Genomic DNA, 56,596 nt, shown 5'->3' with positions numbered 1-56,596 from the left:
GAATATTCGCAGGAGACTCAGTTGGTTAACGATAAAGCGCTGAATGCAGATTGGAATCGTTTTGCTAACGTATTGGGTCAACGTGAGCTGGCCAAACTTGAGAAAGCAGGCATTGATTACCGCCTCCCAGTTCCGGGAGCCAAGATCGAGAACGGTCATTTGGCCATGAACGTTCAGTTCCCTGGTGTCACGCTGCAATACTCACTGGATGGTCAAACTTGGTTGGATTATGACGCGAAGCAAGCGCCAAAAGTGAACGGAGAAGTTTGGATTCGCTCTGTTTCTGCCAGCGGTGAGCGTACCAGCCGAGTGACTTCGCTAAAATAATCGAACACTCATTTCACTGAATGGATAATGAAAGCCTCCGCATGCGGAGGCTTTTCTTTTGTCTTTTTCTAGAAGAAAAAGTTATGAGACAGCGCTTTGTGTCTAGCCCTTTATTCTCTTCGATAAAAAGGAGAGATCAGTTTCCTTTATGGAAACGGTATTCAAACACTTGGCCGCGCTCATTAAAGGCGTATACCGCGTAGCTGTCTTTCTTATCGCCGTATTCCATGCCCGGTGAACCCATTGGCATTCCCGGAACCGCGAGCCCTTTCGCATTTTTCGGTGGGTTAGCCAGAAAGTCTTTAATGTCTTGCGCTGGAATGTGACCTTCAAAGACATAACCGCCGATCTCTGCGGTATGGCAAGAGGCCAGTTTTGGTTTTACCCCAAGTTGTTGCTTAATCCCATTCATGTCGTCATGCAGGACTTCTTTAACCGTAAAACCATTTTCTTCCATGTGTTTGGTCCATTCGGTGCAACAACCACAGTAAGGTGATTTGTGATTCACTACATCAACGGCAAGCGCTTGCCCTGAAAAAGCTGCAAATAGGGCGAGTGTCATAATTGATCGTTTCATGATTTACCTCATTGAGAATGTTGGTCGAAAGAAATTTTGCTCCAGCGCAGTCGATTGGCATTGCTGACTACGGTAATGGAGGAGAGCGCCATCGCAGCTCCTGCGATAACTGGGCTAAGCAAAAATCCAAAAGCCGGGTAAAGTACACCCGCAGCGATAGGAATGCCAAGCGTGTTGTAAATAAATGCGCCAAACAGGTTCTGCTTCATATTGCGAACGGTGGCCTGAGAAAGCTCAATCGCACTGACCACACTCGTTGGCGATGAGTTCAAAAGTGTCATCTGTGCGCTCTCGATCGCCACATCACTGCCACTACCCATTGCAATACCAATGTCGGCAAGTGCCAGAGCTGGGGCATCATTAATACCATCACCAATCATAGCCACTTTGCGGCCTTGTTGTTGCAAAGCTTGAATGTGCTGCGCTTTTTGGTCTGGCAGTACTTGCGCAATCACTTGCGAGATACCGAGCTCTTTGGCAATGGCATTCGCGACCGAAGCGTGGTCGCCAGTCAGCATCACGGTATGAATTCCAAGCTCATTGAGCTTACGTACCGCTTGTGCTGAGGTGGGTTTTATCGGATCGGCAATCGCCAATAGACCTTGCAACATACCACGATAAGCCACTGCAACCGGAGTCCATGCTTGTGCTGCAAATTGTTCTAGAGTCGATTCAGCCATAGACAAATCAATGCCTTGCTCTTTCATAAAAGCCAATGAGCCGACAAGCACGGTTTGATTTTGGTAATCGGCCGATAGTCCACGCCCACGTTGGTTAGTGAATTGGCTGATGTCCACAGGGCTAATATTGCGCTGTTTCGCGTAATCACAGATCGCTTTAGCCAGTGGGTGTTCAGATTGCTGCTCAAGGGCATAGGCTAGGGCAAGTAATTGGTTTTCATCACCCTGCATGACATGCAGTGATTGAATACTCGGTTTGCCTAAGGTCAGAGTCCCCGTTTTATCAAATACGACGGTATCTACCTGACTTGCAGTTTGCAGTACATTGGCATCGCGAATCAAAATCCCCATCTCTGCCGCCTTGCCAATACCCACGGTAATGGAGAGCGGGGTGGCAAGCCCCAAAGCACAAGGGCAGGCGATGATCAGCACAGTCGTCGCAACGACTAACATGTAACTGGCTTTAGGATCTGGGCCATACAGATACCAAAGTGCGGCAGACAGGATGGCAATGAACACCACGACAGGGACGAAGACGGACGAAATCTGGTCTGCTAAACGAGCAATCGCAGGTTTACTGCTTTGCGCTTGTCTTACCATCTGGATAATACGAGCCAGCATAGTTTCCGAACCAATGCCAGTAGCAGTGATCACTAAGCTGCCATCTTGGTTCAACGTGCCTGCTGCGACTTTCGCGCCTGCTTCTTTAAGAACTGGAATCGGCTCACCGGTGAGCATGGACTCATCCAGATAGGAGTGGCCCGTACTGACCACACCATCGACAGGAACTTGCTCTCCGGGTTTGATGCGCAGTGACATCCCCAGTTGAATATCCGCGACAGCGATGGATTGATCGCCTTGTTCAGTCACCAACGTTGCTTGCTGTGGTTGTAAGTTAAGTAAGGCTTGCAGTGAGCGATTAGTATTGCTTTTGGCTTTGGTTTCAATGTAATGACCCAATGAAATCAAACCAATGATCATTGCCGTTGCTTCGAAGTACACATGACGCGCTGCATCAGGGAACGCTTGCGGCCAAGCCACCACGAGCATGGAGTAAAACCAAGCAGCCCCTGTACCCAATGCGACGAGAGTATCCATTGTCGCTCTGCCATGAGTCAGTGCTTGCCACGCATTAATAAAGAAGTGGCGTCCGGCGGTGAGCAGCAGTGCGAAACAGATGACGCCGATTCCCCCCCATACCATTTGATCACTGTTGTTGCGGATCATCATGTTGCCGCCAAACACGCCCCACAGCATTAAAGGCGCACCCAGAGCGATACCCAATAAGGCACTCTGTTTATGCTCTTTTTGTAAAGCATCGAGTTGCGCTTGCTGTTTAGCTTGTTGCTGCGCTGGGTCATCTAAGATCTCAGCTTGGTAGCCTGCACTTTGAATGGCGTTAAGCAGTGGTTGCGGATTGGCGAAATTGGCTTTTACCAAGGCACTTTGTTCTGCGAGGTTAACTTGCGCACTCTGCACTCCCTCAACAGAAAGCAGGGCTTTTTCCACCGATGCCACACAACTGGCGCAGGTCATCCCTTTAATTAGAAGAGAGAGCGTTTGGCTAGAAGCCTCAGTTAGTTCTGTGTTCGAGGAGTTTTCAGCATCAGGAGTGTCTATTTTCTTCTCATCAATAGAGGCTGCTGGCGTGAATGTTGATTCTTGTTCTGCTTCTATAGCCTGATAGCCCACTTCCGCCACCAGCGCTCTCACTTGTTCAGCGGTTAAGGTTGTGACGAGCGAAAGCTGATCTTTACTGACTTGCAGTTTGGCAATTTCTGCCTGCGCGTTGAGGTGCGTGGTCAGTTTATTCACACAGCGACCACAATTTAAACCTTGTAGCTGATATGTTTGCTCAGTGCCGCCTTGATAACCCAGCGATTCAATACTGGTGAGCACCTCATTTAAGGAGGCATTGGTATGCAGTTCAATTGAGGTTGGCGTCAGCGTTTCGATCTCGAGGGTGAGATCTTGATTGAGTTGGCGCTCCAATTTTCGAGCACAGCCCATGCAATTTAGGCCACGCAGAGGTAAGGCAAAATAGTTCATTTTCATTCCTCCCATTGGAATGAGAATAAGGATAAACCTTGACCTTAAGGTAAGGTCAACCCTTACTTCTCACACTCATTTCGGTGAGTGTGAACTTGCCGAAAATCGTGCGTAGCATCGCGCCAACTCGGGTGTTAGAATACCGCCCAAAATTTCGCATGCTGAGCACTCAGCAAAAGAATCTCACAAAGGTAATTGAAATGACGGTTAAAACTCGTTTTGCGCCTAGTCCAACTGGGTATCTGCACGTAGGTGGTGCGCGTACAGCACTCTATTCTTGGTTGTATGCAAAAAGCCAAGGCGGCGAATTTGTTCTACGTATTGAAGATACTGACTTAGAACGCTCTACTCAGGCGGCGGTAGATGCCATCATTGAAGGCATGACTTGGTTAGGCTTGGAATGGGATGAAGGTCCATACTACCAAACCAAACGTTTTGACCGTTACAACCAAGTGATTGATCAGCTGTTGGCTGAAGGCAAAGCCTACAAGTGCTATGCCCCGAAAGAGCTATTGGATGAAATCCGCGCTGAGCAAGAAGCGAACAAAGAGATGCCGCGCTACGATGCGAATCATCCAAAAATCAAAGCGGTCAATGAAGCAGCGAAAGAAGGCGAACCTTGCTGTATCCGTTTCCGCAACCCGAAAGAGGGTAGCGTAGTTTTTGATGACCAAATTCGTGGCCGCATCGAAATCCGTAACGACCAACTGGATGATCTGATCATCCGTCGTACTGATGGCACTCCAACCTATAACTTCTGTGTGGTAGTGGATGATGTCGATATGGGTATCAGCCATGTGATTCGTGGTGAAGACCATATCAACAACACGCCACGCCAGATCAACATTTATAAAGCAATGGGTGCAACTATCCCAACGTTTGCACACTGTGCAATGATCTTGGGTGATGATGGTGCCAAGCTATCTAAGCGTCATGGCGCGGTTTCTGTGATGCAATACCGTGATGACGGCTACCTGCCAGAAGCGCTGTTGAACTACTTAGTGCGTCTAGGTTGGGGACATGGCGACCAAGAGATCTTCTCTCGCGATGAAATGATCAACCTATTCAGCCTTGGCGCAATTTCAAAATCAGCGTCAGCGTTTAACACTGACAAACTGCTATGGTTGAACAACCACTACATCAAGACTTCAGAACCTGAGTATGTGGCGAAACACCTTGAGTGGCATTTTGATCATCAAGGCATTAACAAAGCGACTGGCCCTGCATTAGCTGAAGTGGTGAAGTTAGTGGGTGAGCGTTGCAATACCCTAGTTGAGCTAGCGCAGCAGTCACGTTACTTCTACGAAGATTTTGCTGAGTTTGATGCTGATGCCGCGAAGAAACATCTTCGTGGTGTAGCGAAAGAACCATTGATGCTGGCTCTGAGCAAGATTGAAGCTCTGACTGAATGGAATACAGAAGCGCTGCACCAAGTGATCGCGCAAGTATGTGAAGAGCTTGAGATCGGCATGGGCAAAATCGGTATGCCACTGCGTGTTGCAGTAACAGGTGGTGGTCAATCACCTTCTGTGGATGCAGTTATGAACCTTATCGGTCAAGAGCGTGTAATTGCACGTATCAAAATGGCATTAGCTTATATTGAGACTCGAGAAGTGAATGCATAACTAATTAATTGCATAAAAACCCAAAGCCGCAGAATAAACTGCGGCTTTTTTATTATTTGTTGAAATTTGCCGATAGTCCAATGGTATTAAGTTAACGGCTTGTGTTTTAGTTTTTTCTCATTTTTAGCAAAGACGTGACAAAATAATAACCGAAAGGCTCTTTTTCTTTTCATTTCATCCGCTATAGTGATGCCAACAAAAAGGCCTTATGACTCGAGCAAGAGCAAACCTTTTTGAACGGTCATGAGTTAATCAATGGCTCAGGACGATAATCATAATGAAAAAAGGAAATATCATGAAAAAGCTAGCGGCAATTATTTCAGCGACGTTACTTTTTGCTTCTTCTGCAGCAGTGGCAGAGGTGTATGTCGGAGGTAAGGTCGGTAAATCTTGGTTGGATGACGCATGTCAAGCTGGTCAAACTTGTGATGAGGATGATAAAGCAATTGGTGCGTTTCTGGGCTACCAAGCAAACCCATGGCTCTCTATCGAAGCGGGATACGATTACTTAGGTAAATTCACCGCTGCAGGATTGGCAGATGAGAAGGTACAAGCGTATACGCTAGCACCAAGAGTTAGCCTACCTCTCACAGAAGGTATTGCGCTTTATGGTAAATTCGGTGGTGCTTTTGTTGATTACGGCAGCCAAGAAGACTACTCATACTTAGGTGCAGCGGGTCTGGAATTTAACACCAACAACAACGTTACTATGCGTTTGGAATACCAAAACCTAACTGACATTAACAACGATATCGTACGCGCTAGCGCAGAAAGTGCGACATTGGGTGTTGTGTACAAATTTGGTGGCAGCGAAGAGCCTGCTCCAGTGGTTGAACAGCGTCCAGCTGAACCAGCACCTGTTGCAGCTCCAGTAGAGAAAGTGGCAGTAACGAAGACATTCACTTTCCAACACTTGGACAGTGGTACGTTTGCTAACAACAGTGCTCAGTTGAAACCAGCAATGGAGTCAAAACTCGACAAGCTAGTGGGTTACCTAAAACAATACCCACAAGCAACCGTTGAAGTTGTTGGCCACACCGATTCAACTGGCTCAGATGCTTACAACCAAAAACTGTCTGAGAAACGTGCTCAAGCAGTAGCAAAAGCTCTGGAAGCTCAGGGTATCGAAGCTTCTCGCATCACGGCTAAAGGCCAGGGCGAAAGCAACCCAATCGCTTCTAATGCAACGGCAGAAGGTCGTGAGAAGAACCGCCGTGTTGAGCTAGTGATCCCAGAATTCCAGTACCAAGTGACTGAGTAATTTACGGTCATTATAAAGATTCACTCTACAAAGGCCCGTAAGGGCCTTTGTTTTTCTCGATGTAGCAAGTATGTCGAGATGGAGATAGGAGAGGTCGTTGGCTTATTTCAGATCGATACTGTTCAAACGTCCCATGTAAACCAAAATATCGAGGCAATCTTTATGGGCTGCCAACAGGGCTTTTTTGGTTCTAGTGTAGGCGGCTAATTTACCGTGTTTGTTAATAGAGCACACCACGCTTCGGAAATGACATTTTCCGCGTTCATCATATTCTCGCCATGCCGCAATATAACAAGCATCTCTGGCGTCAGGATTATCCTGAGTGGGGCGAGGTTTATGGATGATTTTGGGTTCTAGGCTGTGTGGTAGTCGCGTCATCAAGAACGGGTCCTTGAGGATTTGCCGCCAAAATTTCCCCCACATTTCAGAGCCCAATTGATTGCGAAGCAGAATCGCTTTCTTGAGTCCTTTCTTTTCACCCAGTCGAACAAAACCAACCGAACGATGCAAGACCGTATCATCAGGACTATGAATATGAATTTTATACGCGGTCTTCGCTTTTGAAATAAAGCGATGTCCGGTGTTGGTTTCAAGATTACTTTTCGGCATGTCGTGCTTTATGGATAAAACTGTTAATAGTAATAGTAGAAGATTTTATCTAGCACGAGAAGAAATCAGCGTAAGGAATGACCTAAGATTGACACTGGAGTGTGGCAACAAAGTAAGACAAATTCTTTGTGAAAAACTAACTGATTGAGAAATATGGCGCTCCCGACAGGATTTGAACCTGTGACCTGCCCCTTAGGAGGGGGCTGCGCTATCCGGCTGTGCCACGTGAGCGGAGAAGAAGTGCCCAGTTGGACACTTCATGGGGTTTGTTAAAGCTGCTTATGCATTACATCGCCAATTTGAATGCTATAAGCGAGCTCAGGTTGATCCACCGTTAATTCTGCCTCATGTTCGTAAACTCGAGATACCGTCAACGTAATTTCACTTTGCGTCACTTTATTGCGTGGCAAACCTTGCTGATCAATGAATGCACCAGTGTGCCATAGTCGAAGTTTGTCACCTTGCTGCACGCCGTGAATACGTCCGAGATCCATTGTCACCGTGGTATCAAATTTAGCAATCACCTGTGGCAGTGTAATTTTACAGGAAATCTCAGATTCGAGATCAAGCATGATATTGCGGCTTACACGCAGCATCATCTCGCCGTAAGTCGATGCCCAGAAACGAGCACTACGAGTATCAATTTGGCTGGTTTTAGGGAATGGCCAACGTGCCACTTCACGATAAGTTCGCGTCATCACTTCGTTACCCGTTTTTCCATCAAACACATTGATTTCCATGGCAAACTGTCTGTTTATGAGATCGTCTTTCAGTGTTTTTTGCTCAATGGTTGCGGTTAAATCGGTGATTACGCCGCCGATAATGTATTGAGCACCTGCATCTTGGGCGATCATCTTGATGCGCTCTGGTGCTTTAGGGTCAATATCATATTGAGTCGTCCCTACAGAAACAAAACTGCGAGACTCCTGTTCTAGACGACGATTGATCACTTGTGCGAAATCATCACCGAGTTGATAAATCTGTCCCATCACAGCTTGTTGTGGAGAGGCAAGATCAATGTTTCCTATCAGCATGGTTTTCTTGTATTGCTCAGCGTGGCAAGCCGTTGCCGATGGGTAAATGTCGATACGGGTGCGTACGTACATAACGTTGTTAATATTTTTCCGTTCTTCAATCAAGATGTAACGCACTTCATGGTTGGAGAATAAGTATTCACGGCGATCTGCTTCCAGAAGCGGCATTAAATTGCTGATGCTGCCAATATCTGCCCCGGCAAAATTCACCGCTTTATATAAAGCGTCTTCCAGTGCATGTAAGCGTGCCACTTCTTCTGAAGAAACTATGGCGGCAGATCCTGTCACTTCGTACCAAGCTGCATGAGCTACCTGAAGATAGAGGCTCATGCAAAGTGCTGAAATGATAGATAAAATATTTTTTTTCATCGTAATATCCCAAGTGGGTATAAATTTTGCTTTTCAAATCCTAACTGATGTAGGCATTGCAATTCCTAATACTGATAGATTGAGAAAAGCAAGGAGCGTTCCAGTTTAATCGAGTGAGAGGCTGAAACGCGCGCCATAGTATATCTGGAGATGAAGAGAATGAAAAAATGGCTTTCCTTAGTACCCGTTGTCTTATTGACTTCGTGTGCCTATGCCCCGATTTATAACGGTAAAGAACCATACAATGGTTCACAGTTTATGTTGATGGAGAGTCCACGTCACACGTTGGATTTCTTTGTTGAGAGCTTGACGGAAGATTTGATGCTTTCCAATACTAGCATCACAGCTCGTACCCCGATTGCAGTGACCTCATTTGTCGATCTACAAAATATGGATACCACCAATTGGCTCGGCAACTCTGTCTCAGAAGGTTTTATCCACCAATTCCAGCGTCGTGGATTTAAAGTGGTCGATTTCAAAACAACAGGTTCTATCCAGGTGACACAACAAGGTGATTTTGCCTTTAGCCGTGACTGGAAAGACTTATCAGAACAGCAGGAAGTGCAGTATGTGCTCACTGGTACTATGTTGCGCCAAGAAGGTGGGGTAATAGTTAACGCTCGTGTGGTGGGAATGCAATCACGCATCGTGGTGGCTACCGCGCAAGGCTTTTTGCCTGCTGATCGTATAGGCCGAGATCTGGATACTCTAAATAGTATTCGCACTCAGGATGGGGTGCTGATTCGCTCCGATCCAACCATGACTCAGCCATATACTGTCATTTTGCGTCCATAGGAGAAATAACATGAAATCAGGTTTATTACTCCTTATTGCTGTTTTATTGATGACTGGATGTCAGCCATTACAAACCATGCGCCCAGATGATTGGTTAACAGCAGTTGGTTATGCCAGCATTAGCGAGCAAAAAGGACGCAATGATGAAGAGAAGCAAGTTCGAGCGATGCGAGCATCAAAGATTGATGCTTACCGTGAATTAGCCGAGCAAGTGTACGGTATGCGTATAAGTGGTCGTGCGGAACTGCAAGATCAACGCCTTGGTACCGAATTGACGGCAGGAGCAGTTGATGGCGTGATTCGTGGTGCGGAAGTCGTGCGCAGCTATAAAGTTGGTGACAGTTATGTGACTGAGCTTAGGCTTGATATCCGTAAAATGGATAAAATGCGTGATTACGGTGAAGTTCAGCAAGTTCCCGAAAAACGTCAGATGACCTTATTCTAATTCTCACCTCTCTCCCATCTCCAGAATTAAAAAAGCGGCAATGATTGCCGCTTTTACTTTTCTATCCATCATGGTGACGATAGACGACGAATACCATTATGCTTTGATATTAGTGCCCAACGTCGAAATGGTATGTGTTTTACCCGTGGCGCTATAAGTCATTCCAATTTTGCCATGGCTTTGTTGCATCAGATTATTAAGTTTATTGAAGCTTAACTGAGCACGAGCCAAAGCGTCACCGTTGATCTGGTTAGCTTGCTGGCAATCGAGAATGATACTGCGGATCTGACTCACCAAGTCGTTAAGATAAGCATCTTCTGTCAGGCTCGCGACATGTGGATGCTTGGCAATTCGTTGATCAGTCTGTTGCAGTTGATTGACTAAAGTGAGCTTTTGTTTGGCGATGGATTCGATATCGACAGAAATTCGGTTAGTGATCGCGATTTTCTCAGCTTCGAGCACTCCGACTAACTCTTGTGCATTTTTAAGCTGAAACTCAACCAAATCTTTTAGTGCTGCCATAACTCAACCACCTGTTTATCGCACGTTCTGTTACAAGTTCTGAGTTGATTGCCTCAGTTTAGAAGCCACCTAGCTCTTTTTCGAATTTGATCATGTTATCGGCCAGTTTATCTGGATCAACGACATATGAGCCGTTGGCGATTGCTTCTTTGATTGCTGCAACTTTCGCACTGTCAAAACTGGGTCTTGATGCCATTTCGTTGTGCATTTCGCCAATCGCTTTACTTTGTGAGCTAAGTGACACCGCATCTTGACCATTTGCCGATGAGCGTGAAACTGCACCGGATTGAGGAGAAGAATTACTCGCATCAGAAGAACGCACATTAGTACGGCTGGTCGTGTTTAACGACTGTCCTGTGCGTATGTTATCAATACCTGCCATAGATGAGCCTTTTCAATAAACTTTAACGTGTACTGTCAATATCGACCACGAAGGTCAGAACTTTAGCGATTTTTTAACCAAATAGAAAATCACTTCGCACAAGTTTTTCTGATAAGCAGGTTAGAGCTATCAAAATGCAACGGTGACTTCACCCACACCACTGACTTGTGCATCAATTATACGGTTAGATTTGTCATTTTTCACTTTTATCTGTTCACCAATGACGCCATCGGACATTGCAGTCCCCTTGGTTGTGATCGACATACCAGATCTCCCCGCTTTGATGACAACACTTTCATTGCGGCAGACAATGCAGACATCGCTTTGTTCAATCACATCGCCCACGCGAACATTTTTCTTGATTTTTGCACCAATGACGGTGTCCGGTGTGGAAAAACCTTGCCGTCTAAAACGCAACAGATCTACCATACTTATCGTAACGTCTTGTATAGAAATCATTTGCCCTCGACTCAGTGGATTTGCCGCAGTGAGAAGAGGTATGGTGATGGTAAGGCGAACAGGCACATAAATACGCCAGTTATCGCTTTTGCACTCAACCAGTACCGTGATATTAGCTGCTGAACCATTGCTTGATGATGCGCTGGTAGCGAGAGGTTCTGGGCAATCTGTTGCGTAAAGACGATCATCCACATTTGCGGCATTAACGACTAATTCACCACCTGACGGCATGTCCACCGTGCTGAGAACGTGATTTTCCGCGGCTTCTCTTATCATTGAAAGCTGCTCTGGAGTGGCTGAATTTGCCGCTAGACTAAAGAAAAATAATAAAAAGCCGATAAAGCTATAAAATATTTCACAGAAAGCTCTACACTTAGTTATGAAATGCGGATGGAGATCGATCTTCTGGAGCATTTTTTGTTTCTCTGGTTTCTTCATAGCCTGTAGTAGACTATCACTTTTTTTGGATAAAAGTTTGAGATGGAGATGAGCTTATGACGGGTATTCTTGATTCTGTGAATCAGCGTACGCAACTCGTCGGTCAAAACCGATTAGAACTATTAACTTTCCGTCTTAACGGCCGTCAGCGATACGGTATTAACGTTTTCAAAGTTAAAGAAGTCCTGCAATGTCCTAAATTGACCGCTATGCCTAACCTACACCGTTTAGTGAAAGGGGTGGCGCACATTCGTGGGCAAACCGTATCTGTCATCGATTTGAGTCTTGCGATCGGTGGTCGACCAACCGTTGATGTAGACAAAAGTTTTGTTGTTATCGCGGAGTTTAACCGCACCATTCAAGCCTTTTTGGTGAGCTCGGTTGAACGCATCATTAACATGCGTTGGGAAGCAATTTTGCCTCCGCCGGATGGTTCTGGTAAAGCGAACTACCTGACTGCTGTCACCAATATTGATAATGAACTGGTTGAAATTATCGATGTTGAAAAGATTCTGGCTGAGATCGCTCCAGTCAACGAAGCTATGACCAAGGACATAGGTCAGGAAATTGCTCAAGTTGAACAGGAAAAAGAAATTGTTCGCCGCATTCTTATTGCGGATGACTCTAGCGTGGCTCGTAAACAGGTGCAGCGTGCGATTGAATCGATCGGTTTCGAAGTGATTGCAACCAAAGATGGCAAAGATGCTTTTGATAAACTGCTAGAAATGAGCCGAGAGGGTCCAATTCTCAGTCAAATCTCACTAGTGATCTCTGATATTGAAATGCCAGAAATGGACGGTTACACCTTGACTGCAGAGATTCGCCGCCACAATGAATTAAAAGACCTTTATGTTATTTTGCACTCTTCATTGAGTGGCGTGTTCAACCAAGCCATGGTTGAGAGAGTTGGGGCAAATGCATTCATTGCGAAATTTAACCCTGATGAGCTTGGTAATGCGGTGAAAGCTGCGCTAGTTAAATAAAGAGAAATGAATGACTGCTATAACGATTAGCGACCAAGAGTATCGCGACTTTTGCCGATTTCTGGAATCTCAGTGCGGGATTGTACTGGGTGACAGTAAGCAGTATTTAGTACGAAGTCGCCTAAGTCCACTCGTCACCAAATTCAAGTTAAGTTCGTTGTCTGACTTGTTGCGAGATGTTGCGACAGGACGAAATCGCGATCTGCGAGTAGCAGCCGTTGACGCCATGACAACCAATGAAACTTTATGGTTTCGAGATTCCTATCCATTTGCTGTATTGGCTGAAAAGTTGCTGCCAGAAATGGCAGCCAATAAACGGCCAATAAAAATTTGGTCGGCCGCGAGTTCATCGGGGCAAGAGCCGTATTCGATGGCAATGACCATATTGGAAGTACAACAAAAACGGCCAGGATTGTTGCCAAGTGTGTCGATTACCGCCACCGATATTTCTGCCAGTATGTTGGATATGTGTCGTGCGGGGATTTACGATAACCTTGCATTAGGTCGTGGGTTGTCGCCTGAACGCCGTCGTGCCTTTTTTGAGGATGCGGGGGATGGCCGAATGAAGATCAAGGACAACGTGAAGCGTTTAGTCAACTTCCGTCCGCAGAACTTAATGGAAAGCTATTCATTATTGGGTAAGTTTGACATCATTTTTTGCCGCAACGTGCTGATCTATTTCTCGCCAGACATGAAATCTAAAGTGCTCAATCAGATGGCTGCGAGCTTAAATCCCGGTGGTTATCTGTTGCTGGGAGCTTCGGAGTCACTAACTGGGTTAACTGATAAGTTTGAAATGGTGCGCTGCAATCCTGGCATCATTTATAAGCTCAAATAATAAATTTAATCCATCTCATTTTGCCCAGCTTTTGCTGGGCTTTTTGTTTTAGTCGTAAGGTAAAGCGGATAGAAAGACACCATTTTTTGATGGTGATGTGATTGGCGTGGAGTTTGCACTCTGTTTGTTATACCGCTGTACATTGGGTGAGATTTTTAAAGTTGGTATGCTAATTGCAAATAATCTCAGTAATAACGGTCAGTTCTTATCGAAGAGGTAAACATGGCTATTTCTTTTGACAAAGCCCTAGGTATTCACCAATACACGGTGGGCGTACGTGAGCACAATTCAGAGGTGATTGCCACCAACATTGCGCAAGCGAATACGCCGGGATTCAAGGCAAAAGGAATGGACTTCCAGAAGGCATTGCAAGCGGCAAGTTCGGGGGCAAGTATTAGTCTTAGCCGTACCGATGGTCGGCATATTCCTGCCTCTTCAACGGTGAGTGGGGAAATTCTTTACCGCACGCCGACACAGCCTGATACCGGTGATGGCAACACGGTGGATGTAGATTTGGAGCGTAACTTGTTTATGCAGAACCAAATTCGTCATCAAGCCTCATTGGATTTTTTAGGCAGTAAATTTAAGAACTTAACCAAAGCGATTAAAGGGGAGTAATGTCGATGAGCTTATTCAGCGTATTTAATGTCACAGGTTCTGCGATGAGCGCCGAGTCGGTTCGTCTCAATACCACCTCAAGTAATCTGGCCAATGCCGATAGTATTAGTAGCTCAGCGAAAGATACTTACAAAGCTCGCCACGCCGTATTTGGTGCGGAATTGAGTAAAGCGCGTTTCAACCGTGAACCTAATGTCCCCGTTAAGGTGCTTGGGATTGTGGAAAGTGATAAGCCGCTGGTCGCTGAGTTTAATCCAGAGCATCCACTTGCTAATGACGAAGGCTACATCTACAAGCCGAATGTCAATGTAATGGAAGAGATGGCGAATATGATTTCCGCTTCTCGTTCATACCAAACCAATGTGCAGGTGGCGGATGCCAGTAAACAGATGCTGCTGCGTACGCTGCAGATGGGTCAGTGAGGATAAGGAGTTAACGTATGGCCGGAATCAATAATGTTGGTCAAAGCGGCTTGTCCTATATTGATCAGCTTAAAGCTCTTCAAGAGCAGAAAAAACCGGATGAGACGACAGGGCAGAAGTCCCTTAAACAAGAAGACTTTCTTTCTCTGCTGACTAAGCAGTTGGCACAGCAAGATCCGTTCAAACCTGTCGGCAACGATCAGATGATTGCACAGATGGCGTCTTTTGCCACGGTAGATGGTATTGGCAAGATGAACACTCAGTTTGAGAGCCTCAACTCGTCGATGACATCAAACCAAGCACTGCAAGCCTCATCACTGGTAGGTCGTGATGTGTTGGTGCCCGGTGCAGCAGGTATGAAAAAGCCTGATGGAGGCATGGCGGCAATGGTAAAATTGCCGCAGTCGATCGATAACTTATTCGTCCGTATTGAGAATGAAGCTGGTCAATTGGTACGAACCTTTGATGTGGGCGCCAAAGCTGCTGGCGATAACCGTGTCGAATGGGATGGAAAAGATCAAAGCGGAAATCCGTTGCCGGGTGGCAAATATAAAGTAAAAGCGTCTGGCTTGCAGGATGGGGAGAGTAAAGAATTTGAAGTCTCCACTTATGCAAACGTCAACAGCGTTTTGTTAGGCAAAGGCGATGGTAACGTACTCCTCAATCTGGCTGGTTTTGATGCACCAGTTCGACTTGCTGAAGTACTTGAAGTAGGCAAAGCGTGATTGCGCTAGCTAGATAGGAGAATTACTCATGTCATATATCTCTCTCAGTGGTTTATCCGCCGCGCAGATGGATTTGAATACCACCAGTAACAACATTGCGAACGCCAATACTTTTGGTTTTAAAGAGTCGCGTGCTGAGTTTGGGGATGTGTATTCCACTTCGCTATTTACCAATGCGAAAACAACGCCAGGGCAAGGTGTACAAGCGGCAAAAGTGGCACAACAGTTCCACGAAGGCTCGAGCATTTATACCAATAACCCACTCGATTTACGTATTGCCGGTACGGGTTTTTTTGCTGTAGCGAAAGACAAAATGGTACCGCAACAAAACGAATTAACACGTAATGGTGCGTTCCACTTGGATAAGAACAGCTACATGGTAACGGCAAACGATGAGTTTCTGCTGGGCTATGAAGTGAATCCTGATTCAGGTGATGTGCTTTCTTACGAGCCAAAACCAATCAATATTCCGCCTCAGTTTGGTAAGCCAAAACAAACCGCGAATATCGACTTAGCGGCAAACTTGCCAGCTAACGGTGATTTAAAAGATCCGGCTCTATTTGATATTACGGATCCTGAAACGTATAACCGTACTACTTCATCGACCATTTATGACTCGATGGGGCAACCTTACAAATTGACGACCTATTACCTAAAAGATATGACTCAGGCCAATACATGGCAGACTTATTATACGGTAACGGATAAAACGGGTGAGAAACCGATTAATGTCGTTGGTGGCGATGCAACAAGCCCTAAAGGGCATGTTGGACATACCATGAAGTTTAATAATGACGGCACGTTAGCCAGTTTGAACAATGGTCAGCCGATTGTTTCTGAAGCGTTAGGTGCAGGAGCAAACCCTGTGGATCTTAACGGCGCCGATGCGACACAAACGCTATCGTTTAGCCTAGATAACGCGACCCAGTTTGCTGCACCTTTTGAACTGACCAAGTTTGACCAAGATGGTGCGACGACAGGCTTCTTGACCAAGATTGACTTTGATGAAAATGGTAGCGTGCTTGCTACTTATTCAAATGGTCAAAACACCACTCTCGGCCGTGTGGCACTGGTACGTGTCGCTAACGAGCAGGGATTGGATAAAAAAGGCGGAACCCAGTGGGATGCTACTCAGTTCTCGGGTGATAAAATTTGGGGTGAGTCGAATAAAGGCTCTTTTGGTTCAGTCAGTAATGGTTCACTGGAGCAGTCAAACATCGACATGACTCAAGAGCTGGTGGACTTAATCTCGGCTCAGCGTAACTTCCAGGCCAACTCGCGTGCGCTTGAAGTTCATAACCAGCTGCAACAGAACATCCTGCAAATTCGTTAATCCTTTTCAACCCCATGTAAGCGGCAATATGGCTTAATGGGGTTGCCTCTTTGCCCCATTGCCGCGGCAAAATCAGTAATTCCTATCGAAGTTCATGTCTATCACTCTGATTTTAATAATTTAATTAAGTTGGCACATTGCTTGCTTTAACTGCTCTAACTAACGATTTGGGAGCAGATTATGGACCGCGCATTGTTTCTAGCCATGAGTGGCGCAAAACAAAATATGCAAGCGATGCAGCTACGGGCAAACAACCTAGCGAACGTCAGCACAACGGGTTTTCGTGCGGATTTAGCACAGGCTCGTTCAATGCAAGCTTATGGTGAAGGGCTCCCAACTCGCGTATTTAGTATGACTGAGCGTCCGGGAAATAACTTTGCCCAAGGCAGTGTGATCACTACCGGCCGAGATCTCGATATCACAGTTCAAGGTGAAGGTTGGATCTCTGTGTTGGATAAAACTGGCAAAGAGGGTCTAACGCGTAACGGCAACCTACGCATCGATGAAACCGGTCTATTGCTTAATGGCAATGGTCATCCGGTATTAGGCGAAACGGGTGGCCCTATCACGCTACCCGTTCCTCTGGCAAAAGTTGAAATTGGTGGTGATGGTACAATCTCGGTTCGCCCACAAGGTGCGCCTGCGGATGCGATGGAAGTGGTTGACCGTATCAAGTTAGTTCGTCCGGGTAATCAGGCGCTGTTTAAAGATGTGAATGGCTTGTTCCGCGCTACGGACCCCAACATGCAATTTGAAGCCGATGCGAACGTTAAAGTTCTTACCGGAGCATTGGAAGGCAGTAACGTGAATGCGATTGGTGAAATGACCAGTCTTATTGATTTGCAACGTCAGTTTGAAATGCAGGTCAAGATGATGAGTACCGCGGAAGAGATGGATAAATCTTCCGATTCACTGTTACGCACCAGCTAATTTAAGGTAGGAGTCAGGTATGCAACCAGCACTATGGGTCAGTAAGACCGGCTTAGATGCCCAACAAACCAACATTGCCACAATTTCAAACAACCTTGCCAACGCTTCAACCATTGGTTTTAAAAAGGGCCGCGCAGTTTTTGAAGATCTGTTTTACCAAAACATTAACCAGCCTGGTGCGCAATCTTCGCAAAACACGCGTTTGCCAAGTGGTCTAATGCTAGGCGCGGGTTCGAAAGTTGTGGCAACTCAAAAGGTTCACACTCACGGCAACGCGCAAACTACGTCCAACAGCTTGGATATGATGATTGAAGGTGATGGTTTTTTCCAAATCCTGATGCCAGATGGCAACATTGCCTATAGCCGTAATGGCCAGTTCACCTTAGATGATGAAGGTGCAATTGTGACTTCAGGCTCCGGCTATCGTTTACAGCCTGAGATTGTGATCCCAGAAGACGCGATTTCAATCACTATTGGTAACGATGGTGAAGTGTCGGTACGAGTGCGTGGTCAGCAAGATAACCAAGTGCTTGGGCAAATCACAACCGTTGACTTCATTAACCCAGGAGGCTTAGAGCCGATTGGCCAAAACCTCTACCTGCCGACAGGGGCTAGTGGTGAACCACAAGAAGGGGTACCCGGCTTAGATGGTTTAGGTGATGTTCGCCAATCCATGCTCGAAACCTCTAACGTGAATGTAACGGAAGAGCTAGTGAACATGATTGAAGCACAGCGCGTGTATGAGATGAACTCCAAGGTGATCTCTGCCGTTGATAAGATGCTGAGCTTTGTGAATCAGCAACTGTAATTGCTAATTAAGAGATGGCCGCTATGAAACGTCTACTGACTTCGGGTTTACTCATTCTGCTCTCTGGTTGTAGCTTAGTGCAGCCTCCTATTGAGTCTGCAGAGACCATTCAAGGCACAACAACGGTTGATGCAGTGGAAGGTGATAAATCAGAGAGCAACTCGGGCTTAACCGATGCACTGCGTAATCGAACCGATCCTGTGGCGGATGACCCAGCGTGGGCGCCGATTTACCCGAAAGCGAAACCAGAGCACTATGCGGCTGAAACAGGTTCTCTGTTTAATTTGGCCAACAATAACAATTTGTATGATGATTCTAAGCCACGTGGCATTGGTGACATTATCACCGTTACCTTAAATGAGAGCACGAAAGCGGCAAAAAGTGCGGATGCGGATCTGAAAAAGAAAAATGATTCGAAGATGGATCCTCTCGCCGTAGGTGGCAAAGATTTGACTGTGGGAGACTACAATTTTTCCTACGCCCTCAAAAACGATAATAAATTTACCGGCAGCGCCGCTGCGAACCAAAGCAACAGTATGTCAGGCTCGATTACGGTGGAAGTCATTGAGGTATTGGCTAACGGTAACTTAGTGATCCGTGGGGAAAAATGGCTCACTTTAAATACGGGGGATGAGTACATCCGCTTAAGTGGAACGATTCGCCCTGATGACATTGACTTCGATAACACGATTGCTTCTAACCGTATTTCCAACGCACGAATTCAATATTCAGGTACGGGAACCAATCAAGATATGCAAGAACCAGGATTCTTGGCACGATTTTTTAATGTCTCTTTATAAGTCGATCCGCTGGGCTAGTTTTTTGACAGCATAGTGAACGGTGAGGCCCTTTGGCCTCATTGTTGTTTTAGAGAGTAAGGTAAATCCACCATGAGAAAATTCACGATTTTATTGATGATGTTGTTGGCCTCCAGTGCGCAGGCGGCACGGATCAAGGATGTCGCGCAGGTTGCCGGTGTGCGCAGTAACCAATTGGTGGGATACGGCTTAGTGACCGGTTTGCCGGGGACTGGGGAATCAACGCCCTTTACTGATCAAAGCTTTAACGCGATGCTGCAAAACTTCGGCATTCAATTGCCTCCTGGCACTAAGCCAAAGACCAAAAACGTTGCCGCTGTGATTGTGACTGCTGATCTACCGGCATTTTCTAAGCAAGGTCAAACCATCGATATCACAGTTTCTTCAATCGGCTCGGCAAAAAGTTTACGCGGTGGCACTTTGATGCAAACCTTCCTGAAAGGTCTGGATGGGGAAGTTTATGCCGTGGCACAAGGTAACTTAGTGGTGAGTGGTTTTAGTGCAACCGGTGCGGATGGGTCAAAAATTGTCGGTAACAACCCAACTGTTGGCATGATTTCCAGTGGTGCGATTGTTGAGCGTGAAGTGCCGAATCCATTTGGCCGTGGCGATTACATCACTTTTAACTTATTTGAATCCGACTTCACCACCGCGCAGCGTTTGGCTGATGCAGTGAACCAGTTTTTAGGGCCACAAATGGCTTCCGCGGTGGATGCCGCTTCAATCAAAGTACGTGCTCCACGTGATTTGAGTCAGCGAGTGGCCTTCTTGTCTGCCATTGAAAACTTAGAATTCAATACAGCTGAAAGTGCGGCAAAAATCATCGTAAACTCACGCACTGGCACCATAGTTGTTGGGCAAAACGTACGCCTTAAACCCGCGGCAGTTACCCACGGTGGTATGACAGTGGCTATCAAAGAGAATCTCAATGTTAGCCAGCCGAATGCATTGGCAGGTGGGCAAACTGTAGTAACGCCAAACTCCAGTATCGAAGTGACCGAGAAACAAGGCAAAATGTTTAAGCTCGAGCCTGGTGTCACTTTGGATGAACTGGTGCGTGCAGTGAATGAAGTGGGTGCAGCACCTTCCGATTTAATGGCGATTCTGCAAGCATTGAAACAAGCGGGCGCCATTGAAGGCCAACTGATCATTATTTAAGGAGTCAGCCATGATTAATAATTCCAATGATATTGGCTTTATCCAAGATATTGCTGGTCTCGACAAGCTGCGCCAAAAGGCGATTAATGGTGATGAGGGTTCTGAGCAAGCGGCATTAACTGCTGCCGCTCGCCAGTTTGAATCGATCTTCACCTCTATGATGCTTAAATCCATGCGTGATGCGAACAGTGATTTTAAATCAGACATGTTCGGAAGCCAGACGGAAGATACCTATCGACAAATGCTCGATGAACAGATGGCGAGTGAATTTAGCTCATCGGGTTCACTTGGCTTAGCAGACATGATTGTTGCCCAACTTTCAACCGGACAAACTCCGGCAGACAAAAAAGGCGAGGATGGTTTCCAAGAGGCGATGCGCCGAGTGGAACATGCCCGCAAAACAGCCAGTGAGCGCAGTAATGAAGATTTGGTGGCGGCAGTTTATCCGTTACGAAAAACGCAAACGGTGCAATCAGCCCAGTTTGATTCTCGCCAGTCATTTGTCACCAAGCTAAAACCGTACGCGGATAAAGCTGCGCGCATGTTGGGGATTGATTCTTCTTTATTGATTGCTCAAGCGGCTTTGGAAACGGGCTGGGGGCAGAAAATGGTCAAAAATGCCTACGGTAATAGCAATAACCTATTTAACATCAAAGCCGATCGCAGTTGGCAAGGTGAGAAGGTCGCTACGCAAACTCTGGAATATCACAACAATGTGCCAGTGATGGAGAAAGCGGCATTCCGTTCTTACGGTAGCTTAGACGAAAGCTTTAACGACTACGTCCGTTTCATTGAGAACAATCCGCGTTATACCAACGCGTTGAACCATGGCGGAAATAGTGAACGCTTTATTCACGGAATTCATCGTGCGGGTTACGCAACCGATCCTCAATATGCGGATAAGGTATTGCGTGTGAAAGCACAAATTGATCAAATGAATCTACTGTAAATTTAATTGCCCGCCGGAGTCTCTCCGGCGGTACTCTTTTCTCCGCTCTATCACGCAAGCGTATTGAACGCAGTCAAACTTAACTCTCTATTTTTATTAGATTAAAACCTAAAAAATCAACATGGCATACATATTGCAAATACCGTATAGATTCAGTGTTTTTTACTGATTAATATCGGTTTTCGGGGGCAGTATGGCGTCTGATCTTCTGAATGTGGGTACGCAAAGCGTACTGACGGCTCAGAGACAACTCAATACCACAGGTCATAACATTTCTAATGTTAATACAGAGGGTTACAGCCGTCAGTCTGTGATCCAAGGGACCAATATGCCCCGCCAATATGGCGGTGAAACCTATGGCATGGGTGTGCATGTGGAAAATGTTCGCCGCTCATGGGATCAGTTTGCCGTTAAAGAGCTAAACATTGCCTCTACCGATTACTCTTTCAAACGGGATACGGAAGAAAACTTGGACATGTTGTCTAAGTTACTCTCTTCTGTGGCCTCGAAAAAAATCCCCGAGAATCTCAACGAATGGTTTGATTCTGTAAAAAGTTTGGCCGATTCACCAAACGATCTTGGTGCCCGTAAAGTGGTGCTGGAAAAGGCTAAGCTGATTTCACAAAACCTTAATGACTTCCACGAAACTGTGCGTCAACAAAAAGATATTGCTAACAAAGGGTTAGATCTTGGTGTAGAGCGAATCAACCAACTTGCCTTGGAGATTCGTGACTTACAACGCCTAATGATGCGTGTTCCTGGTCCACATAACGATTTGATGGATAAACATGAAAAGCTGGTGGCTGAGCTTTCTCAATACACCAAAGTCACCGTCACACAAAGAAAGAATGGTGAAGGCTTTAACATCCATATTGGTAACGGACACACCTTAGTTTCGGGTACGGAAGCAAGTCAGCTTAAAATCATTGATGGTTATCCAGATACTCAACAGCACCGCCTTGCAATGGTTGAGGGCAAAGCAATCAAAGCCATCTCTGCACGTGATATTGGTGGCAAGATGGAAGCGATTCTGGACATGCGTGATAAACATATCCCTTATCTGATGGATGAGGTTGGTCGTTTAGCGCTCTCATTTTCTCATGAAGTGAATACCTTACAGTCACAAGGCTTGGATCTGCGTGGTAACGTTGGTGGGCCTCTGTTTACCGATGTCAATATGGACGTTATTGCACGTTCACGTGTTGTGACTAACAGTAATTCCAAAGCAGATATGGCGGTATTCATTGACGATGTCAGTCAATTGAAAGGTGGCGAATATTCCATGCAATACAACGGCAGCGAATATGTGGTCACTCAGCCTTCTGGTCAACAAACCGTGTTGCCTGTTGTCAAAGGTAACGTTTATATCGATGGATTACGGATTGAAGTGCGCAACCCTCCACAGGTGGGAGAGCGTGTTTTAGTGCGCCCAACTCGCAGCGGCGCGGCGGCAATCCGTTTAGCCACGGAAGATGCGACAAAAATTGCCGCACAGAGTTTTGAGGCTTCCACCACGTTTGCTCAAGGCAAAGCGCAATTCAAAATTCTTCAAGCGGGGGATGTGCGTGAGTTTGAAGTGCACGTTTCACCGACTGGAGATCAATTTGCGGTGACGGATACCAAAGGCAACATTCTGATGCAGCCTCAACCTTATCCACCCACAGGACCCGTCACTGTTTTAGGTACCACCTTTGAGTTAACCGAAGGCGCATTGCCAAATGATAAATTCACGGCAAACCTTGTCCCTTCTGAGGGGGATAATGGCAACCTGCGCAAAATGATCAACATCCAAACTGATAAGAAAATGAACGACAAAGAGTCGACCATCATCGATTTGTATCACAACCTCAATACGGATGTTGGGTTGAAGATGGCGACCATGACACGCTTAACCGATGTGTCGCGTTTGGAAAAAGAGGCAGCGCAGTCGCGCATCGCTTCCATCTCTGGAGTTAACTTGGATGAGGAAGCCGCCAATATGATGAAATTTCAGCAAGCGTATATGGCGTCATCGCGGATCATTCAGGCTTCGAATGACACCTTTAATACCATTTTGGCGTTGCGGTAGGGAGAAGGGTAAATGTTGAACCGAATCTCCAGCTTTCACAATTATCAAGCGGTTCAGAACGACATTCGTCGTCAGGAATCGAAAGTCTTTAATAACCAGGCGCAATTGGCATCTGGTAAAAAGCTGCTTTCAGCCAGTGATAACCCATTGGCAACGCACTATATCCAAAACGTCGGGCAACAAGAAGAGCAACTACGCCAGTATCTCGATGCCATTGTGTTGGTGCGTAACCGTTTAGAGCATCAAGAAGTCATCATCTCCAATACAGAAGAGTTTTCAGACTCCGCGAAGCGGACGGTGATGGAGATGATCAACGGTTCGTTATCACCAGAAGATCGGGTGGCACGTGCACGTGTATTGCAGGAAATGGCGAGCAACTTCCTCAACCTTGCTAACGTACAGGATGAGTCCGGCAACTATATTTTTGCCGGTACAAAGCCCAAGAATCAGCCATTTTTCCGTGATAACCAAGGCAATGTGAGTTACGCCGGTGATGACTATCAGCGCAAAATGAAGATCTCCAACAGCTTGGAAATTCCATTTAATAATCCAGGCAGTAAAGTGTTTATGGAGATCCCCAACCCATTTGGAAGCTATGAACCTAACTATACGTTACAAGAAGGTTCAGAGCTTTTATTGGAACGTGCTGTGAATCTCAATCCTGATGATACATCGGCTTATCGTGTCACTTTTGTGGATATGCCAGATGGAAAAAATGGTTATCAGTTGGAGCGCAATGGCAGCGTAGTGCAATCGGGGGAGTTTGATCCGAAAACCGGTATTCAGTTTGCAGAACTCAACATACAGGTGAAAGGACAGATCACCAAAGGTGATGCGATAGATCTTACACCGCGCGATACCTATAGCGTGTTTGATACGTTCCGTGATGCGATCCGTTATGCCGAAGGTTCGGTTTCGGATGCATCCAATACCGCCAAGCTGCATCAGATCGTGGAAGAATTTCATACCGCTTTTATTCATCTCAATAAAACGAGAACGGATATCGGTGCGCGTTTGAATACGCTCGACATTCAAGAAGAGCAGCACGAAGATTTTAAAATCAGCCTCGCGAAATCCAAGAGTACCTTTGAAGACTTGGATTACGCCGATGCAGTGATTGAGTTCAACGAGAACTCACGAGCGCTCGAAGCCTCTCAAAAAGCTTTTGGGAAGACCAAAGATCTCACACTGTTTAACTACATCTAACCTTCATTGCCTTATGTGCCTAAGCCATATGAGCGAAGTGAGTTGAGTTAAAAAGTGGCGCGAAAGTTGCAAATGTAGCGTTAAGCCTTGGTGAAAAGTTGTACAGGGCAACTAAGCGGCAAGTCGGCGGCAAAAAGTATTGCCACTGGCACCAATCGGCAACCTAGTGTGGCTGATTGAATAAGTTGGATTGTATAACTTATTGAAAAATATTGATGTATTGCGGTAAATGCCACGGGATGTAAAGTTGGCACACTAATTGAATGGTATACATCAGAGTTGTTGTAACCGGTTTTTAAATCCGCCTTAGGGCCGATTTGGCAAGTTATTTACGGTCAGTGCTTCCAAAAGAGACCAAAGCTGACCGCTTCGCAAATGAGCTTGCGAACTCGATAGGAGAGCAAACTATGACCATTAACGTAAATACCAACGTGTCGGCGATGACCGCACAACGTTACCTGACTAAGGCAACTGGGGAGCTTAATACCTCTATGGAACGCCTGTCATCCGGTAACCGCATTAACAGTGCAAAAGATGACGCGGCAGGCCTGCAGATTTCGAACCGTTTGACGGCGCAATCACGCGGCTTGGATGTGGCAATGCGTAACGCCAACGATGGTATTTCGATTGCTCAAACCGCAGAAGGCGCGATGAACGAATCGACCAGTATTTTGCAGCGTATGCGTGACCTCGCCCTGCAATCGGCGAACGGCACCAACTCGGCGTCAGAGCGTCAGGCACTGAACGAAGAGTCGGTTGCACTGCAAGATGAACTGAACCGTATCGCTGAAACCACATCTTTTGGTGGTCGTAAGCTACTCAACGGTTCGTTTGGTGAAGCGTCGTTCCAGATTGGTTCAAGCTCGGGTGAAGCGATCATCATGGGACTTACTAGCGTTCGTGCGGACGATTTCCGCATGGGGGGCCAGTCTTTTGTCTCTGAGCAAGCGAAGACCAAAGAGTGGGGCGTTCCGCCAACTGCTCGTGATCTGAAGTTTGAATTCACCAAGAAAGATGGTGAAGCGGTGGTGCTCGACATCATGGCCAAAGATGGCGATGACATCGAAGAATTAGCCACTTACATTAATGGTCAAACCGATTTGTTCAAAGCATCGGTGGATCAAGATGGCAAACTGCAGATTTTTGTTTCTGAGCCGAATGTTCAAGGTGACTTCAATATTTCTGGTGGCTTGGCAACTGAACTTGGTCTTAATGGTGGCCCTGGTGTGAAAACCACAGTACAAGACATTGATATCACTAGTGTCGGTGGTTCACAAAACGCCGTGGGTATCATCGATGCCGCATTGAAATACGTGGATTCGCAACGAGCAGACCTCGGTGCGAAACAGAACCGACTCAGCCACAGCATCAGTAACCTGTCGAACATTCAGGAGAACGTGGAAGCATCGAAAAGTCGGATTAAAGATACGGATTTTGCGAAGGAAACAACGCAACTTACCAAATCTCAGATTCTGCAACAGGCTGGAACCTCGATTCTTGCCCAAGCAAAACAATTGCCAAACTCTGCAATCTCGTTATTGCAGTAGTTCTAGGTGCCTTCATTAATGAGCTCAGACGTGGGTATGTAATGAAGGAACTTTGGCAAGGTATGATTGTGGGATGTTAGGTGAGCTCTCTCACTCAAACTGCTCAACTAGGCAAACATAATCATGCGCCCTAATGGTAAGCCGAAATGTGTTCATTTCTCTTGATCTCCACATTGGCGATGGCTACCACCAACTAGCCCCGGTTCTCTCAAAGGAAAAGGGGCTTTTCTTTTTCTGTATTTGTATCAGCGATTCCTCGTCTCCTACTTTAAATCCTGCATTTATCCACTGGCTACTTGACGCTTTAGTCGTGTTAGCTACGCTCGTTTATCCCAACCACACAGACAGCCTATCTGCATGGGTATGAATCCACTTGTCGCCCATCTGTAACGCCAAATCACTTAGGTAATACGGTGCTTCATGCGTATAGATTACCTGATTTTTCATACCGACCATCAAGCATAAAACTTAAGCGGATCTCCCTGATATTTATACAACTTGTGTGCTACCTCTCAAGATGCATAGATTTCATTAGGTTTAGAACAAAAAAACATCTTTTTGCTAAAGGATTCATCAGCCGAGTCGCTAATAGAAGTAACTTTGAGAGAACTGCTTGGTTTTCCGAGACGTCGGAAACCGTTTTTGGGAATTCCGCACGTCGGAAAATCAATAGGAGATACCACTATGGCGGTGAATGTAAACACCAACGTGTCAGCGATGACAGCACAACGGTACTTGACGAGCGCAACAAACGCACAACAATCGTCGATGGAACGTTTATCTTCAGGATATAAAATTAACAGCGCAAAAGATGATGCGGCAGGTCTGCAAATCTCTAACCGCTTGAACGTGCAAAGCCGAGGTTTAGGCGTAGCCGTTCGTAACGCCAACGATGGTATTTCGATGGCGCAAACAGCGGAAGGGGCAATGAAAGAGACCACCAACATCCTGCAACGTATGCGTGATCTTTCCTTGCAATCCTCTAACGGTTCGAACTCAAAAGCCGACCGTATTGCGATTCAAGAAGAAATCACTGCGTTGAATGATGAGCTTAATCGTGTGGCTGAAACCACTTCTTTCGGTGGTAACAAGCTGCTCAACGGCACCTTCGCAACCAAATCCTTCCAGATTGGTGCGGATAACGGTGAAGCGGTTATGCTCAATATCAAAGACATGCGCAGTGATAACGTTTTGATGGGTGGTAAAACTTATCAAGCGGCGAATGGCAAAGATAAAAACTGGGGTGTGGAAGCAGGTAAAAATGACCTGACGATCACACTGAAAGACAAACGCGAAGGCGATGTGACCATTTCAATCAATGCGAAAGAAGGGGATGACATCGAAGAGCTGGCGACTTACATCAACGGTCAAACTGACATGGTGAAAGCCTCTGTGAGCGAAGAAGGTAAATTGCAGCTTTTCACCGACAACAACAAAGTCGATGGTGCGGCAACCTTCGGGGGCTCACTGGCTGGTGAGTTAGGTATTGGCGCGGCGAAAGACGTCACGGTAGATACCTTGGATGTGACCACGGTCGGCGGTGCACAAGAAAGTGTGGCGATTGTCGATGCAGCATTGAAATACGTGGATAGTCATCGTGCTGAACTCGGTGCGTTCCAAAACCGATTCAACCATGCTATCAACAACTTAGATAACATTAACGAAAACGTGAATGCGTCTAAGAGCCGAATCAAAGATACAGACTTTGCCAAAGAAACGACTGCACTGACCAAAGCGCAGATCCTTTCTCAAGCATCAAGTTCTGTTCTCGCACAAGCCAAGCAGGCACCCAACTCAGCACTAGCTCTATTAGGCTAGTTCGAGTTGATAGGAAAAAACCCAGCTGCAGCTGGGTTTTTTATTGGCCAAAATACGATACGAAAGCTCTCTGTATGACACTGAAAAGTCGTGACGAAGATAAATATAGGGTGTCAAAGGATTGGTCGTGAACAATAATAATATGATGAGCACTGCGAAGCATAATTGGAGCCAGGAAGAGGGTCACTCTATTGATAGGCCGTCTTTGCCACTAACTTACGGCATAATCCAACTTTTTGAATATTTTGAAAGAGAATATACAGAAAAAACAAAACCTAGCCGAAGCTAGGTTTTGTTTATATGGTGCGGAAGAAGAGACTTGAACTCTTACACCTTGCGGCGCCAGAACCTAAATCTGGTGCGTCTACCAATTTCGCCACTTCCGCAAATTGTAGTGATAATTTGATTTCTCAAATCATCGATATAATGGCAGGTCTGCCAGGATTCGAACCTGGGTATGACGGGATCAAAACCCGTTGCCTTACCGCTTGGCGACAGACCTGCAGTATTCTGCACAACGATCGTCGTTGCTTTCAATAATGGTGCGGAAGAAGAGACTTGAACTCTTACACCTTGCGGCGCCAGAACCTAAATCTGGTGCGTCTACCAATTTCGCCACTTCCGCAAATTTTTGTGATAACCCGATTGCTCGAATCATCGAAATAGTGGCAGGTCTACCTGGATTCGAACCAGGGGATGACGGGATCAAAACCCGTTGCCTTACCGCTTGGCGATAGACCTGCAGAATTCGATACATTTGGTGCGGAAGGAGGGACTTGAACCCTCACGTCCGAAGGACACTAACACCTGAAGCTAGCGCGTCTACCAATTCCGCCACCACCGCGTTAAATGCATCAAATTGTAATATGGTGGCTACGACGGGATTCGAACCTGTGACCCCATCATTATGAGTGATGTGCTCTAACCAACTGAGCTACGTAGCCACTCTAAATCTTTTCAGATTTAATATGGTGCGGAAGAAGAGACTTGAACTCTTACACCTTGCGGCGCCAGAACCTAAATCTGGTGCGTCTACCAATTTCGCCACTTCCGCAAATTGTTTGATGATTTGAATGCTCAACTCATCGATATAATGGCAGGTCTACCTGGATTCGAACCAGGGGATGACGGGATCAAAACCCGTTGCCTTACCGCTTGGCGATAGACCTGCAGTGATGATTAATATCATCAAATAATGGTGCGGAAGAAGAGACTTGAACTCTTACACCTTGCGGCGCCAGAACCTAAATCTGGTGCGTCTACCAATTTCGCCACTTCCGCAAATTTTTGTGATAACCCGATTGCTCGACTCATCGAAATAGTGGCAGGTCTACCTGGATTCGAACCAGGGGATGACGGGATCAAAACCCGTTGCCTTACCGCTTGGCGATAGACCTGCAGAATTCGATACATTTGGTGCGGAAGGAGGGACTTGAACCCTCACGTCCGAAGGACACTAACACCTGAAGCTAGCGCGTCTACCAATTCCGCCACCACCGCGTTAAATGCATCAAATTGTATTATGGTGGCTACGACGGGATTTGAACCTGTGACCCCATCATTATGAGTGATGTGCTCTAACCAGCTGAGCTACGTAGCCATCTTTTCGAGCGAGAGACTATAATACAATCTCGCTCTGACTTCCAATGGTTTTTACCGTGTTGAAAGTTAAGAAAATGGCAGGTCTACATGGATTCGAACCATGGGATGACGGGATCAAAACCCGTTGCCTTACCGCTTGGCGATAGACCTGCAGTGATGATTAATATCATCAAATAATGGTGCGGAAGAAGAGACTTGAACTCTTACACCTTGCGGCGCCAGAACCTAAATCTGGTGCGTCTACCAATTTCGCCACTTCCGCAAATTTTTAACAACCTGATACTTTTGGTGCGGAAGGAGGGACTTGAACCCTCACGTCCGAAGGACACTAACACCTGAAGCTAGCGCGTCTACCAATTCCGCCACCACCGCGTGTTCAAAAGCATCAAATTGTATAAGTTTGGTGGCTACGACGGGATTCGAACCTGTGACCCCATCATTATGAGTGATGTGCTCTAACCAACTGAGCTACGTAGCCAAATTTGTTTCTCTGCCGAGGCGTTTTGCCTTATCGCTGAGAACGGAGCGCATTATGCGGATATGGGTTAGGAGCGTCAACAGTTTTTTTGAATAAATTCTTTGAAACCAACCGTTCGAGTTTTTTTTAAACAAAGAGGCGTGTTTATGATCAAAAACCATTACCAAAACAACAAATTCATTACGCTTTGAGGATAACAAAGATCATTTTTTAGATGTCCATAAACACCAAAAGCCAACACTTTGGTTGGCTTTTGGTTTGCAATGAAGCGAGTTTTAAACGTTGAAGCGGAAGTGGATCACATCGCCATCTTTAACGATGTAGTCTTTACCTTCCAAACGCCATTTACCGGCATCTTTCGCACCTGACTCACCGTTAAATTGGATGTAGTCATCGTAGCCGATCACTTCTGCACGGATAAAACCACGTTCAAAGTCAGTGTGGATCTTGCCTGCCGCCTGTGGTGCTGTAGCACCGACAGGGATCGTCCATGCTCGCACTTCTTTCACGCCAGCGGTGAAGTAAGTTTGCAGGTTCAGCAGATCGTAACCAGAGCGGATTACTCGGTTTAGTCCTGGTTCTTCAATGCCCAGATCGGCTAAGAACTCATCACGTTCTTCTTCTTCCAGTTCAGAAAGTTCTGCCTCGATCGCAGCACAAACGGCAACAACAGAGGCATTTTCTTGTGCGGCAAACTCAACTACGGCATCCAGATATGGGTTGTTCTCAAAACCATCTTCATTTACGTTAGCAATGTACATGGTTGGTTTGAGTGTCAGCAGGTTCAAGTAACCGACGGCCAAGAGTTCTTCTTTCGTCAGCTTAACAGAACGCGCGGATTGGCCTTCGCTTAATACTGGTTGCAGTTTTTCCAGTACAGTCAGCTCAAATTTCGCTTCTTTATCGCCACCTTTCGCGCGTTTGCTTTGACGCAAAATCGCACGCTCGCAGCTATCAAGATCCGATAGCGCCAGTTCAAGGTTGATGACTTCGATGTCTTCCAGCGGTGAAACTTTACCTGCAACGTGAACGATGTTTTCATTTTCAAAGCAGCGTACAACGTGGCCAATTGCATCGGTTTCACGGATGTTGGCGAGGAATTTGTTACCGAGACCTTCACCTTTTGAAGCGCCTGCAACCAGACCTGCGATATCCACAAACTCCATGGTGGTTGGCAGAATACGCTCTGGTTTTACGATTGCGGCTAAGGCATCCATACGCGGATCTGGCACTGGAACCACGCCTGTGTTTGGCTCAATTGTACAAAACGGGAAGTTAGCTGCTTCGATGCCCGCTTTGGTCAGTGCATTAAAAAGAGTTGATTTACCTACGTTTGGCAAACCGACGATGCCACATTTAAAACCCATGACTGTAACCTTATTCAGCTTTGAAAGTGTGTAAACGATTTTGTGCTTTGGTGAGGCCATCCTTCATGAGGATCTCAAGGCAGCGAACGGATTCATCCACTGCGGCATCAAGGCATTCTTGCTCTTTAGTGGGAGCTTTGCCTAGCACATAACCGGCTACATTATCTTTGTGTCCCGGATGGCCGATACCAAGCCGTAGACGATAGAATTCTTTGTTGTTGCCTAATTTGCTTATGGTGTCTTTGAGCCCGTTATGTCCACCATGACCGCCTCCTTGCTTGAACTTCGCAATACCGGGAGGTAAGTCTAGTTCATCGTGTGCCACCATGATCTCTTCTGGCTTAATCTGGTAAAAGTTGGCCAGAGCGGCAATGGCTTTGCCTGAGAGGTTCATGAAAGTGGTTGGGACTAATACCCGTAATTCTTGACCATTGATCAACATTCGTCCGGTAAGACCAAAAAATTTGGGCTCATTTTTTAGCGTAACGTTGTGAATACGGGCTAATTCTTCGACAACCCAAGCACCTGCGTTATGGCGTGTTTTCGCGTATTCAGGTCCTGGATTAGCCAGTCCGACAAGGAGTTTGATTGGTTGACTCAAGGCGAATATCTCTTCGGAAACTCAAAAGCGCGGTATGATAGCACACATCCGCCGCGAGGTGCGAGTCACACAAAAGGCAATAAAAAAGCGCTTCATCAAGGATGAAACGCTTTCGCATCATCGATGCTCCAACTTATCTGACAGGCAGATAGGTTAGGTTATTCAATGATTAGTTAAACATCGCAGAGATAGACTCTTCGTTGCTGATACGACGAATCGCTTCAGCCAGCATGCTTGATAGAGTCAATTGAGTCACTTTTCCTGTCGCCGCCATCTCTTTCGATAGGGTGATAGAGTCAGTCACAATCACTTGATCCAACACAGAATTTTTGATGTTTTTCGCTGCATTGCCAGAGAACACCGCGTGCGTTGCGTAAGCAAATACGCGTTTCGCACCACGTTCTTTCAATGCTTCAGCAGCTTTACACAGTGTGCCACCGGTGTCGATCATATCATCGACAATCACACAGTCGCGGCCTTCAACATCACCGATCAGGTTCATGACTTCTGAAACGTTGGCACGTGGACGACGTTTGTCAACGATCGCGATATCAATATCACCTAGTGCTTTCGCCGTTGCACGAGCACGAACCACACCACCGAGATCTGGAGATACTACAACAGGGTCTTCCAAGTTACGCGCTTTCATATCTTCCAGCAGTACAGGTGTACCGAAAATGTTGTCTACTGGAACATCGAAGAAGCCTTGGATTTGCTCTGCGTGGAGGTCGATAGTCAGAACGCGGTCAACGCCAACGTTAGAAAGGAAATCTGCAACAACTTTTGCAGTGATTGGCACACGAGCCGAACGCACACGGCGGTCTTGGCGGGCATAACCAAAGTAAGGGATAACTGCCGTAATACGGCCTGCAGAAGCACGGCGCATTGCGTCAATCATAACCACCAGTTCCATCAGGTTGTCATTGGTCGGGGCACAGGTGGATTGAATGATAAATACATCGCTACCACGGACATTTTCATTGATTTGTACTGCTACTTCACCATCAGAGAAACGAGAAACAGTAGCATCACCAAGGGAAATGTACAGGCGATCAGCAATACGTTGGGCTAGTTCGGGTATTGCGTTACCAGCAAATAGCTTCATATCAGGCACGGTGGAAACCTCAGGGTTGCGTCCAGTTTTTAGTAAGGTCGGATTTTGGCTGATTGATAGTCAGCCAACGTCTTTCTGAGCGGTGAAACATTGCGGCCTTGGGCTACAAACGCTAAGACGTTGTCAGATAATTGAGCAAAGACTGCCTGTGCATCTTTCCTGCTCGAAAACTCAGCAAAAACGCAAGATCCCGTCCCGGTCAATCTTGACGGCGCGTATTGTAGCAGCCATGAAAGTTGCTGATCAACCTCGGGGTACAGTGATCGGACAATTTTTTCGCAATCGTTTTCGTAGGGAGTGGCAAGAAGGCTTGCCAGATCACGCTTCGGCGTATTTCTCACTAGGTCAGGATGAGTAAAAATATCTTTTGTCGCGATGCTGACTGCGGGGCGCACCACTAAATACCATTTTTCCTCGGGTTCTACCGCGGATAATTCTTCGCCAACACCTTCAGCAAAGGCGGCAAAGCCACGGGTAAAGACTGGGACATCCGCTCCGAGTGCCAACCCAATGTCGGTCAGTTGATCATCGTTAAGCCCAGTCTGCCATAAGTAATTGAGTGCCACTAAAGTGGTGGCCGCATTGGATGACCCTCCACCAATTCCGCCCCCCATTGGCAAAGTTTTGTGCAGTTTGATGTCCGCGCCGAGTGGTGATTGGCTCGCGTTTTTGAGTGCCATCGCGGCTTTGTAAATTAGGTTATCTTCTAACGCGACATCGGCTAGAGCGGGAGAGAGGGTGATGTTGCCGCTGTTGTTGGCGGTAATGGTCAACTCATCACCGTGATCGAGAAACTGAAACAAGGTTTGCAGATCGTGGTAGCCATTGGGGCGGCGACTGGTAATGTATAGAAACAGATTAAGCTTGGCTGGTGAGGGCCACACGGTAGTACCAGAGATCATGGGAGCAGCGTCCATTGTGAAATGACCAGTTGAATCGAGGTTTTATTTTGTTGGAGTTTGAGTTTATCTGGCAACGGAATGAGCTGATTTTGCCACTCAATGGCTTGGTAACGCTGATACTCCACTTGCCACTCTGCTGTTGACGCCAGTTTGGTGAGAGAGGCGAGGGTGTTTTGTTCGTTTAACTCATAATGACTGGCTTGGGTGGGTAAGCCTAAAATCCAATCTTCAAGTTGTTCTACGGGGATATCCAGCCCAGTTAAATTGCGAATCAAGCTTTGCGCATCTTGGTCGCGATAAATTTGGTCATCATAAGTATCGACCTGCGCGCCCTGCTCATCGACTTGTAGGTTGAGAACGGTTTGGCCGAGGAAATTGCTTAAGCGAAGCGAGAGTTGCTGCGGGCTTTTTTGCCATTGAAAATTGAACGATTGACGCTGATTAGGCGCGATATAACCGAGTTTGCCCGTGAGTTGATAGGCTTGAATTTGTTGTAATACGAGCTGATGAGATTGCCACTGAACGTTGATCGGCTGGGGAGGTGTCGTGGCACAACCTGCTAAGAGAAACAGACTCGCCACTCCAGGGAGCAGGCGACGTACGAGAGAGTTCATAGTGCGTTTTTTATCCAAAGCGAGAACGAAAACGGGTTAACTATATCATTGATCTCACGAACTCAGGAAAACAAATCCGGTCTGCCCTTTCAATCAAAGAGGGCATCAAGTAAAATTCGGCCTCTAGTTCACCACCATATCTGAGAATCCTCTATAGATGTCTTTGCTTGCTATTGGAATCAATCACAATACGGCGTCGGTAGAATTGCGGGAAAAAGTAGCCTTTGGTCCAGAGAAACTCTCTTTGGCACTGAATCAGCTTTCTAGCAGTTCACACGTTAAGGGAGGCGTGATCCTTTCAACGTGCAACCGTACCGAAATTTACTGTGATGTGAGATCGTCCAGCAAAAATAAAGTCATCGAATGGTTAGCTCAGTTTCACCAAGTCAGTTTGGATGAATTAAAACCCAGCCTATACGTCCACGAAGAACAAGCGGCGATTCGCCACCTGATGCGCGTGGCTTGCGGTTTGGACTCCTTAGTGTTGGGTGAACCACAGATTTTAGGGCAGGTGAAACAGGCTTACGCGGAAGCGCGAGAAAAACATGCCGTCAATCCCGCGACTGAAAAGCTGTTCCAAAAAACTTTTTCGGTGGCCAAGCGAGTACGCACCGAAACTGAGATTGGTGGTAGTGCGGTATCGGTAGCGTATGCAGCCTGTACTTTAGCGAAACACATTTTTGAATCATTGGCGGATGCCACTGTGCTACTGGTTGGTGCGGGTGAAACCATTGAATTGGTAGCAAAACATTTGGCTGGACATCATTGTAAGCGGATGATTGTGGCTAACCGTACGCGTGAGCGAGCTTTAGGGCTTGCCGAGCAGTTTGGAGCGGAAGTGATCGCTCTTAATGAAATACCAGATTATCTCGCGCAAGCGGATATTGTGATCAGCTCTACCGCCAGCCCCTTACCCATTATAGGTAAAGGCATGGTCGAAAGCGCGCTAAAAGCGCGCCGCCATCAGCCGATGTTGTTGGTGGATATCGCTGTGCCGCGCGATATTGAGCCGCAAGTCGGTAAGCTCAACGATGCTTACCTCTACTCGGTGGATGATTTGCAGTCGATCGTCGATAGCAATATCGAGCAGCGTAAAGTGGAAGCGATTCAGGCGGAAGCAATTGTCAGTGAAGAAAGCGCAACCTTTATGAGTTGGATGCGTTCATTGCAAGCGGTGGATAGCATTCGTGATTATCGCAAGCAGGCCAATGAAACTCGTGAAGACCTGCTGAGTAAGAGTCTGCAAGCATTAGCTGCAGGCGGTGACCCTGAAAAACTGCTTATCGAGTTAAGCAACAAGCTGACCAACAAACTAATTCACACCCCAACCCGAGCGCTGCAAACAGCGGCGGAACAAGGGGAACCGGCTAAATTGGCCGTGATCAGACAAAGTTTGGGTCTTGACGACCTGAACTAAATCTCAACTTAGAGTTTAAAGAAAACTATGAAAGCGTCGATTTTAAGCAAGCTTGAATCCCTTGTTGAGCGCTACGAAGAGGTGCAACACCTCCTCGGCGATCCAGCAGTTATTGGTGATCAAAATAAATTCCGTGCTCTGTCCAAAGAGTATTCGCAGTTGGAAGAGATCACTCAGTGTTTCCAAGCGTATCAGCAAGCCAAAGAAGATCTGGTTGCGGCTGAAGAGATGGCGCAGGAAGATGACGCTGAAATGCGTGAAATGGCGCAAGATGAAATCAAAGCGGCGAAAGAGGCGATTGAGCGTTTAACCGATGAGCTACAAATCCTTTTGCTGCCAAAAGATCCGAACGATGATCGCAACTGTTTCTTGGAAATCCGCGCCGGTGCGGGTGGTGACGAAGCGGGTATTTTCGCCGGTGATTTGTTCCGTATGTACAGCCGCTTTGCTGAGAAAAAAGGTTGGCGCATCGAAGTGATGTCATCAAGCGAAGCTGAGCATGGCGGTTACAAAGAGATGATCGCCAAAGTCAACGGTGATGGTGCTTACGGTACGCTGAAATTTGAATCTGGCGGTCATCGCGTGCAACGTGTTCCGGCTACGGAAGCGCAAGGTCGCATCCATACCTCTGCTTGTACGGTTGCGGTGATGCCTGAAATTCCAGAAGCGGAAATTCCGGAAATTAAAGCCAGCGATCTGAAAATTGACACCTTCCGTTCATCAGGCGCGGGTGGTCAGCACGTTAATACCACAGATTCGGCAATCCGTATTACCCACTTGCCAACGGGCATTGTTGTTGAGTGTCAGGATGAGCGTTCACAGCACAAGAACAAAGCGAAAGCGATGTCTGTGTTGGCCGCGCGTATTGCACAGGCTGAAGAGTCAAAACGTGCCGCAGAAATTTCGGATACTCGTCGTAACCTTCTGGGTTCGGGCGATCGTAGTGACCGTATTCGTACTTACAACTACCCGCAAGGTCGTGTGTCCGATCACCGTATCAACCTGACGGTGTACCGCCTGACGGAAGTGATGGAAGGCGACATGCAATCACTGATTGAACCGGTTATTCATGAGCATCAAGCGGATCAGTTGGCGGCACTGGCGGATCAAAACTAATCCATGTCAGTCACCATTGAAGCGGCATTAAAAGTGGCAACCGAGCAACTGCAGCAAAGCGGCAGTGATTCGCCAGCGTTAGATGCCGCTGTGTTACTTTGCCATGTACTGGCTAAGCCACGTTCCTATTTGCTGACTTGGCCAGATAAAACGCTTGAGGAGTCAGCTTTGGTTTCTCTAAACGCATTACTTGCTCGCCGCATAACTGGGGAGCCTGTTGCCTACATCCTCGGTGAGCGTGAGTTTTGGTCGCTGCCGCTGAAAGTCTCTCCTTCCACTCTCATTCCGCGTCCGGATACCGAACGTTTGGTTGAGTTGGCGCTTGAGAAAGCGGCGTTGATTGAAGGTGAACTCCTTGATCTTGGTACCGGAACAGGGGCGATTGCGTTGGCTTTGGCTTCGGAGTTACCACTGCGTCGTGTTACAGGGATTGATTTACGCCCTGAAGCCGCGGAATTGGCGCAGGAAAATGCTACCCGCTTGAGTATTCTCAATACGCAATTTTTGCAGGGGAGTTGGTTCAGCCCGCTGGCTGGCGGTACGAAGTTTGCTTTGATCGTCTCCAACCCACCTTATATTGAGGAAAATGATCCTCATTTGAATCAGGGTGATGTTCGTTTCGAGCCGAAAAGTGCACTGGTTGCTGAAGAAAACGGCTTGGCGGATATTCGCTACATCAGTACGCATGCTCCTCACTTTTTACTTGAAGGGGGCTGGTTGCTGTTTGAGCATGGCTACGATCAGGGTGAAGCGGTGCGTACGATTTTGCGTGATTTAGGCTACCAAAGCGTGACGACCGAACAAGATTATGCCGGTAATGACCGGGTTACATTGGGACAATATCAAACGGAAAGAGAATCATAATGTACGAAGGCTTAAAACATTTTCACCTTTTCACCATCGGCGTGAGCGCGATGATGTTGTCAATTCGCTATGTGCTGATGATGATTAACTCTGCACATTTAGAGCGCAAATTTTTCAAAATTTTCCCGCATGTGAATGACACTTTGTTACTGCTTTCCGGTGTTGGTTTAATTTTTATCACTGGTTTCATCCCTTTTACGGCCGCTGCGCCGTGGATGACAGAAAAATTCACCTGTGTGTTGGCTTACATCGCTTTAGGCTTTTTTACTCTGAAGTTAGGCCGCAACAAACTGCTGCGTAGCTTTGCGTTTTTTGGCGCATTAGGCTGGCTCGCGATGGCTGGAAAAATTGCGGTAACTAAAGCGCCGATTCTGTTTGGTTAATCTTAGGAGCAACCATGCTGAATTTGTGTGATGAAGATTTTGATGCGATGGAGTTGGTGGAGGGGGCGCTTGCGCTCAATAAAGCCATCAATCCAGATACGCAGATAGAATGGGCTCACATTGAGTTGGCACGTCTGCTCGAAGAGGCGGAACTGGCACTGGTGCATGAGCACCATGACAAAGCACGTTTCGATGCTTTTTTACGCCTGTTTTACCAAGAGTGGGGCTTTAGCGGTGATCGTGAAGCATATTTTGATTCACGTAATGCCTTCATGGATCAAGTTTTAGAGCGACGCAAAGGCATTCCGGTCAGTCTGGGATCTTTACTGCTTTATTTTGGTCGTAAGTTGGGCTTTCCGCTTAATGGCATTAGTTTCCCCACTCAATTTCTGCTTTCGCTTAATTGGCCGGATGAAACACCGATTTATCTCAACCCATTCAATGGTGAGATTGTTTCTCTGCACACTTTGCAGGCTTGGTTGGTCGGCCATAAAGGGCCGCTTGCCAAGCTAAAACCCCAACATTTACAGTGGGTGGATAATCCAACCATTATTGGCCGCTGGTTGGCACTGCTCAAAAGTGCCTTGCTGCGTGAAGAACGTTATACTCTGGCGCTAAGATGTACGGATTTGGCGCTAACGTTTGTGCCTGATGATCCCTATGAAATACGCGATCGTGGCTTTATCTATCAGCAGTTAGAGTGTCACCAAATTGCCATTTCGGACTATCAATATTTTATTGATCAATGTCCGAACGATCCGGCGGCTGAATTGTTAAAAACGCAAGTCAATGCGCTCAGTCACGATACTCAAGTGACTCTGCATTAACCCAACAAGAGAGATTAAGATGGAACACAAAATTGTCCATGTAGGTGATATTCCGGTAGCAAACGATAAGCCGTTTACCCTGTTTGCGGGTATGAACGTGTTAGAGTCGCGTGATCTAGCGATGCAAATTTGCGAGCACTACGTGAAGGTAACTGACAAGCTTGGCATTCCTTATGTGTTCAAAGCTTCTTTTGATAAAGCTAACCGTAGCTCTGTTCACTCTTATCGTGGTCCTGGTTTGGAAGAAGGCATGAAGATCTTCCAAGAGCTGAAACAGACTTTCGGGGTGAAAATCATTACTGACGTTCATACGGCTGAACAAGCGCAGCCAGTAGCGGATGTGGTTGATGTGATTCAATTGCCAGCATTTTTGGCACGCCAAACCGATTTGGTTGAAGCGATGGCGAAAACCGGCGCTGTGATCAACGTGAAAAAACCGCAATTCATGAGTCCAGGTCAAGTTGGCAACATCGTTGAGAAGTTTGCTGAGTGTGGCAATGATAAAGTGATTCTGTGTGAGCGCGGCTCTTGCCACGGTTATGACAACTTAGTGGTTGATATGCTTGGTTTTGGCGTGATGAAGCAAGCGTCTAACGGCAGCCCAATTATCTTTGATGTGACTCACTCACTGCAAATGCGTGATCCTTCTGGTGCAGCATCGGGCGGCCGTCGTCAACAAACCGTTGAATTGGCGAAAGCGGGCTTGGCAACGGGTATTGCGGGTCTGTTTATTGAAGCGCACCCGAACCCAGAGAAAGCGAAGTGTGATGGTCCATCAGCACTGCCACTGGATAAACTAGAGCCATTCCTAGCACAAATGAAAGCGCTGGATGATCTAATCAAAAGTTTTGCGCACATCGATATTCAATAAGATTTGAATTGTCGCCGAATTTCAAAGCCATCTACGGATGGCTTTTTCATATCTGATCCCTATGCCTATCCTTGTGCCCCATTCAAGTAAACCAAGCTTTCTGTAGGTTAAACGCTTGCGTGCACACAATCGTTGAGTATCGTCCTCTCTCAGTAAAACGTTTGCCTGTGATCGGCGCAGGTAATCTTCTTAACTCTCACTGCTGGTTACATCTTATTGGGGAGTTTTAGGTGATCTATCCTACATAAATATGAAATCAAGCTGTCTCATCAATTTCGTTACTTTAAACTAAATCAAGTTTTACCCATGCCTCAAGCCGTGCATGTGGGAAGAAGCGTATGCGCCGTTCGAGCGCTTATCACAACATTTAAAGCAGTGGTTTTCATCAGTTCAAAGGTATGACAATGAAACAAGGCCTCATTCTAAAATCCGTACTTAGTGCAGCAATCATTGCCTCTCTGGCGGGTTGTGCAACCCAACCTGCTAACCAGTGGGAAGCAGACAAAACTTATAAGCTGACAATTCTGCACACCAATGACCATCACGGCCGTTTCTGGCAAAACCAGTATGGCGAATATGGTATGGCAGCGCGCAAAACATTGATTGACCAACTGCGTGCTGACATTGAAGCACAAGGTGGCAGTGTACTTCTGCTCTCTGGTGGCGATATCAATACAGGTGTACCAGAGTCCGACCTGCAAGACGCAGAGCCAGATTTCAAAGGCATGAGCAAAATTGGCTATGATGCGATGGCGCTCGGTAACCACGAGTTTGATAACCCGCTTGAAGTGCTGTTTAAGCAAAAAGAGTGGGCGAATTTCCCAATGCTGTCTGCCAATATTTACGATAAAGCAACGGGTAAGCGTCTGTTTCAGCCGTACCACATCTTCGATAAGCAAGGGATCAAGATTGCCGTCATTGGTTTAACCACCGAAGACACCGCAAAAATTGGTAACCCTGAATACATCGGTGGCATCGATTTTCGTGATCCTAAAGAAGAAGCGAAGCAAGTGATCGCTGAGCTGAAAAAAAATGAGAAGCCAGATCTGATCATCGCGGTGACACACATGGGGCACTACCAAAATGGTGAGCATGGTGTGAATGCACCCGGTGATGTGACATTGGCACGTTTCCTACCTGCAGGTGAGCTGGATATGATTGTGGGTGGTCACTCACAAGAGCCAGTGTGTATGGAAGGCCCAAATCTGGTGAAAAAGAATTTTGAGCCGGGTGATGCTTGTAAGCCAGACATGCAAAATGGTACTTACATTGTTCAAGCCTACGAGTGGGGTAAATACGTTGGCCGTGCGGATTATGAATTCCGTAACGGTGAGCTGAATATGGTTAGCTACAACTTGATCCCAGTTAACTTGAAGAAAAAAGTTGAAGTAAACGGTGAAAGCAAGCGCGTGTTTGCAACCTCTGAAATTAAAGAAGATGCGGCGATGCTCGACTTCCTGCGCCCTTATCAAGAGAAAGGTCAAGAGCAGCTCAACATTAAGATTGCGCAAAGTAACGGTAAGTTGGAAGGTGATCGTAACGTAGTGCGTTTTGAACAAACCAACTTAGGTCGCATGATTGCGATGGCGCATATGCAACGTGCTAAAGCCGATTTCGCCATCATGAACTCAGGTGGTGTGCGTGACTCTATCCAAGCTGGCGATATTACTTATAAAGATGTGCTGAAAGTTCAGCCATTTGGCAACATTCTGACTTATGTGGATATGAATGGTCAGGAAGTATTGGATTACCTAAACGTGGTGGCAACGAAACCTGTTGATTCTGGTGCGTATGCCCAGTTTGCAGGTATCTCAATGACTGTGGCTGAGGGTAAGGTTTCTAACGTGATGATCGGTGGTAAGCAATTGCGTTTGGATGAAACATACCGCTTCACCGTACCAAGCTTTAATGCGGCGGGTGGGGATGGTTATCCGAAAATCACTGATCTCCCAAGTTTCGTTAACACAGGTTTTGTGGATGCAGAAGTGCTGAAAGATTACCTTGAAGCAAACAGCCCAATTGATGTCAACCGTTTCGCGCCATCAGGCGAGATTGTTTATCGTTAATTAAGGTTTGACTCAGCGAGTTGAATTGCGTTTACTGACCGGCGGTGTGAAAACACCGCCTTTTTTGTTTTTCCATATCGATATGGAACTGAGCTTTCTCTGCCCATCAGCAGTGTGAGTAAATGAGGACACGCGATTCATGACTCCCGCAATCAATCTTGCAAAGAAAAATAAAATCCCCCATACCATTCATCAGTATGAGCATGATCCTAGCCATGCCAGTTATGGCTTAGAAGCAGCTCAGGCGCTTGGTCAAGATCCGAAGCGCGTATTCAAAACCTTACTGTTTTGTATGAATGGCGAGGAAAAAAATCTCGCGGTAGCGATTATTCCTGTCGATCTAAAGCTGAATCTAAAACTGGCGGCCAGAGCGGCAAAAGCCAAAAAAGCTGAGATGGCGAAACCAGAGATTGCTGAAAAAACCACAGGCTATGTTGTGGGGGGGATCAGCCCTCTAGGCCAGAAAAAAGCACTCCCCACCTTCATTCATCAAAGTGCCGAAACTCAAGCCACGATTTGTGTGAGTGCTGGGAAGCGAGGGTTGGAAATAGAGCTAGCACCGCAAGATTTAGCGCGTTTAACTCGTGGTCAGTTTGTTGATCTGTGCCAAGAAGAGAATTAATTGATACCCCTGTAAAAACGGCCTCAAAGAGAGGCCGTTGATTCTAGATGTGGTGAGAAGTCAGCGAAGATTAATGGCGTGCCTCTTCTTCCATTTGTGCATTATCCACTACGTGGTTTTCACCCAAATCTTTTGGCAACACTAGGTTTAGGATAATCGCAACGATACCGCATAAGCTCACACCTTGTAGGCTGAAATCACCCACACCAAATGCCATACCACCAATACCAAATACTAGCGTTACCGCAACAATCACTAGGTTACGTGCCTTGTGCAGGTCGACTTGGTTTTTGATCAGCGTATTCAGTCCAACGGTAGCGATGGAGCCAAACAGTAAAATCATAATGCCGCCCATGACAGGCACTGGAATGGTTTGTAGCAGAGCACCCAGTTTACCGACCAGAGCCAGTACGATAGCGGTGATCGCCGCCCAAGTCATGATCGCCGGATTAAAAGCGCGAGTTAACATAACCGCACCGGTGACTTCACTGTATGTGGTGTTTGGTGGCGCGCCGAGCATGGTCGCGGCCATGGTGGCAACTCCGTCACCCGCAATAGTACGGTGTAAGCCCGGTTTTTTCAGGTAATCCTTGTTGGTCACGTTGGAAATTGCCAGCATATCACCCACGTGTTCAACTGCAGGAGCTATCGCCACTGGGATCATAAACAGGATAGCGTTGATGTTAAATTCAGGGAAGGTAAAGTTGGGTAGCGCGATCCAAGCCGCTTGTTCGACCGCAGCAAAGCTCACAACGCCCATCATCAGTGACAGGGCATAACCTGTGACAATGCCAGCTAGAATAGGTACTAGCTTGAAAAAGCCTTTAGCGAATACGCTAAATACCACAGTGACAAGCAGTGAAATGCAGGAAATCCACAGTGCTGCTTGGGGATCAACCAGCTGTACTGAACCATCGCCTGTTTTGCCGAGCGCCATGTTCACCGCGGCCGGAGCAAGACCCAAACCAATCACCATAATCACAGGGCCGACTACCACTGGAGGCAATAGTTTATGGATGATTTCCACACCACGCACCTTGATGATGCCACCGAGCAGAATATACACCGCACCGGCTGCCATCAAACCACCCATAGTGGCAGGAATTCCCCAAGTTTGAATACCAAACATGATAGGTGCAATGAAAGCAAAAGAGGAGGCGAGGAAGATGGGGACTGAGCGGCGGGTGATCAATTGGAAAAGCAGAGTTCCTAAACCAGCACCAAAGAGTGCTACGTTTGGATCCAGTCCGGTTAGAAGCGGGACTAGAACCAGCGCGCCGAATGCGACAAACAGCATTTGCGCGCCTTGTATGGCATTTTTCATCGTATTTTCCCTGAGCTAAATAAAAATTCGCGGGATTCTATCACTTCTGCAATCGATTGCGAGTGGAAGAAGATCAAAAAATAACAGGTTTGTTGGTTATCGATAAGAACGACGTGGATCTCGTCGCACAAATTCTGACGAACTCCTGTAAGCTCTTGCCTTGCTGAACTTGGGATAGTTGTTTACCATCGTCGTTCAGTGAACAGAATGAAGGTATGGTATGCGCTATTTAGCTGTGTTAATGATGGGACTGCTTACGTTTCCCGCATTCGCCCTGACTCGAGTCAACTTATATCAGGCTGAAGTTGCGATCGATCCTCAACAAACGAATGCAGACGCAGCAGCGCGTGTTCGTGGTATGGAAGAGGTGATTGTTCGTGCAACGGGTAGCCAAGACTCTTTGAAGAATGATGCGGTGCAAAAAGCGCTGCGCCAAACTAATCAATACATCACCCAGATCAGCACTCAGCAACAAGGCACTCAGCCTGTGATGCGTTTACAGTTCAGTGAGCCGCATATTCGCTCGTTGCTGACTCAAGCTCAATTACCATTTTGGCCTGAAAACCGCAGTAACTTGCTAGTGTGGTTGGTGGAAGAGGCGAATTATGATCGCAGCGTCAGTTGGGAACACGCCGATACGCCATTACTCAACCAAATGAAAAGTCGCGCACGTACACGTGGTTTGCCGTTGACCGTTCCGGTTGGTGACTTTGATGATGTCACAGGTGTGCAAGTGTCAGATCTCTGGGGGGGCTTTGTGAACCCGATTAGCACCGCTAGCCAGCGTTATCCGACCGATGCCGTATTAGTCGTGCGTGCTCAAGGCTCCGATCTGCGTTGGACGTTGTTTGATCAATCGGCCAATACCATGACAACACAGCCGCAAGCTCCGATCTCAGGTCAAGCTTCTGGGGAGCAAGCGGCAAGTGAGATTATTGATGAGATCAGCGATTACTATGCACGTAAGAGCGCAGTGGTTGTGAGTAGCAAATCATCCCAATCGGTGATCGCTCAGTTTGGTCCGCTGGATAGTGCGCAAGATTTCTTCGTGGTTGAGAATAAACTTAAACGCTTAAGTTCAGTGGCCTCATTGGATATTCTGAAAATTCAAGGTACTCAAGTTACCTTTAATGTCCATCTTCTGACCAGTGCGGATGAATTTAAGAATGAAGTGCTGCGTATGGGGCAGGCTGTGTTGGTGGATGTTCCACAAGAGGAAGTTTTACCTCAAGACAACAGCGGAGCGGAAGCGTCAACGGAAAACTCAGGAAGTGAAAACCCAGTGGCAGAGGTTACTCCGCAGCCTGTTCAGCCAACTACGCTGTATTTCTCTTGGCAAGGTTAACATTTACCAATAATCAATCATGCCCAGTAAAAAAATAGCGCCGACAGTGGCGCTATTTTTTTCAGTCGCTTGTGCTTAGAGCCGGTGACTTTTGTTCTAGTAAACGTTTTAGGTTACCCATAGGTAAAAAGATCATGGGTGGTCAAAACGTGCTTTTTCTTGCTTTTCAACCTCGGAGAGTTTAGTCAGCTTGAGTCCCAATTCTTTGCCGCGTAGTCGAGCATAAAGTGTATTTCCGATAAACGCAGCGAAAGTTAACACGAGCTCAACCAAAGCGAGCCAACGCTCCCCTCCATCGACATACAGCAGTGTCAAAGCATGCAAAAAATACAACATCAGCACAAAGTTGGCCCAAGCATGGGTATACGGTTTACCTTTGATGATGCCATAGAGAGGCAGTAGTAATGGGATAACCCAACCAATAGCTAATGCATTAGCATTTAGGTGCGGATGGGGTGAGAGCTTAAGTTGCCACAGTACAATCCAAACCAACAAGGCAAAATTGGCACTGAGGGCAAGCCAACGGTAAAACGCGGTGCGTGGCTGCATCGCGGTAGTCGGGGGGGTCATACGTATCCTTTTAACTGTTTGGCCATGTTGGCTAGGCGTTTTCCTAACTGCCGAGCCAGTTCAGCCTCTTCCGATGAGAGTGATTTTTGTTGATGAACATGGCTAGCGCCATAAGGAGTTCCTCCCGACTGTGTGGTATGTAGCGCGGGTTCTGAATACGGAATTCCTAAGATCAACATACCGTGATGGAGCAGAGGCAGCATCATCGTTTGTTGGGTAGTTTCTTGCCCACCATGCAGTGTTGATGATGAAGTAAACACACAAGCAGGCTTATCTATCAATGCCCCACTCACCCAGAGTGGGGTGGTTTGATCCCAAAAGTGCTTCAAAGGTGCAGCCATATTCCCAAACCACACTGGGCTGCCAAATGCTAAGCCATCACACCATTTGAGCTCTTCCAAACTGAGGTAAGGATCACTTGCGTTCTCTTTACCATCAAGTTCTGGAACGGTGCGCAGCAGGGCTTGGCAATCGGTAACCGATTCAACCCCACGAGCGATTTGGCGTGCTAATGCTTGGGTGCTGCCATGGCGGCTGTAATAAAGCACAACAATCGAAATCATAGGATTTCAAGTACCTGCTCAGGAGGACGACCGTGGCGAGCCTGGTCATTACAAACCACAATAGGGCGCTCAATAAGCTTCGGGTGCTCAGCCATAGCAGCAAATAGCGCATCATCGCTAAGTTGGCTGTCGCCTAAGTTTAATTCTTTATACAGTTCTTCTTTGCAGCGCATCATCGCGCGTACATCGCCCAGTCCCAATTGCTGATAAAGGCGTTTTAGGTCGGCAACTGAAGGGGATTCTTCTAAATATTTAATGACTTGAGGTGTGATGCCTTGGTTTTCTAACAGCGCTAAGGTTTCACGACTTTTTGAGCATTTGGGGTTGTGATAAATCACGACTGACATGGGGGCTCCTTAATCAGACTTTATTATTGGAGGGATAAAAAGCGTTCACGCTGAACCATTAACTGATCAATACGCGCATCGTAACGGGCTTGTGCAAGGCTACCCAACTCGACCAACTGGCTAGCTTGAGTATAAAACTGAATCGCTTTGTTCCAGTTAGCTTGCAGTGCCATGATCTCCGCTCGAGAGGCGAGCTCTTCGGCACTGTTGCCTAGTCGACCGTTCGCTTCAGAAAGAAGCTGCCAACCATTGATATCATTGGGGTTGTCATGGGTGTAGCGTTGTAAAATGCGGATTGTGTCATCAAATTTATCTTGTTTGAGCAGTACATTGGCGTAGTTGATGGTTAACACGGCATTATTGGGGGTCTGCTTGAGTGCATCCTCAAGTAATTTCTGAGCTTTACTGGCTTGTTTGGTTTCTAGGTAGAGATCGCTTATCGCATCAAGATAAAAATGGTTATCGGGCTGCTCCTTGATCAGTTGAGTGAGCAGGGGGGCAGCTTTATCAAACTGCTTCAGGTCGAGATACACCAATCCCTTACCATATTGAATAGACGGTTGGAGTACAGGAGCTATTTTCTTCTCTGTGCGAGCAAACCAATCCAACGCCGCATCCGAATCAATGCCTGCATAGCGAGCGATGACTCGCGCGCGCGCCAGATGATATTCCAAATGCGGAGCAAGTTTGAGTGGCGGATATTGGCGAGCTCGCTCACGGCTATCGGTGATCCGATCTTCGGGTAAAGGGTGGGTGAGCAGCATTGGTGGTGGCTTGCTGGCATAACGATATTCATCTGCCAAGCGGCCAAAAAAGACTGGCATGGCGTTCACGTCAAACCCTGCCTTCGCTAAGGTACCAATTCCGAAACGGTCCGCCTCTTTTTCGTTGCTACGGGTGTAGTTGATCTGTCCTTGAATGCTGCCAGCCATAGTCGCGTTGATCGCTGCAATCCCCGCCTCTGGAGAGGCAATCGCCAATAACAGTGAACCCGCAAGTGCCGCAATGGTGGCTGGGGAGCGACGGGCTTGCTCTTCCATACTACGTGCTAAGTGGCGCTGAGTGACGTGAGCAATTTCGTGAGCCATGACCGAGGCCAGTTCACTCTCACTCTGCGCATGCAGAAATAGCCCAGAATGGAGCGCTACATAGCCGCCAAAAAATGCGAATGCGTTAATATTGCGATCGCGGATCATAAAAAAGGTGAACGGGGTTTTGACATCATTGGCGCTAGCAACTAAACGATGCCCTATATTATCGATGTACTCATTAAGTACAGGATCGTTAATGACAGGTTGGCTATTACGTAGCATGCGCATGTAAGCATCGCCGTAAATCAGTTCTTGATCTATGGTCAGCGTTGAGCCAGCCACAGTCCCGATATCCGGCAATTCGATAGGATCATTTTGAGCGATGGCAGGAGAACAGGTAGCCATAATACAGAGGTACAGTAGGGAACGAGTCCGTTTGAGTTTCATAATAAAGGCGAATACTCCAAGTTTATCTGCCACTAAGACATCACGGATGCCAATTGGTTTCTGAATCCGGCTAACCCTGACCTACTTGCCATTATCTCATGTTGGCTAGGTTTGTGCGCCTCAGGCATCGTGTTACCTGTGTTTACTCGAGGAGGCTCACTGCTTGCCAACAACGCCAAGTTGTTTGGGTATCTTCTGTCGTGAATTTCCTGTCAAAATTCGCCACCCATCTACGCAGTAGGTGTAACCCTGACCGAAAGCCGATACAATGTGCCACCTATATTAAGGATTAAGCGGCAGAATGGAACCGATTATTCTCGATTTACGGGAGCAACGCTGCCCTCTGGCGTTGCTGCTTGCTAAACGGGCGGCAGTAGCTTTGTTGCCGAATGAGTGGCTGACCATTTTGATTGCCGATCCCGCCTCTCAACGTGACATTGAAAATTATTTGGCTTCTCAGCCTTTTACCTATCATTGTATTCAAAATCACGATCATTGTTCGCTCAGGGTGAGTAAGGAGACTTCGTCTAATGTTTGAAATGGTCAATCGGTGGTACAAGCGCCGTTTCTCCGATCCGCACGCTGCCAGTTTGGTCGCGATTTTGCTGTTTGGTTTTATCATCATTTATTTCTTTGGAAATCTGATTGCCCCGCTGTTGGTGGCGATTGTGTTGGCTTATCTGCTTGAGTGGCCTGTCGCTCAATTGAGCCGTTTACGAATTCCAAGAACCTTAGCGGTGATCATCGTCATCACTATGTTTACTGGCTTGATGATCTTGGCCGTGTTTGGCCTAGTCCCCACGATTTGGAAGCAAGTGGGAAACCTCATCAACGATGTTCCCAATATGTACAGCGGAACACAAAAATTCATCACCACCTTGCCGGAGCGATATCCTGAATTGGCGCATTTTGAAATTGTCGAATCGGTGATCAGCAATGCCAAAAATAAAGTGCTAGGCATGGGGGAGACCGTGGTGAAAGGCTCGTTGGCCTCTTTAGTCAGCCTTGCAACCTTAGGCGTTTATCTCATTCTGGTTCCACTGCTGGTGTTTTTCTTATTGAAAGATAAGCAAGAGATGTTGAGAATGGCGAGTGGTATCCTGCCCCGTAACCGCAAATTAGCAACCAAAGTATGGGAAGAGATGAACCAACAAATCTCCAACTACATTCGCGGTAAAGTGTTGGAAATTGTCATTGTAGGTACGGTGAGCTACATCACTTTCGCGATCTTAGATCTGCGTTACTCCGTATTGTTGGCGGTCGCGGTAGGGCTTTCAGTATTGATCCCTTATATCGGTGCAGCTGCAGTAACGGTACCCGTTGCGATTGTGGCGCTGTTCCAATGGGGGCTGACACCCGAGTTTTACACTTTGCTCATCGCCTACGGCATCATTCAAGCTCTGGATGGCAACGTGCTGGTTCCTGTTCTGTTTTCTGAAGCCGTGAACTTACACCCCGTTGCCATCATTATTGCGGTACTGGTTTTTGGTGGTTTATGGGGATTTTGGGGCGTGTTTTTTGCCATTCCGTTGGCGACTTTAGTAAAAGCAGTTTGGAAAGCATTGCCCAGTTTAGATGATGAATCTGAGCCCACTCGTTAAAATTTAGCATTCCTTCCAATATTAGCCTCACCTTGTCGTGAGGCTTTTTAATTTGTGCGTTATCCATCTGATTGTAAATAAAGCCTAAAGTTTATACTCTCTGCCAACGATATAGTTAAGGTGTCGCATATTTCACCGCAATCATTACCGCGGAACGCAACGGAGTTGGTATGAAATTTAGTTATAAAATTGTAGCCGCATCCTCATTGCTGCTGTTGATCGTCCTTTCTTTGCTTTCTTTTCAACAGCAAGCCACTGTGCGCAGCCAAGTTGAATCTTTCGTCAACACTAGTTTAAAAGAGATGGTGACAGGGGTAAAAAATACCATTGAAGCGGATCTGAGTAGTAAGAAAACCTTAGCTCAGACCACCTCGGAGGTATTGGCTTTAGATCCTGATAACCGCGAGTATGTTCATCAAGTCTTAGAAACGCCGAAATTGAAACAGAGCTATATTGCTGTCGGGGTAGGTTATGAAAATGATGGCGGCGTGGTAGAAAATGATGATGCGTGGGAAGTGGAGGCTGATTATGATCCTCGTACGCGTCCATGGTATATCGATGCAAAACAACAAAGAAAGCTAGTGGTGACTGAACCTTATGTTGATTCCACCACCAAGAACACCATTATTTCGATTGGTACGCCACTGGTGGCACAAAACCAATTCAAAGGCGCCATATTCTTTGATGTTGAATTAACTGCGTTAGCAGATTTGGTGAACTCGATTAATCTGTTTGATGCAGGTTATCTGTTCATTGTGACCGAAAATGGCACCACCATCGCTCACCCTAAAGCGGATCTCAATGGTGAACCATTGAATCGTTATTTGCCCAACGTAACTATCCAGCAAGGTACTCAAACCGTAGAACACAGTGGTAAAACCTACCTTGTGAGCTTCACGCTAGTACCGGAAGAGAATTGGTATATTGGCGCAGTGATTGATGAATCCATTGCTTTTGCCGCACTGACGGAACTACGAAACAGTTCGATCATTTATACCTTGATTGGGGTTGTACTTAGTGTGTTGGGCTTGGGACTGCTGATCCGGATCTTGATGAAGCCTTTGGGGGTACTCAATCGTGCCATTCAGGATGTGGCATCCGGTCAAGGTGACTTAACCAAACGCTTAGATACCAATACCGATAAAGAGTTTGCAGAACTGGCGACAGGATTTAATACCTTTACCCAGACGTTACAGGGGCAAATTCAGCAACTTAAGGCGATTGGCGCTGAAATTATGCACGGCACTGAGCAAACCGTTATTGGGGCTCAAGAATCCGCTCGTGCAGTAACGCAGCAGCTACAAGAGCTAGAACAGCTAGCAACGGCGATGCATGAGATGGCGGTTACGGCAACAGAAGTGGCCAATAATGCCCAAGGTGCCGCCTCAGCCGCCCATGAAGCGGATAAAGAATCCATGGATGGCAGTAAGGTGGTGAGTGATACCACACGATCGATCGATACGCTCTCGGCGCGCATCGAGCAAGCCGTGGAAGAAGTGAAAGGACTAGAGGTGGCAACCGGCAACATCGAAACCATTTTAAAAGTGATCAACGATATTGCCGATCAAACCAACCTATTAGCGTTAAACGCAGCGATTGAAGCGGCGCGTGCCGGAGAATCAGGTCGAGGCTTTGCTGTAGTGGCTGATGAAGTTCGCACACTGGCGCAGCGTACTCAACAGTCCACCACAGAAATTCGCAACATGATCGAACAATTACAATCTGGTGCGAACGCGGTTTCGGTAGCCATGAATGAGAGCAAATCAACGGCGGAAGAAGCGGTCATCAAAGCCAAGCGAGCGGATGAATCACTACAACGCATTCGCAGTGCCATCCAACGCATCAGTGATATGAACATGCAAATCGCCTCTGCTGCGGAAGAGCAGAGCTTGGTTGCGGAAGAGATCAACGCCAATACTGTGAAGATTAAAGATCTGTCCACGCAAGTGGCTGATGCTGCGGCAGGAGCCAGCATTGCAATGGAAGTGCAAACGGAGAACGTTCGTGAGCAAGACAGTTTGCTGAATAAGTTTATTGTCTAATCCTTATGTACCAAAGTAGAAGGCCAGTCATTGACTGGCCTTCTACTTTATCTTTATCGCGTAGGCATGAAAGCCTTATGTAAACGGTATTACTTTCTATTTATTGTTGAGATAGTGAAGAACCACTTCATGGTGGTTGGTGGTTTTAAACTTATCGAAAACCTGCTCAATCACACCTTGTTCATTGATCAAAAAGCTAATGCGATGTAGGCCATCGAAAACTTTGCCCATGAATTTTTTCTCGCCCCATACGCCAAACTGTTCAGCCACTTGGTGGTCTTCATCAGACAGCAGAGAGAAATTGAGGTTATCACGTTCAATAAATTTCCCTAGTCGCTTCACCGGATCAACGCTCACCCCTAGCACCACCACATTGTGCGCTTGAAGTTCCGCTTGAATATCACGCAGACCTTGTGCTTGAACGGTACAGCCGGGAGTCATCGCTTTAGGGTAAAAGTAGAGCAGCACTTTTTTGCCTGCAAAATCTGCAAGCGTTACAGGATTGCCATCTTGGTCGGGCAAAGAAAAAGCGGGAGCTGGAGTTCCAGCAGTAAGAGTGTTCATAGTGTTCCCTTTGATTACTGACTGTTTTTTACAAAATTAAGTGAACCTTGAACATCAAGTTGTTCACACAATGCATCAAACTCTTCCTGCAATTGCATCAAGTTACAACCTGAATCCACGCGCGCACTGATGGTAATATGGAACTGATCTTGTTCACTATGCAATTTGTCTTTGCTGATGGTTTGCGCACTGAGTGATGCCATACCGATCTGGCGTTCAGCGAAGAATTGGGTGAATTTCTCAGTCAGTCCCAATTTGTCGTCTGACTCAACGTACACTTCAACGGTATAAGCATGACTTTGATGATCATGAGGTGAAGTACGTTTCATCATGGTGATCAGATCATGTTGCTGACCAAGTAAAGGCAGAGTGGTTTCGATGCGAGTAATATTGCTCGGAGAGCCAGAAATTAACATCAATAGAGTAAATTCTTTGCCAAACAAAGCGATACGGCTATCGATGATATTGCAACCCGCTTGGGTAACCAATCGAACCACTTCATTACAAATGCCGGGTCTGTCGGTGCCCACGGCGGTGATCACAAGATGCTGAGTCATACTGTCACTTTTGAGATGATTTTTCGGGCATGTTAACACAGTTAAAGTGTAGAAAAACCGTGACCAAGTGCGTTTTTCCGTGCTCTCTGCCTGAAAATGACCGCAGTTTGACACCTGTCGAGAAGCTCGGTGTATAAAGGCGAGATACCCAGATGCCGTTTTAATGAGGGCATCTTATCAATATTCATCCGCATGGCGATTTAAGCCTATTTCTCCGCTTGTCTTTTTTTAGCGCCATGCATTACCATGCTGAGAGTATCAGATTAGGGAGATAGACATGTTTTCAGGAAGTATCGTTGCGTTAATTACCCCATTTACACCAGACGGCGAGGTGGATTACATCAGCCTGAAAAAACTGGTGGATTTCCATGTCGATGCTGGCACTGATGCGATTGTTTCGGTCGGTACCACCGGAGAGTCTGCTACGCTAACGGTCGAGGAACACGTTAAGGTTGTTGCGAAAACGGTGGAATTTGCTGAGGGCCGTCTGCCGATTATTGCGGGAACGGGAGCGAATGCGACTCACGAAGCCGTCACCTTTAGCCGTCTACTCCATAATACTGGTATTTCGGGTTATTTGAGTGTGACCCCTTACTACAATAAGCCGACTCAAGAAGGGCTGTTTTTGCACTACAACGCGATTGCGCAAGAGACTGATATTCCGGTGATCTTGTACAACGTGCCAGGACGCACAGCGGTAGATATGCGCCCTGAAACGGTGGCTCGCCTTTCTGAAATCAAAAATATCGTGGCTCTAAAAGATGCAACGGGGGATTTAAGCCGTGTAGCAAAGCACCGTGAAATGTGCCGAGACGGTTTTGTGTTGCTCAGCGGTGATGATGCAACGGGCCTTGAGTTTGTGAAACTCGGCGGACAAGGTGTGATTTCTGTGACCAATAATATCGCCGCTGCAGATATGGCAAAAATGATGCATTTGGCACTGGAAGGTAAGTTTGAAGAAGCGGCAATTATCAATCAACGTTTGATGACGTTGCATAAAAATCTGTTCATTGAATCTAGCCCAATTCCAGTCAAATGGGCGGCGCACAAGATGGGACTGATTGCGAATGGTGATCTGCGTCTACCTTTGACCCAACTCTCGGAACAAGCTCGCCCAATTGTTGCCCAAGCACTGTCTGAAGCCTGTATTTATTAAGGCGCTATCCATTACAATGCCGGGGTGTCCTTACCCCGGCAATTTTTAGGAGTTTCAATGAAGTTTTCTCGCCAGCTAGTTCTCGGTTCACTGGCTGTTTTGGTTTTAAGTGCTTGCTCCAGCAGCCCGACGCAACGACGCCAAGCCAAAGACGATTTCGACTACCTCGAAACCACAGAATTAAAGCCTTGGGTATTACCGCAAGGTGCCACCCCGCAGTTTTACCCTAACTATGATATCCCACAAGGTAAATTCCACGGCGGTGTTGGTCGTGTCGTGGATATTCGTCCGCCACAGCAAGTGTTGGAGTTGATCCCCGGTGCGCGTGCAGAACGCCAAAAAAATGGTGAGGTCACGTTATGGATGCTGCGCCAAGATGAAGCACAAAAAGTGTGGGATACCGCCTTAAAGATGATTGCTGAGCGGAAAATTCCGCTGCGTAAACAAACGGATTCTATGGTCGAAACCGACTGGGTAGACTGGGTTTCTGAAGATGAAGACGTCACTATAGGTAGTCGTTACCTAATGTCGATGGTGGAAAGCAATAATCGCTTTGGTTTTAAAATCTCGCTGATCGGTTGGCGTGAGAATGATCAGGTCCAAACGGTGACCACCACTAATAAAGAACGTTACAACGCCTTTATGACTAATTTGGTGACCACTCGTTATGATTCTGATGTTCGTGCTGAAGCTGCGCGTCGTGCTCAAGAGTTGGTGAAGCAGATTCCAATCACCATGGGGGCCGACCGCAGTGGGCTCCCTGTGATAATTGCGCGTACTCCTTATGAGGTGCTCTGGCAGCGTTTGCCTGAATTGCTTCCTAAAATGGGTTTCACTATTGAAGAACGCAACCAATCACAAGGTACCATCAAAGCGAAATACGCATCGCCGGATGATACCTTCTGGCAAGAGGTTGGTGTTAAGCCAATTGAGCTAAAATCGGGAACTTATACTTTCTTGTTTGGTGATTTAGGTAACCGTACTTCGATCAACGTGACGGATTCGGTTGGAAAGCCTGTCAATGAAGCGTTACTTAAAGAGATGGTGCCGGTTCTTTCTGTGATGGTGGATAAGAAATAGTTTGCCAGTGAGTGGTGAAATTTAAGATTGAGGGATGTTTATACATCCCTCAATTATTTGGCGTGTCACTGAATATTGTGATGATGAATATTGTGGTTGGTGCTGGGTTACGGTTTTTCTTTGGTGTCGCCAGAGGGGTTATCTGCATCATTGGTGTGCGGGTAGCGCTGCTGATCAATTTCATTGAGTTGATCCAGTTCGCTTTTTTTATCCATCTGTCCCAATTTCATGTTGGCCGTGTATTTCAGCGCCGCAATGTTGCCGACAATCACCGCAACCACCACCAAGGATATGACCCAAGGGTTAAACAATATATCCATCTTATACCTCACAAATGTTTGTGATGAAGCGTTGATAAATTTCCGGCAACATGGCTTGGATCGCCGTTTTACCTTCTAGTGATACGAGTGCAAGCTGCTCACTCAGTAACGATTCAGAGAGCTGGCTTAGGCACTGCTGCGCTGTCTGCTGGTGACTGATGTGCCAAGGCTCAAACCCCACTCCTTGCCCATGCTGGTAAGGCAGGAAAAAACCAAACTGTGCAAGGTTGGCGCTTAACCACTGATAAAACTTGTTTTGATGACCACTTAGGTATTCCCAAGGCTCAAGCAGTAAACGAGTGTTTTCAGGTAGAGCATCTCGGTCATAGACATCAAAATCCGTTCCCCAATGGTGACGGCTTGTACCGGGCAGCGCAGACCAACGTAAAATCGCCAGCACTTTCTCTTTTTCACTCAATGTTGCGATTTCCAGTGGTTGACTCTGTTCATCCAAGATCGGTTTTTGACCGGTCATCTTTTGATTCCAGATGCTCAACTGGCGCTCAAAAGAGCGAAAACCACTCGCGATGCACAGATTAAATCCAGCATGGAGCGCCGCTTGTCTGAGAGCCAATAGATCTGCACTGACTTGCGGATGAATTTGAAACGCTTTTTGTCCTACCAGCACTGACTGCAAATGGGTGTCAGTTTGTCCGGTCAGCTGCTCTGCCGTCATCATAGTTAGCCTAGAAGATGGTTTAAGGTTTTTTGGTACATGTCGGTTAATTTTTCCAAATCAGTGATCCGCACACATTCGTTAACCTTATGGATGGTGGCATTGACAGGCCCCAGTTCCACCACTTGTGCACCCATTTGGGCGATAAAGCGACCATCGGAGGTTCCACCCGTAGTCAGTAGCGCTGGGGCTTGATGATTTACTTCTTCAACCGCAGCAACGACAGCGGCGAGCAGTTCACCCGCATCAGTCAGGAAGGGTTGACCACTGAGCGTCCATTTCAGGTCGTAATCCAATCCGTGAGCATCCAAAACCGAATGTACGCGGCGTTTGATC

56 protein-coding genes and 17 tRNA genes (2 of these 73 running past the window's edge) are annotated in these 56,596 nt (G+C 46.8%); 34 read left to right on the top strand and 39 right to left on the bottom strand.

Annotated features, from left to right (window positions below; genetic code table 11):
* Positions 1–327, top strand: partial view of a family 20 glycosylhydrolase gene (locus VOA_RS02375; protein WP_000914941.1) — the 3' end only. The gene continues 2,325 nt to the left of window position 1, outside the view; 327 of the gene's 2,652 nt are visible here — the last part of the coding sequence; its start codon lies off the left edge, out of view; the stop codon is at positions 325–327.
* Positions 328–463: 136 nt separating this feature from the next.
* Here the strand turns inward: VOA_RS02375 and VOA_RS02380 are convergent, their stop codons facing one another.
* The gene (locus VOA_RS02380) at positions 464–904 is read right to left on the bottom strand and encodes a DUF411 domain-containing protein (RefSeq protein WP_000830505.1); all 441 of its coding nucleotides are present in this window, start codon (positions 902–904) and stop codon (positions 464–466) included.
* 8 nt (positions 905–912) lie between these two features.
* Positions 913–3,633 carry a copper-translocating P-type ATPase CopA gene (gene copA, locus VOA_RS02385; protein ID WP_001105684.1) on the bottom strand — a complete coding sequence of 907 codons (2,721 nt, stop codon included), beginning with the start codon at positions 3,631–3,633 and terminating at the stop codon, positions 913–915.
* A gap of 200 nt (positions 3,634–3,833) precedes the next feature.
* Between copA and gltX the strand changes: the two genes are divergently transcribed.
* A complete protein-coding gene (gene gltX / locus VOA_RS02390; RefSeq protein ID WP_009356153.1) occupies positions 3,834–5,258 on the top strand; it encodes a glutamate--tRNA ligase in 1,425 nt (474 codons plus the stop codon).
* A gap of 295 nt (positions 5,259–5,553) precedes the next feature.
* The gene (locus tag VOA_RS02395) at positions 5,554–6,519 is read left to right on the top strand and encodes an OmpA family protein (RefSeq protein WP_000731539.1); all 966 of its coding nucleotides are present in this window, start codon (positions 5,554–5,556) and stop codon (positions 6,517–6,519) included.
* Between the two features lie 102 nt (positions 6,520–6,621).
* Here VOA_RS02395 and VOA_RS0118685 read toward each other — a convergent pair whose 3' ends face one another.
* The 3 genes from VOA_RS0118685 to VOA_RS02405 form a co-directional block, all read right to left on the bottom strand.
* Complete coding sequence (locus tag VOA_RS0118685) at positions 6,622–7,128, bottom strand: hypothetical protein (RefSeq protein WP_001126722.1); 507 nt, start codon at positions 7,126–7,128, stop codon at positions 6,622–6,624.
* Positions 7,129–7,282: 154 nt separating this feature from the next.
* Positions 7,283–7,359, bottom strand: a tRNA-Arg gene (locus VOA_RS02400).
* A gap of 38 nt (positions 7,360–7,397) precedes the next feature.
* A complete protein-coding gene (locus tag VOA_RS02405; RefSeq protein WP_000739484.1) occupies positions 7,398–8,531 on the bottom strand; it encodes a flagellar assembly protein FlgT in 1,134 nt (377 codons plus the stop codon).
* A 159-nt stretch (positions 8,532–8,690) separates the two neighbouring features.
* Here VOA_RS02405 and VOA_RS02410 point away from each other — a divergent pair, with 159 nt between their 5' ends.
* On the top strand, positions 8,691–9,326 hold the full coding sequence (locus tag VOA_RS02410; RefSeq protein WP_000759067.1) for a FlgO family outer membrane protein: 636 nt from the start codon (positions 8,691–8,693) through the stop codon (positions 9,324–9,326).
* A 10-nt stretch (positions 9,327–9,336) separates the two neighbouring features.
* Positions 9,337–9,771, top strand: a complete 435-nt coding sequence (flgP, locus tag VOA_RS02415; RefSeq protein WP_000834981.1) for a flagellar assembly lipoprotein FlgP — start codon at positions 9,337–9,339, stop codon at positions 9,769–9,771.
* A gap of 96 nt (positions 9,772–9,867) precedes the next feature.
* Here flgP and VOA_RS02420 read toward each other — a convergent pair whose 3' ends face one another.
* The 3 genes from VOA_RS02420 to flgA form a co-directional block, all read right to left on the bottom strand.
* Positions 9,868–10,293: a flagella synthesis protein FlgN gene (locus VOA_RS02420; protein ID WP_000729362.1), complete on the bottom strand. Its 426-nt coding sequence runs from the start codon at positions 10,291–10,293 to the stop codon at positions 9,868–9,870.
* A gap of 58 nt (positions 10,294–10,351) precedes the next feature.
* Positions 10,352–10,675: a flagellar biosynthesis anti-sigma factor FlgM gene (gene flgM / locus VOA_RS02425; RefSeq protein WP_000907268.1), complete on the bottom strand. Its 324-nt coding sequence runs from the start codon at positions 10,673–10,675 to the stop codon at positions 10,352–10,354.
* A 129-nt stretch (positions 10,676–10,804) separates the two neighbouring features.
* The gene (flgA, locus tag VOA_RS0118680; RefSeq protein WP_000742767.1) at positions 10,805–11,572 is read right to left on the bottom strand and encodes a flagellar basal body P-ring formation chaperone FlgA; all 768 of its coding nucleotides are present in this window, start codon (positions 11,570–11,572) and stop codon (positions 10,805–10,807) included.
* 56 nt (positions 11,573–11,628) lie between these two features.
* On the opposite strand from flgA, the gene VOA_RS02430 reads away from it, so the two are divergent.
* The 15 genes from VOA_RS02430 to VOA_RS02500 all read left to right on the top strand — a co-directional run bounded on the left by VOA_RS02430 (position 11,629) and on the right by VOA_RS02500 (position 27,793).
* Positions 11,629–12,555, top strand: a complete 927-nt coding sequence (locus VOA_RS02430) for a chemotaxis protein CheV (RefSeq protein ID WP_000145781.1) — start codon at positions 11,629–11,631, stop codon at positions 12,553–12,555.
* A gap of 10 nt (positions 12,556–12,565) precedes the next feature.
* Positions 12,566–13,393 carry a protein-glutamate O-methyltransferase gene (locus VOA_RS02435; protein ID WP_000125383.1) on the top strand — a complete coding sequence of 276 codons (828 nt, stop codon included), beginning with the start codon at positions 12,566–12,568 and terminating at the stop codon, positions 13,391–13,393.
* A 222-nt stretch (positions 13,394–13,615) separates the two neighbouring features.
* Complete coding sequence (flgB, locus tag VOA_RS02440) at positions 13,616–14,011, top strand: flagellar basal body rod protein FlgB (RefSeq protein ID WP_001007977.1); 396 nt, start codon at positions 13,616–13,618, stop codon at positions 14,009–14,011.
* Between the two features lie 5 nt (positions 14,012–14,016).
* A complete protein-coding gene (gene flgC / locus VOA_RS02445) occupies positions 14,017–14,433 on the top strand; it encodes a flagellar basal body rod protein FlgC (RefSeq protein ID WP_009356150.1) in 417 nt (138 codons plus the stop codon).
* Between the two features lie 17 nt (positions 14,434–14,450).
* Positions 14,451–15,158, top strand: coding sequence for a flagellar hook assembly protein FlgD (gene flgD, locus VOA_RS02450; RefSeq protein ID WP_000907398.1), 708 nt, complete (start codon positions 14,451–14,453; stop codon positions 15,156–15,158).
* 28 nt (positions 15,159–15,186) lie between these two features.
* On the top strand, positions 15,187–16,491 hold the full coding sequence (flgE, locus tag VOA_RS02455; RefSeq protein WP_000120469.1) for a flagellar hook protein FlgE: 1,305 nt from the start codon (positions 15,187–15,189) through the stop codon (positions 16,489–16,491).
* A 180-nt stretch (positions 16,492–16,671) separates the two neighbouring features.
* Entirely contained in the window at positions 16,672–17,421 is a 750-nt protein-coding gene (locus tag VOA_RS02460) for a flagellar basal body rod protein FlgF (RefSeq protein ID WP_000373288.1), read from the top strand.
* Positions 17,422–17,440: 19 nt separating this feature from the next.
* Complete coding sequence (flgG, locus tag VOA_RS02465) at positions 17,441–18,229, top strand: flagellar basal-body rod protein FlgG (RefSeq protein ID WP_001182093.1); 789 nt, start codon at positions 17,441–17,443, stop codon at positions 18,227–18,229.
* Between the two features lie 23 nt (positions 18,230–18,252).
* Positions 18,253–19,029, top strand: a complete 777-nt coding sequence (gene flgH, locus VOA_RS02470) for a flagellar basal body L-ring protein FlgH (RefSeq protein ID WP_000826212.1) — start codon at positions 18,253–18,255, stop codon at positions 19,027–19,029.
* 90 nt (positions 19,030–19,119) lie between these two features.
* Positions 19,120–20,205 (top strand): flagellar basal body P-ring protein FlgI, encoded by a 1,086-nt coding sequence (locus tag VOA_RS02475; protein ID WP_001225054.1) that lies wholly within the window; start codon positions 19,120–19,122, stop codon positions 20,203–20,205.
* Between the two features lie 10 nt (positions 20,206–20,215).
* Positions 20,216–21,154: a flagellar assembly peptidoglycan hydrolase FlgJ gene (gene flgJ / locus VOA_RS02480; protein WP_000609513.1), complete on the top strand. Its 939-nt coding sequence runs from the start codon at positions 20,216–20,218 to the stop codon at positions 21,152–21,154.
* Positions 21,155–21,347: 193 nt separating this feature from the next.
* Positions 21,348–23,222: a flagellar hook-associated protein FlgK gene (gene flgK / locus VOA_RS02485; protein WP_000135490.1), complete on the top strand. Its 1,875-nt coding sequence runs from the start codon at positions 21,348–21,350 to the stop codon at positions 23,220–23,222.
* A gap of 12 nt (positions 23,223–23,234) precedes the next feature.
* Positions 23,235–24,428, top strand: coding sequence for a flagellar hook-associated protein FlgL (flgL, locus tag VOA_RS02490; protein ID WP_000934646.1), 1,194 nt, complete (start codon positions 23,235–23,237; stop codon positions 24,426–24,428).
* A 407-nt stretch (positions 24,429–24,835) separates the two neighbouring features.
* Positions 24,836–25,975, top strand: coding sequence for a flagellin (locus VOA_RS02495; protein WP_000154830.1), 1,140 nt, complete (start codon positions 24,836–24,838; stop codon positions 25,973–25,975).
* Between the two features lie 684 nt (positions 25,976–26,659).
* Positions 26,660–27,793, top strand: coding sequence for a flagellin (locus VOA_RS02500; protein WP_000290381.1), 1,134 nt, complete (start codon positions 26,660–26,662; stop codon positions 27,791–27,793).
* A 301-nt stretch (positions 27,794–28,094) separates the two neighbouring features.
* On the opposite strand, the gene VOA_RS02505 is transcribed toward VOA_RS02500, so the two are convergent.
* The 21 genes from VOA_RS02505 to lolB form a co-directional block, all read right to left on the bottom strand.
* A tRNA-Leu gene (locus tag VOA_RS02505) sits at positions 28,095–28,179 on the bottom strand.
* 41 nt (positions 28,180–28,220) lie between these two features.
* Positions 28,221–28,295 (bottom strand) — tRNA-Gln (locus VOA_RS02510).
* A gap of 38 nt (positions 28,296–28,333) precedes the next feature.
* Positions 28,334–28,418: transfer RNA gene (locus tag VOA_RS02515), tRNA-Leu, on the bottom strand.
* Positions 28,419–28,459: 41 nt separating this feature from the next.
* A tRNA-Gln gene (locus tag VOA_RS02520) sits at positions 28,460–28,534 on the bottom strand.
* A 17-nt stretch (positions 28,535–28,551) separates the two neighbouring features.
* Positions 28,552–28,637, bottom strand: a tRNA-Leu gene (locus VOA_RS02525).
* A gap of 23 nt (positions 28,638–28,660) precedes the next feature.
* Positions 28,661–28,737 (bottom strand) — tRNA-Met (locus VOA_RS02530).
* 25 nt (positions 28,738–28,762) lie between these two features.
* A tRNA-Leu gene (locus VOA_RS02535) sits at positions 28,763–28,847 on the bottom strand.
* A 40-nt stretch (positions 28,848–28,887) separates the two neighbouring features.
* Positions 28,888–28,962 (bottom strand) — tRNA-Gln (locus tag VOA_RS02540).
* Positions 28,963–28,989: 27 nt separating this feature from the next.
* A tRNA-Leu gene (locus VOA_RS02545) sits at positions 28,990–29,074 on the bottom strand.
* 41 nt (positions 29,075–29,115) lie between these two features.
* Positions 29,116–29,190 (bottom strand) — tRNA-Gln (locus VOA_RS02550).
* A 17-nt stretch (positions 29,191–29,207) separates the two neighbouring features.
* Positions 29,208–29,293 (bottom strand) — tRNA-Leu (locus tag VOA_RS02555).
* Between the two features lie 23 nt (positions 29,294–29,316).
* Positions 29,317–29,393, bottom strand: a tRNA-Met gene (locus tag VOA_RS02560).
* A gap of 77 nt (positions 29,394–29,470) precedes the next feature.
* Positions 29,471–29,545, bottom strand: a tRNA-Gln gene (locus tag VOA_RS02565).
* Between the two features lie 27 nt (positions 29,546–29,572).
* Positions 29,573–29,657 (bottom strand) — tRNA-Leu (locus VOA_RS02570).
* A 24-nt stretch (positions 29,658–29,681) separates the two neighbouring features.
* Positions 29,682–29,767 (bottom strand) — tRNA-Leu (locus VOA_RS02575).
* Between the two features lie 29 nt (positions 29,768–29,796).
* Positions 29,797–29,873: transfer RNA gene (locus VOA_RS02580), tRNA-Met, on the bottom strand.
* Between the two features lie 275 nt (positions 29,874–30,148).
* Positions 30,149–31,240, bottom strand: coding sequence for a redox-regulated ATPase YchF (gene ychF, locus VOA_RS02585; protein ID WP_000505887.1), 1,092 nt, complete (start codon positions 31,238–31,240; stop codon positions 30,149–30,151).
* Positions 31,241–31,250: 10 nt separating this feature from the next.
* Positions 31,251–31,841 (bottom strand): aminoacyl-tRNA hydrolase, encoded by a 591-nt coding sequence (gene pth / locus VOA_RS02590; RefSeq protein ID WP_000081946.1) that lies wholly within the window; start codon positions 31,839–31,841, stop codon positions 31,251–31,253.
* A gap of 169 nt (positions 31,842–32,010) precedes the next feature.
* Positions 32,011–32,955, bottom strand: a complete 945-nt coding sequence (locus VOA_RS02595) for a ribose-phosphate pyrophosphokinase (protein WP_001113134.1) — start codon at positions 32,953–32,955, stop codon at positions 32,011–32,013.
* Between the two features lie 29 nt (positions 32,956–32,984).
* A complete protein-coding gene (gene ispE / locus VOA_RS02600) occupies positions 32,985–33,857 on the bottom strand; it encodes a 4-(cytidine 5'-diphospho)-2-C-methyl-D-erythritol kinase (RefSeq protein ID WP_000623268.1) in 873 nt (290 codons plus the stop codon).
* Positions 33,854–34,471, bottom strand: a complete 618-nt coding sequence (gene lolB, locus VOA_RS02605; RefSeq protein ID WP_001087417.1) for a lipoprotein insertase outer membrane protein LolB — start codon at positions 34,469–34,471, stop codon at positions 33,854–33,856. The genes ispE and lolB overlap by 4 nt, the downstream gene beginning before the upstream one ends.
* Before the next feature lie 157 nt (positions 34,472–34,628).
* Between lolB and hemA the strand changes: the two genes are divergently transcribed.
* From hemA to ybaK, 8 genes are all read left to right on the top strand, one after another.
* Positions 34,629–35,888, top strand: a complete 1,260-nt coding sequence (gene hemA / locus VOA_RS02610) for a glutamyl-tRNA reductase (RefSeq protein WP_000054216.1) — start codon at positions 34,629–34,631, stop codon at positions 35,886–35,888.
* 27 nt (positions 35,889–35,915) lie between these two features.
* Positions 35,916–37,004, top strand: coding sequence for a peptide chain release factor 1 (gene prfA / locus VOA_RS02615; protein ID WP_000647698.1), 1,089 nt, complete (start codon positions 35,916–35,918; stop codon positions 37,002–37,004).
* A 3-nt stretch (positions 37,005–37,007) separates the two neighbouring features.
* Positions 37,008–37,868 (top strand): peptide chain release factor N(5)-glutamine methyltransferase, encoded by an 861-nt coding sequence (gene prmC, locus VOA_RS02620; RefSeq protein ID WP_000117285.1) that lies wholly within the window; start codon positions 37,008–37,010, stop codon positions 37,866–37,868.
* Positions 37,868–38,251, top strand: a complete 384-nt coding sequence (locus VOA_RS02625) for a SirB2 family protein (RefSeq protein WP_000272894.1) — start codon at positions 37,868–37,870, stop codon at positions 38,249–38,251. The genes prmC and VOA_RS02625 overlap by 1 nt, the downstream gene beginning before the upstream one ends.
* A gap of 14 nt (positions 38,252–38,265) precedes the next feature.
* Entirely contained in the window at positions 38,266–39,078 is an 813-nt protein-coding gene (locus VOA_RS02630) for a SirB1 family protein (protein ID WP_000933137.1), read from the top strand.
* Positions 39,079–39,097: 19 nt separating this feature from the next.
* A complete protein-coding gene (kdsA, locus tag VOA_RS02635; RefSeq protein ID WP_000400337.1) occupies positions 39,098–39,949 on the top strand; it encodes a 3-deoxy-8-phosphooctulonate synthase in 852 nt (283 codons plus the stop codon).
* Between the two features lie 404 nt (positions 39,950–40,353).
* A complete protein-coding gene (gene ushA, locus VOA_RS02640) occupies positions 40,354–42,015 on the top strand; it encodes a bifunctional UDP-sugar hydrolase/5'-nucleotidase UshA (RefSeq protein WP_000809009.1) in 1,662 nt (553 codons plus the stop codon).
* A 139-nt stretch (positions 42,016–42,154) separates the two neighbouring features.
* Positions 42,155–42,637 carry a Cys-tRNA(Pro) deacylase gene (gene ybaK / locus VOA_RS0118675; protein ID WP_000186557.1) on the top strand — a complete coding sequence of 161 codons (483 nt, stop codon included), beginning with the start codon at positions 42,155–42,157 and terminating at the stop codon, positions 42,635–42,637.
* Between the two features lie 70 nt (positions 42,638–42,707).
* Here ybaK and VOA_RS02645 read toward each other — a convergent pair whose 3' ends face one another.
* Positions 42,708–43,961, bottom strand: coding sequence for a uracil-xanthine permease family protein (locus tag VOA_RS02645; RefSeq protein WP_000786147.1), 1,254 nt, complete (start codon positions 43,959–43,961; stop codon positions 42,708–42,710).
* A 220-nt stretch (positions 43,962–44,181) separates the two neighbouring features.
* Between VOA_RS02645 and VOA_RS02650 the strand changes: the two genes are divergently transcribed.
* Positions 44,182–45,306 carry a DUF2066 domain-containing protein gene (locus VOA_RS02650; RefSeq protein WP_001269689.1) on the top strand — a complete coding sequence of 375 codons (1,125 nt, stop codon included), beginning with the start codon at positions 44,182–44,184 and terminating at the stop codon, positions 45,304–45,306.
* Positions 45,307–45,438: 132 nt separating this feature from the next.
* Here VOA_RS02650 and VOA_RS02655 read toward each other — a convergent pair whose 3' ends face one another.
* The 4 genes from VOA_RS02655 to VOA_RS02670 are packed head-to-tail and all read right to left on the bottom strand — an operon-like array spanning position 45,439 to position 48,264.
* On the bottom strand, positions 45,439–45,855 hold the full coding sequence (locus VOA_RS02655) for a DUF2069 domain-containing protein (protein WP_032468415.1): 417 nt from the start codon (positions 45,853–45,855) through the stop codon (positions 45,439–45,441).
* 17 nt (positions 45,856–45,872) lie between these two features.
* Positions 45,873–46,439: an NAD(P)H:quinone oxidoreductase gene (gene wrbA, locus VOA_RS02660; RefSeq protein ID WP_000623702.1), complete on the bottom strand. Its 567-nt coding sequence runs from the start codon at positions 46,437–46,439 to the stop codon at positions 45,873–45,875.
* Entirely contained in the window at positions 46,436–46,786 is a 351-nt protein-coding gene (gene arsC / locus VOA_RS02665) for an arsenate reductase (glutaredoxin) (protein ID WP_000117770.1), read from the bottom strand. Before arsC ends, wrbA begins: the two co-directional genes overlap by 4 nt.
* 23 nt (positions 46,787–46,809) lie before the next feature.
* A complete protein-coding gene (locus tag VOA_RS02670) occupies positions 46,810–48,264 on the bottom strand; it encodes a beta-barrel assembly-enhancing protease (RefSeq protein WP_032468381.1) in 1,455 nt (484 codons plus the stop codon).
* Positions 48,265–48,565: 301 nt separating this feature from the next.
* Between VOA_RS02670 and VOA_RS02675 the strand changes: the two genes are divergently transcribed.
* The 3 genes from VOA_RS02675 to VOA_RS02685 all read left to right on the top strand — a co-directional run bounded on the left by VOA_RS02675 (position 48,566) and on the right by VOA_RS02685 (position 51,907).
* Positions 48,566–48,802 carry a sulfurtransferase TusA family protein gene (locus VOA_RS02675; RefSeq protein WP_000433299.1) on the top strand — a complete coding sequence of 79 codons (237 nt, stop codon included), beginning with the start codon at positions 48,566–48,568 and terminating at the stop codon, positions 48,800–48,802.
* On the top strand, positions 48,795–49,865 hold the full coding sequence (locus VOA_RS02680) for an AI-2E family transporter (RefSeq protein WP_000462609.1): 1,071 nt from the start codon (positions 48,795–48,797) through the stop codon (positions 49,863–49,865). Before VOA_RS02675 ends, VOA_RS02680 begins: the two co-directional genes overlap by 8 nt.
* Positions 49,866–50,035: 170 nt before the next feature.
* Positions 50,036–51,907 (top strand): methyl-accepting chemotaxis protein, encoded by a 1,872-nt coding sequence (locus VOA_RS02685; protein ID WP_000673008.1) that lies wholly within the window; start codon positions 50,036–50,038, stop codon positions 51,905–51,907.
* Between the two features lie 96 nt (positions 51,908–52,003).
* Here VOA_RS02685 and bcp read toward each other — a convergent pair whose 3' ends face one another.
* Complete coding sequence (gene bcp / locus VOA_RS0118670) at positions 52,004–52,471, bottom strand: thioredoxin-dependent thiol peroxidase (protein WP_001094786.1); 468 nt, start codon at positions 52,469–52,471, stop codon at positions 52,004–52,006.
* A gap of 14 nt (positions 52,472–52,485) precedes the next feature.
* Positions 52,486–53,028 (bottom strand): glycine cleavage system protein R, encoded by a 543-nt coding sequence (locus VOA_RS0118665; protein WP_000191986.1) that lies wholly within the window; start codon positions 53,026–53,028, stop codon positions 52,486–52,488.
* A 277-nt stretch (positions 53,029–53,305) separates the two neighbouring features.
* Here VOA_RS0118665 and dapA point away from each other — a divergent pair, with 277 nt between their 5' ends.
* Together dapA and bamC are read left to right on the top strand one after the other, a co-directional pair.
* The gene (dapA, locus tag VOA_RS02690; protein ID WP_000491213.1) at positions 53,306–54,184 is read left to right on the top strand and encodes a 4-hydroxy-tetrahydrodipicolinate synthase; all 879 of its coding nucleotides are present in this window, start codon (positions 53,306–53,308) and stop codon (positions 54,182–54,184) included.
* A 57-nt stretch (positions 54,185–54,241) separates the two neighbouring features.
* On the top strand, positions 54,242–55,264 hold the full coding sequence (bamC, locus tag VOA_RS02695) for an outer membrane protein assembly factor BamC (protein WP_000672773.1): 1,023 nt from the start codon (positions 54,242–54,244) through the stop codon (positions 55,262–55,264).
* A gap of 107 nt (positions 55,265–55,371) precedes the next feature.
* On the opposite strand, the gene VOA_RS02700 is transcribed toward bamC, so the two are convergent.
* The 3 genes in view from VOA_RS02700 to dapE are tightly spaced (at most 5 nt apart) and all read right to left on the bottom strand, a layout consistent with a single transcriptional unit that may run on beyond the window.
* On the bottom strand, positions 55,372–55,584 hold the full coding sequence (locus tag VOA_RS02700) for a DUF2897 family protein (RefSeq protein ID WP_000353174.1): 213 nt from the start codon (positions 55,582–55,584) through the stop codon (positions 55,372–55,374).
* 1 nt (position 55,585) lies between these two features.
* Entirely contained in the window at positions 55,586–56,260 is a 675-nt protein-coding gene (locus VOA_RS02705; protein WP_000123367.1) for a M15 family metallopeptidase, read from the bottom strand.
* 5 nt (positions 56,261–56,265) lie between these two features.
* Positions 56,266–56,596, bottom strand: partial view of a succinyl-diaminopimelate desuccinylase gene (dapE, locus tag VOA_RS02710; protein ID WP_000132402.1) — the end only. 803 nt of this gene lie beyond the right edge of the window; the window shows 331 of its 1,134 coding nt (coding positions 804–1,134); the start codon falls outside the window, past its right edge; the stop codon is at positions 56,266–56,268.

Origin of the sequence: Vibrio sp. RC586, from assembly GCF_000176715.1 — a bacterium.
Lineage (GTDB): Bacteria > Pseudomonadota > Gammaproteobacteria > Enterobacterales > Vibrionaceae > Vibrio.
This window is presented reverse-complemented; position numbering and strand designations above follow the sequence as displayed.

Bases quoted from the DNA above. Each gene is read 5' to 3' on its own strand.
- VOA_RS02380 (WP_000830505.1), bottom strand. From the start codon at position 904: ATGAAACGATCAATTATGACACTCGCCCTATTTGCAGCTTTTTCAGGG.
- copA (WP_001105684.1), bottom strand. From the start codon at position 3,633: ATGAACTATTTTGCCTTACCTCTGCGTGGCCTAAATTGCATGGGCTGT.
- gltX (WP_009356153.1), top strand. From the start codon at position 3,834: ATGACGGTTAAAACTCGTTTTGCGCCTAGTCCAACTGGGTATCTGCAC.
- VOA_RS02395 (WP_000731539.1), top strand. From the start codon at position 5,554: ATGAAAAAGCTAGCGGCAATTATTTCAGCGACGTTACTTTTTGCTTCT.
- VOA_RS0118685 (WP_001126722.1), bottom strand. From the start codon at position 7,128: ATGCCGAAAAGTAATCTTGAAACCAACACCGGACATCGCTTTATTTCA.
- VOA_RS02405 (WP_000739484.1), bottom strand. From the start codon at position 8,531: ATGAAAAAAAATATTTTATCTATCATTTCAGCACTTTGCATGAGCCTC.
- VOA_RS02410 (WP_000759067.1), top strand. From the start codon at position 8,691: ATGAAAAAATGGCTTTCCTTAGTACCCGTTGTCTTATTGACTTCGTGT.
- flgP (WP_000834981.1), top strand. From the start codon at position 9,337: ATGAAATCAGGTTTATTACTCCTTATTGCTGTTTTATTGATGACTGGA.
- VOA_RS02420 (WP_000729362.1), bottom strand. From the start codon at position 10,293: ATGGCAGCACTAAAAGATTTGGTTGAGTTTCAGCTTAAAAATGCACAA.
- flgM (WP_000907268.1), bottom strand. From the start codon at position 10,675: ATGGCAGGTATTGATAACATACGCACAGGACAGTCGTTAAACACGACC.
- flgA (WP_000742767.1), bottom strand. From the start codon at position 11,572: ATGAAGAAACCAGAGAAACAAAAAATGCTCCAGAAGATCGATCTCCAT.
- VOA_RS02430 (WP_000145781.1), top strand. From the start codon at position 11,629: ATGACGGGTATTCTTGATTCTGTGAATCAGCGTACGCAACTCGTCGGT.
- VOA_RS02435 (WP_000125383.1), top strand. From the start codon at position 12,566: ATGACTGCTATAACGATTAGCGACCAAGAGTATCGCGACTTTTGCCGA.
- flgB (WP_001007977.1), top strand. From the start codon at position 13,616: ATGGCTATTTCTTTTGACAAAGCCCTAGGTATTCACCAATACACGGTG.
- flgC (WP_009356150.1), top strand. From the start codon at position 14,017: ATGAGCTTATTCAGCGTATTTAATGTCACAGGTTCTGCGATGAGCGCC.
- flgD (WP_000907398.1), top strand. From the start codon at position 14,451: ATGGCCGGAATCAATAATGTTGGTCAAAGCGGCTTGTCCTATATTGAT.
- flgE (WP_000120469.1), top strand. From the start codon at position 15,187: ATGTCATATATCTCTCTCAGTGGTTTATCCGCCGCGCAGATGGATTTG.
- VOA_RS02460 (WP_000373288.1), top strand. From the start codon at position 16,672: ATGGACCGCGCATTGTTTCTAGCCATGAGTGGCGCAAAACAAAATATG.
- flgG (WP_001182093.1), top strand. From the start codon at position 17,441: ATGCAACCAGCACTATGGGTCAGTAAGACCGGCTTAGATGCCCAACAA.
- flgH (WP_000826212.1), top strand. From the start codon at position 18,253: ATGAAACGTCTACTGACTTCGGGTTTACTCATTCTGCTCTCTGGTTGT.
- VOA_RS02475 (WP_001225054.1), top strand. From the start codon at position 19,120: ATGAGAAAATTCACGATTTTATTGATGATGTTGTTGGCCTCCAGTGCG.
- flgJ (WP_000609513.1), top strand. From the start codon at position 20,216: ATGATTAATAATTCCAATGATATTGGCTTTATCCAAGATATTGCTGGT.
- flgK (WP_000135490.1), top strand. From the start codon at position 21,348: ATGGCGTCTGATCTTCTGAATGTGGGTACGCAAAGCGTACTGACGGCT.
- flgL (WP_000934646.1), top strand. From the start codon at position 23,235: ATGTTGAACCGAATCTCCAGCTTTCACAATTATCAAGCGGTTCAGAAC.
- VOA_RS02495 (WP_000154830.1), top strand. From the start codon at position 24,836: ATGACCATTAACGTAAATACCAACGTGTCGGCGATGACCGCACAACGT.
- VOA_RS02500 (WP_000290381.1), top strand. From the start codon at position 26,660: ATGGCGGTGAATGTAAACACCAACGTGTCAGCGATGACAGCACAACGG.
- ychF (WP_000505887.1), bottom strand. From the start codon at position 31,240: ATGGGTTTTAAATGTGGCATCGTCGGTTTGCCAAACGTAGGTAAATCA.
- ispE (WP_000623268.1), bottom strand. From the start codon at position 33,857: ATGATCTCTGGTACTACCGTGTGGCCCTCACCAGCCAAGCTTAATCTG.
- lolB (WP_001087417.1), bottom strand. From the start codon at position 34,471: ATGAACTCTCTCGTACGTCGCCTGCTCCCTGGAGTGGCGAGTCTGTTT.
- hemA (WP_000054216.1), top strand. From the start codon at position 34,629: ATGTCTTTGCTTGCTATTGGAATCAATCACAATACGGCGTCGGTAGAA.
- prfA (WP_000647698.1), top strand. From the start codon at position 35,916: ATGAAAGCGTCGATTTTAAGCAAGCTTGAATCCCTTGTTGAGCGCTAC.
- prmC (WP_000117285.1), top strand. From the start codon at position 37,008: ATGTCAGTCACCATTGAAGCGGCATTAAAAGTGGCAACCGAGCAACTG.
- VOA_RS02625 (WP_000272894.1), top strand. From the start codon at position 37,868: ATGTACGAAGGCTTAAAACATTTTCACCTTTTCACCATCGGCGTGAGC.
- VOA_RS02630 (WP_000933137.1), top strand. From the start codon at position 38,266: ATGCTGAATTTGTGTGATGAAGATTTTGATGCGATGGAGTTGGTGGAG.
- kdsA (WP_000400337.1), top strand. From the start codon at position 39,098: ATGGAACACAAAATTGTCCATGTAGGTGATATTCCGGTAGCAAACGAT.
- ushA (WP_000809009.1), top strand. From the start codon at position 40,354: ATGAAACAAGGCCTCATTCTAAAATCCGTACTTAGTGCAGCAATCATT.
- ybaK (WP_000186557.1), top strand. From the start codon at position 42,155: ATGACTCCCGCAATCAATCTTGCAAAGAAAAATAAAATCCCCCATACC.
- VOA_RS02645 (WP_000786147.1), bottom strand. From the start codon at position 43,961: ATGAAAAATGCCATACAAGGCGCGCAAATGCTGTTTGTCGCATTCGGC.
- VOA_RS02650 (WP_001269689.1), top strand. From the start codon at position 44,182: ATGCGCTATTTAGCTGTGTTAATGATGGGACTGCTTACGTTTCCCGCA.
- VOA_RS02655 (WP_032468415.1), bottom strand. From the start codon at position 45,855: ATGCAGCCACGCACCGCGTTTTACCGTTGGCTTGCCCTCAGTGCCAAT.
- wrbA (WP_000623702.1), bottom strand. From the start codon at position 46,439: ATGATTTCGATTGTTGTGCTTTATTACAGCCGCCATGGCAGCACCCAA.
- arsC (WP_000117770.1), bottom strand. From the start codon at position 46,786: ATGTCAGTCGTGATTTATCACAACCCCAAATGCTCAAAAAGTCGTGAA.
- VOA_RS02670 (WP_032468381.1), bottom strand. From the start codon at position 48,264: ATGAAACTCAAACGGACTCGTTCCCTACTGTACCTCTGTATTATGGCT.
- VOA_RS02675 (WP_000433299.1), top strand. From the start codon at position 48,566: ATGGAACCGATTATTCTCGATTTACGGGAGCAACGCTGCCCTCTGGCG.
- VOA_RS02680 (WP_000462609.1), top strand. From the start codon at position 48,795: ATGTTTGAAATGGTCAATCGGTGGTACAAGCGCCGTTTCTCCGATCCG.
- VOA_RS02685 (WP_000673008.1), top strand. From the start codon at position 50,036: ATGAAATTTAGTTATAAAATTGTAGCCGCATCCTCATTGCTGCTGTTG.
- bcp (WP_001094786.1), bottom strand. From the start codon at position 52,471: ATGAACACTCTTACTGCTGGAACTCCAGCTCCCGCTTTTTCTTTGCCC.
- VOA_RS0118665 (WP_000191986.1), bottom strand. From the start codon at position 53,028: ATGACTCAGCATCTTGTGATCACCGCCGTGGGCACCGACAGACCCGGC.
- dapA (WP_000491213.1), top strand. From the start codon at position 53,306: ATGTTTTCAGGAAGTATCGTTGCGTTAATTACCCCATTTACACCAGAC.
- bamC (WP_000672773.1), top strand. From the start codon at position 54,242: ATGAAGTTTTCTCGCCAGCTAGTTCTCGGTTCACTGGCTGTTTTGGTT.
- VOA_RS02700 (WP_000353174.1), bottom strand. From the start codon at position 55,584: ATGGATATATTGTTTAACCCTTGGGTCATATCCTTGGTGGTGGTTGCG.
- VOA_RS02705 (WP_000123367.1), bottom strand. From the start codon at position 56,260: ATGACGGCAGAGCAGCTGACCGGACAAACTGACACCCATTTGCAGTCA.